Origin of the sequence: Collinsella sp., assembly GCF_052346665.1 — a bacterium.
Taxonomy (GTDB): domain Bacteria; phylum Actinomycetota; class Coriobacteriia; order Coriobacteriales; family Coriobacteriaceae; genus Collinsella.
In genome coordinates this window covers 1-57,671 of record NZ_DAWDUX010000001.1, presented here as the reverse complement: position 1 = coordinate 57,671, position 57,671 = coordinate 1, and the positions used below count along the sequence as shown (strand labels likewise).

Genomic DNA, 57,671 nt, shown 5'->3' with positions numbered 1-57,671 from the left:
TGGTGCATCGGGTTGGCACCCGGGGCGAACGGCACGCCGGCCTTACGGCCATCGGGCGTGGCGCCGGTGTTCTTGCCATACACCACATTGGAGGTGATGGTGAGGACAGAGGTGGTGGGCACGGAGTTGCGGTAGGTCTCGTGACGACGGATGCACTCCATGAACTCATGCACGATGTCGTGGGCAAGAGTGTCGACGCGGTCGTCATCGTTGCCGTACTTGGGGAAGTCGCCCTCGATGTTGAAGTCGACGATGACACCCTGCTCGTCGCGGACGGGGTGAACCTTGGCGTACTTAATGGCAGACAGGGAGTCGGCCACGACGGAGAGGCCGGCGATGCCCGTTGCGAACCAGCGATGGACGTCCTTGTCGTGCAGGGCCATCTGAATGGCCTCGTAGCAGTACTTGTCGTGCATATAGTGGATGATGTTCAGCGTGTTCACGTACACGCCGGCAAGCCACTTCATCATGTCCTTGTACTTGCTCATGACGTCATCGAAGTCGAGCGTGTCGCCCTCGACCGGACGGTACTTAGGGCCGATCTGCTTGTGGGAGACCTCGTCCACACCGCCGTTGAGTGCGTACAGAAGGCACTTGGCGAGGTTGGCGCGAGCGCCGAAGAACTGCATCTCCTTACCGACGCGCATGGAGGACACGCAGCAGGCGATGGCGTAGTCGTCGCCGTGGTACACGCGCATGACGTCGTCGTTCTCGTACTGGATGGACGAGGAGGCGATGGAGGTCTTGGCGCAGAACTCCTTGAAGGCCTGCGGCAGGTGCGTGGACCACAGGACGGTCAGGTTCGGCTCCGGGGAGGTGCCCATCGTCTCGAGCGTATGGAGGTAGCGGTAGCTCATCTTGGTGACGAGGGTACGGCCGTCAACACCCATGCCGCCAATAGACTCGGTGACCCACTGCGGGTCGCCCGAGAAGAGGTTCTGGTACTCGGGGGTACGAGCGAACTTGACCATGCGGAGCTTCATGATGAAGTGGTCGACGAACTCCTGGATCTGCTCCTCGGTGAAAGTGCCATTCTTGAGGTCGCGCTCGGCGTAGATGTCGATGAAGGTGGAGGTGCGGCCAATGGACATGGCGGCGCCGTTTTGATCCTTCACGGCAGCCAGATAGGCGAGGTACATCCACTGGATGGCCTCCTGGGTGTTGGCAGCCGGGCGGGCGATGTCGAAGCCGTAGAGCTTACCGAGCTCGATAAGCTGCTGCAGCGAGCGAATCTGCTCGGAGAGCTCCTCGCGCAGGCGAATGTTGTCCTCGTTCATGACGGAGGGGGTGGAGGACTTCTGAGCCTGCTTGTCCTTGATCAGGGCGTCAACGCCGTACAGGGCCACGCGACGGTAGTCGCCGATGATGCGGCCACGGCCGTAGCCATCCGGCAGGCCGGTGATGATGTGGGCGGAGCGGCAAGCGCGCATCTCGGGCTTGTACACGTCGAACACGCCGGCGTTGTGCGTCTTGCGCTTGTTGGTGTAGAAGTCGACGATCTCGGGGTCGACCTCATAGCCGTGCTGGGAAGCGGCCTGGCAGGCGATGCGGATACCGCCGTTGACGTGCAAGGCGCGCTTGAGCGGCTTGTCGGTCTGGAGACCGACAATGGTCTCGCGCTCGGGATGCTCGGCGTCGATGTAGCCGGCCGGGTGCGACAGGATACCGGTCACGACCTTGGTGTCCATGTCGAGAACGCCGCCCTGCTCACGCTCCTTGAGCATAAGGGCCATGACGTCGTCCCACAGCTTGGTGGTGCGCTCGGTGGGGCCCACCAGGAACGACTCGTCGCCCTCGTAGGGGGTATAGTTCTTCTGGATGAAGTCGCGGACGTCGACCTCTTTGGTCCAATTACCGTCCTCGAAGCCTTCCCATGCCTCCTGCATTACCTGACCACGCTCCTTGTCGTGCTGTCGGGACGGCTCTCGCCCCGATATCCGGCATCCCCGAACAGCGGCCAGCCATCCCCATGCGCCACTCGCCGAAAAAACGCGCGCGTTTGAGTGAAAATAGCAACCGTTGGCCGAAGATTTATTCACGCTTGCAAGGATACCATAGCCGCAGGTGATTCGGTTTATCGTAATTGGGACTTTTTCTCGTTCATTTTATCGTTCTAGGCTGCTCCAGAGCCTCCCGCGTGTAGGTCCTTCCACGCAGCCCTTCCGTGGCCACCGTCCCCTACTCCCAGGTCTTCCAGACCTCGGGGCAATACCCCACGGTCGCCTTGGCGCCGTTGCGCACGATGGGCTCGCGAAGGACCTGCTGGTTCTCGAGGAGCTTGTCGAACTTCTGGCTCTCCGCCAGGTAGGTGATCAACGCGACGGTGTCCTGGTCCTTGGCGCCCTGGTCGATCACGGCGTCGATGCCGCCGGCCGCGCGCATCACGCTCTGGAGCTCGCCCTTGCTCATCTCCTTCTCGCGCAAGTCGATGAACTGGAACTTGATGCGCCGCTCTTTGAAGTAGCGCTGCGCCTTCTTGGTGTCGAAGCTCTTCTTGGTGCCGAAGATCTGGATGTTCATAGGGCCTCCGCCTCTCGTGGTCATGGTCTCGCATGCGCACAGTATGCCAGAACGTCGGCACGACAAGCGGGGGCCGGAGCGCCGTCCGCCCGCAGGAAGCGCTCCGACGTTTACGCCGAGGCCGATTCGCGGCTCGCGACCTCGTCAATCAGGACCGTGTCGCCATGGCGCGCTGCCGCGATAGCAAACAGCATGAAGATGCCCATGAGCGCGATGTAGGCGAAGAGCAAACCGGGGGCGACATCCATTACGATGCCCGACAGGATGGGGGTCGCCACCTGCGCCGCCATCGAGACCGTGTAGTAGTAGCCCGAGTAGCGACCAACGCTGTTCGCGTCCACCACCTCGAGCAGCATGGTGTACACGCACATGTCAACGCCGCCCAGCGCGATGCCTATGGCGAGGAACGCGAGGTAGAAGACGGGGCTGAACCCGGGAATAAGCCACAGGGCTACCGGTGCGAGAGCCATGACGAGCGCCGACGCCACGGCAACGCGCTTACGTCCCACCTTGAGCGAGAGGTTAGCAAGCGGCACATATCCCGAGAGCGCGCCAACTATTGTCACGATGTTGATTATCGCGTAGCTGCCGCCCTCCATGTTGTAAAACATATCAGCATAACGCGAGATATTCGTGGTCATGGCGTTGTAGCTCATGTAATAGAAAAAAGTTGCGGCCAAGAGCATCGCAATCGAAAAGAGTACGGAGCGGTCGGTGATCTTCGCGCGGCCGCCTGCCTCGGGTGAGTCGTCGACCATGATCTCGGACTCCTCGATCCCCATCTTAAGGCTCTCGTCATGCATTTTTTGCACGAGCTGTGGCTCGCGCACACGGATGGCGTACACCACAGCAGAACCCAGGATGACGAGCGCCTGCAGCATGAACAGCGGAATGTAGTTGGGCATGTCACCGGAGGGCACCATCACCGCAATCGCCACGAGCATCGCGCCCGTGCCCGCGTAGCCCACCATCTTTTGGATCGAATCGGCCTTGGTGCGCAGCGGGCGTGGCGTGATATCGCACACGATCGCGACGGTCATGGTGCGGTACATGCAGATGGCGAACAACGTGAGGAGGATTGCGAAGATGAGCAGCGGCAGGCTGCGCATCCCGTTGGCGACGGCGATAAGCGGCACGCTGAAAGCGGCAATCACCGACCCGATCAGGATGAACGGCGTGCGGCGACCGAGGCGGCTTGCACAGCGGTCGGACAGGATGCCGAACAGGGGTAGCAACACGAGACCGAACACGTTGTCGATCGCCATGACGGCACCGGTAGTCATATTGTCCAAGCCGAACGTCCCCGTGAGCATCTTGGGAACGATGCCGTCAAAGACCTGCCAGAAGCTGATCATGCCCATGAACGGCAGCGAGGCGAGCGCGACATGCGCGTAATCGAGCCTGGGCGCTCGGGAGGTGCGGGCCTTGTTCTCTCCAGCCATGTTCATCCCCTATCGAAGCTCGTCGAGATTGCGCAGGAACGCCATGTAGAACTCGATCCCGCGCTTGTACACGTCCACGCCGATGCGCTCATTCGCCGTATGCAGCAGCGAGCGGGCCTCACCCGAGTAGATGAAGCCGCCAAAGCGGTACACGCGCTCGCAAATCTCGCAGAACTCCCGGGAATCCGTGCAGGAGTTCTGCACGTACGGCGCAAAGCCCGCCTCGGGATACACTCCCGCGACGCAGCGATGCAGGTAATCGAAAGCGGGGTCGTCCTCGAACGGGCTCACGGGCGCGGGCTCAGTGTAGGGCACGGCCTGCTCGATCTCGATGGTGACGTGGTCGGGGCTCACGCCGCACGCTCGGCACGCCTCCTCCGCGCGCTCACGGGCGCGGTTGATAGCATCCGTGACCGTCTCGAACGGGGCGATACGGACGTTGAAGTTCGCCGTTGCCACCGTGGGGAGCACGTTGTGGGCCGGCGAGCCCTGCAACTGGGTGAGGGCGTAGGTGGTGCGGATCATCGCACCCATCTCGGGACTCGACGACATGATCTTCGATACGAGTGGACGCGTCAGCCACAGGTTTGAGAACACCATGCGGTACAGGGTCGAACTGCGGCTCGCAAGCTCCATGAGGGTCGCGTCGAGGGCGCGCGTGAACTCGGGCTTACCGGGATTCGCGGCGATATGCTCGCACACGCGGGCGAGCAGGCGCGGGGCGTCGTTCTCGGCGGGCGTCGATGCGTGGCCGCCATCGGCGCGCGCCGTGACCTTGAGGTCGACATGCCCTTTCTCGGAGACCCCGACCATCGCCACGGGCTCCTCCACGCCCAAGGGGGCGTCTGCCGCCACCGCGCCGCCCTCATCCATCACCATATAGGGGTGGATGCCGTGCTCGCGCATCCACGCAACCGCCTGCCGCGCAGCCGGACCCGCAACCTCCTCGCCGTTCGACGAGAAATACCAGACGTCGCGCGGGGGCACATAGCCCTCACCAATCAACACGTTCATCGACTCGAAGATCGCCGCGGCAATGTTCTTAGTGTCGAGCGAGCCACGGGCCCAGATCTCGCCGTCGTGGATCTCGGCGGCAAACGGGTCGTGGTCCCACGCCTGACCCTCAGTTGGCACTACGTCCTGATGTGCCATGAGCACGATCGGGTCGAGGGCGGAATCAGCACCAGGCCAACGCATGAGCAGGCCGAACTCGTCGAACATGGTGAGTTCGCACACCTCGAACACGCGGGGGAACTGCTCGCGCAGGGTGGGCACCCAGGCCTCGAAGGGCGTGCGATCCACGAGTGCCGGATCGTCGCGCGAGATGGTGGGCACCCGCAGGAGCGCCCGGAATCGCTCGACCGCGTCATCCCCCGCGTGGTAGCCCTCTGCTGTGAGCGGTGTACCCGCGGGCGCACTCGGACGCAGGCCCGCTGCGCGCTTCGCACATGCAATTGCCGTGACACCCGCCACCGCGCCCACTGCGGCACCTGCCAGCGCCACCGTCGTTCCCATCTTGCCCATGGCTCCTCCTCGTACATGAGGAGGCGCGCCGCCCCCTCGGACAGCGCGCCTTCAGTTTTCGTTATCCGTCTACGAAATGGTAGCACGTACTTTAGGCAAGTAGAGCAAAATACCCCAGCACCGCGATGCCGAGCACAATGCGGTAGATGCCGAACGCTGTGAAATCGTGACGGCGGACAAATCCCATGAGCCACTTGATCGCAATGAGCGAGACCACAAAAGCGACGGCGCAACCCACACCGAGGATGGCCAGACCGCTCGCGTCGAACACGCCGCCCTTGAGGAAGAACTTGACGAGCTTGAGGAAGCTCGCACCGAACATGACGGGAATCGCCAAGAAGAACGTGAACTTGGCGGCAACGGAACGCGTGGTGCCCAACAGCAGGCCGCCGATGATGGTGGAGCCGGAGCGCGAGGTACCGGGAATAAGCGAGAGCACCTGGAAGCAGCCGATGCCAAGGGCGGTCTTGTAAGAGAGATCCTCGAGCGAGGTGATGGAGCCAAAGTCGCCGCCTTGCGTGGGCTCGATAGCGACGGCGGGAGCCGCAAAGTGGGCTCCCCCGGGACGGGCGTTCGCCGCGGCTTCCTCGGCCACGCGCGCCGCAAGCTTCTTGGCGCGCCAGCGCTCGATCACGATGAACGCGACGCCATAGACGATGAGCGCCGCAGCGACGACCCACGCGTTATAGAGGTGCTCCTCCATGAAGTCATCGAGCGGGATGCCAATGATCGCCGCAGGCAGGCAGCCCACGATGATCTTGCCCCACAGGCTCCACGTGTCGCGGCGCTCCTGCTTCGTCTTGCCAAAGCCAAAGGGCAGCAGGTCGCGCAGGAAGAGCACGCAAACGGCGAGAATAGCGCCAAGCTGGATCACGACGAGGAACATGTTCCAGAATTCCTCGGTGACGTTGAGCTTGATGAACTCGTCGACCAAGATCATGTGCCCCGTCGAGGAGATAGGCAGCCACTCCGTGATGCCCTCGACCAAACCGAGAAACGCGGATTTAAGCAGTTCGATGACGTCCAAAGGACCTCCCCCAGTTTCAACCGTATAACATGACCGCAAGCGTGGCGCAGTCAAATCATTCTTCCGCCTATTATCGCCCCTCTTCGCCCAGTGCACCGAAAAAGCGCGCCGTTCGTGACATGTTACGCACCGGAAACGGGCAATTGGGTATAACTGTGGCATGGTAAAGCACCAAACGGTGGGTACACGGAAGCCCGCCACAGGCCAAGGAGGTCACCATGCACGAAGGTTATTCCAAGGTATTTGTTGCCCTTGACGGTACCGACCAGCAGGATTTCGTGCTCGCACGCGCCATCAAAGTCGCCGCGAACAACGGCGCTGCTCTTGTTATCGGTCATGTCATCGATTCGACTGCGCTCGAATCCGCTGGATCCTACCCCGCCGATCTGATCCAGGGCCTGCAGGATGCCTTTACCAACTCCATCGCGGCCCAGGTCGAGGAGGCCAAGGCGAACGAGGCGATTCCCTCCGTCGAGGTCATGATCCGCGCCGGGCGCATACGCGAAACGCTCAAGGACGAGATGCTCGACGTGATCAAGCCCGACCTCGTGCTCTGCGGTGCCCGCGGTCTTTCTTCCATTAAGTACGCGCTGCTGGGCTCCATCTCCACGTTCCTGTTGCGCAACACCGATTGCGACATCCTCGTCGTGAAGTAGTCGCTCCCCACCGTCCGGGATGGGTATTTCTTGAGCAAACATTCCGCAGGAAAGCCACCCGAAGCTGGCTTTCCGAGGACGTTTGCGAAGGAATTACCCATCCCGGTCGTTCGCTTTATACTTCGCGAGAACTTAAAACTCGACCGAACGTCAAACGGTGCATCACCCATACAGGCGATGCACCGTTTTCATATATGACCGTTCGGGAAAGCCGGCTACTCGTTGTCACCCGCCGTCATCTGCGTGGCGCTCAGGCTGCCCTCCATGCTGGTCGCGGCATCGGGCCACACCCAATCGGTGAACGCGGGGTGGTCGTAGCCCTCATCGACGGCGAACTCGAACGCCTCGAGGCGGAACGCCTCCCATGCCTCGATCTGCTCGTCATGCACAGACTCCCCGCGAGCGCCGTCGATCAGGCGCAGCGCCTCGGCGGCCAGCGCCCAGCGGTCCATGTTGTTCAGGCGTAGCATGTCGAACGGCGTGGTCGTGGACCCCTTCTCCTCGTAGCCGTGGACGCACCAGGCGTCGTGGCCGGGACGCGCCCACACCAGACGGCGGATCGTGCCGGCGTAGGCGTGGAAGCAGAACAGGACCGGCTTGTCGCCCGTGCCAAAGAGCTCGGCAAATCGCTCATCGGTAATGGCCTGGTCGTTCTCGCAGGCATTCTGGATCTTGAGCAGGTCGACCACGTTCACGAACCACACCTTGACACCATGGCCGCGCAGCAGGTCCACGGCGGCAAGCGCCTCGAGCGTGGGCACATCACCGCACGTGGCGATGACCATGTCGGCGTCTTCCAAGCTCTTCGCGGTGCTCGCCCACTCCCAGGCGGCCAAGCCCTCGGCGAGCTCGGCGCGCGCGTCGTCCACGGTCACGAAGGTCGGCGCAGGCTGCTTGCCGCAGAAGATCGCGTTCACGCAATCCGTGGACCGGTAGACGCGCTCCGCAACCGCGAGTGCCATGTTCGCATCGCAGGGGTAATAGGCGTTCACCACGTGCGTGTCGTTCGCCTTGTTGAGCAGGACGTCGATGAAGCCCGGGTCCTGATGGGAGAATCCGTTGTGATCTTGGCGCCACACATGGCTGGAGAGCAGGATGTTCAGACCGGAGATCGGAGCGCGCCACGGGATCTCGCGACGACACGCCTCGAGCCACTTGCAGTGCTGGTTCACCATCGAGTCGACCACATGGACGAAGCTCTCGTAGCTCGACCACACGCCATGGCGGCCGGTGAGCACGTATGCCTCGAGGAAGCCCTCGCACTGGTGCTCGGAGAGCTGCTCGATCACGCGACCCGAGGGCGCGAGCAGGTCGTCGTTGTCGGCATCCGCGTAATGACCCGCGAGCCACTGCTTCTTGGTGGCGGCGTAGGCGTCCTGCAAACGATTCGACGCCGTCTCGTCGGGACCGAAGATGCGGAAGTCGTCATTCGCGGCGAGAACGTCGGCGGTGTAGGCACCAAACACGCGCGCCGCCTCGGTCGCGCCCCAGCCGTGACCCTTCTCCGCCACCGGGACCTCATGGGCGTGGATGTCGGGCAGCACGAGCTCGCGGCGGACCGTTCCGCCGTTCGCGTTGGGGTTGGCGCCGATGCGCAGGTCGCCAGTGGGCATGAACGCCGTCACCTCGTCGCGAATCTGCCCCTCGGGCGTGAAGAGGCCCTCCGGCTCATAGGAGCGCAGCCAAGAGCGCAGCACGCGGAAATGCTCGTGGGTGTCGCGGGCGTCCGCCAGCGGGACCTGATGCGCACGCCAGGAGTCCTCGGTCTTCTTGCCGTCGATGTGCTTGGGGCATGTCCAGCCCTTGGGCGTGCGGAAGACGATCATCGGGTACACGGGGCGGGTCTCGTCGCCCATCTCGGCGTTGGCCTTGATGTCGCAGATCTTGCCGAAAACCTCCTCAAGCAGGCCCGCGAAGCGCGCGTGGATGGAAGCATGCGGCTCGTTGTCGAATCCGGCGACGAAGAAGTGGGGCTCGTACCCCATGCCCTCGAAGAACTTGGTGAGCTCCTCGTCGGAGATGCGCGCGAGGATGGTGGGGTTCGCGATCTTGTAACCGTTGAGGTGCAAGACGGGTAAGACGATGCCATCTGTTTTGGGGTTGACGAGCTTGTTCGACTGCCACGAGGTCGCCAGCGCCGCGGTCTCGGCCTCGCCATCGCCCACCACCGCCACGGCGAGCAGGCTCGGGTTGTCCATCACCGCGCCATACGCGTGGCTCAGCGTGTACCCGAGCTCTCCGCCCTCGTGGATGGAGCCGGGGGTCTCGGGCGCGAAATGGCTCGGGATGCCGCCGGGGTACGAGAACTGGCGGAAGAACTTCTCGAGGCCCGCCTCATCATCCGTGATGTCGGGGCGGATCTCACGGTAGGTGCCGTCGAGCAGGGACTGCGCGGTGCCCGCGGGCCCGCCGTGCCCGGGCCCCATGAGGAAGACGGTGCTCTGGCCGTGATCGGCGATCAGGCGGTTCACATGGCCGAACAGGAAGTTGATGCCCGGGGTGGTGCCCCAATGGCCCACCAGGCGATGCTTGACGTCGACGCGGCCGAAATCGCGCTCCTCCCCCGTTTTCGTATCGGTCCAATCGGGGCGCATGAGAGGATTGGAGCGAAGGTAGATCTGGCCGACGGACAGGTAGTTGGCGCAACGCCAGTACTTATCCACGCCGGAAAGCGCCTCCGCGCTCACCGGACCGTCGAGCCTGGTCCACGGGGTGCCGATCACGGGCTGAGTCATGGCTTATCCCTTCCTCCTGAGCGGGCATCTTGCCGCGCCCTGTAGAACATCGATAAGCCGAGTCTAAACGCTAAAACGTTTTATCTATCTTGCTAAAACGTTTCTTCATATCTAATTCTTAAACTGTTTACACTTGTTTATACTGATGGATGAAACGAACTCAAGGGCGGGACACGCTTGCCTGGCACACGAGGCGCGGCGCCAGGACGCGATCCTCGAACTCGAGCGCGTCGTCGTCGCCGATACGGTTGAACAACAGCTCCATCGCGTTGTCGGCGAGTTTCGACACGTTCTGCTCGATGGCGGTCAACGCGGGCTCGAACAGCGAATCCGCCGCGGAGTTGTCGTAACTCACGAGCGAGTAGTCTCGGGGGACGCGCTTGCCGTGCGCGTACAGGCATTTGAGGGCGCCCAGGGCGATATTGTCCGAGCTGGCGAATATCGCCGTGGCGTCGGTGCCGAGCACGCGCTCCGCTGCCGCCGCGCCGTCGGCGATGTAGTAGTCGCTTTCGAAGACCAGGGAGTCGTCCAGGGGCACCCCATGGGACTCGAGCGCGCGGTGGTAGCCCTTCAGGCGCGCCCGACCGGTGTTCGACGAGGTGTTGACCAGGCACGCGATGCGCGTGTGCCCATGCTGGAGCAGGCAGTCGGTGGCGAGGAACCCTCCCAGCTCGCTGTCGAAGCGAACGCGATCGCAGCTCACGCCGTCAATGAAGCGGTCGACCATCACCAGCGGGACGGGCAGGGTCGACAAGCTCTCGACAAGCTGCTCGTCCGCATCGAGCTCGTGCGCGGTGACGAGTATCAGACCGTCGACCCCGCGGTTGACGAGCAGGCGCACCAGCTCGTCCTCATGCTCGGAGGACACATCGGAATTCATGATGAACAGGGCGTAGCCCCGCTCGCGGCACCTGACTTCCAGGTTGCGGGCGAGCGAGGAGAAGAACCGGCTCTCGATGTTAGGGACGATCAGGCCGAACGTCCTGGATTGCTGCATGACGAGGCTGCGGGCGATCTGGTTGGGGACATAGCGCTTGCGCGCGGCGACCTCCTTGATCCGCTTGCGGTTCTCCTCGGAAATGCGGCAAGGACGGTCGTTGAGCACCAGCGATACGGCCGAGGGGGACAACCCCACCTCTTGGGCGATTTCCTTGAGCGTCACCTTTGCGGCCATATTTCCTCCCGAAAACAACAACGGACGCCGGCACATGCCGACGCCCGTTGCAATATTGCCGCACATACACGACTTGGTCAACGGTTTTACCACCAAACGGTCGGTCGCACGCCCCGCACGGTCGCTACGCCCGCGCGAGCGGTTCGAGGATCACCAGCGCGTCGTGGCCGAAGGGGTGCTGCTCGACGCGCGTCGTCCCCGTCTGGGCATCCACACGCACGGGCAGATGCGCCACGCGCTTGTCCTCGAGATCGAGCGCGACCGCCTCCATATCGGTAAACGACCCATGGAGCTTGAGCGCCGTCGTACGCGGCAGGTAGGCGACCACGCGATCGCCCACGCGCGCAACGCGGATGGCCTCGCGGGCGTCGTCCAGCAGCTCCTGGGCGGGCACGACCGCGTAACGGCCTCCCTCAGTTAAGGAATTGAGCACGTGGGGCACCATGCCATAGTCCCACACGCCGGGGAACTGCAGGCACTCCTGCCAACGGAACGGCATGTCGAAGCCCTCGCCCAGCACCGATCCCCTGCTCTGCGCCGTCTGCCAGTTCCATACGCCGTGCGCGCCGTACGTCAGACCCGCCGCGGCGCCCGAGAGGATGCCCGACCAGGCACTTGCACGACAATCCTGGGCCGTGAAGCGCCAGTACACGTTGCGGCTCGCGCCCATCTGCTCGTAGCAGGGCTCTGAATTCAGCAGGGGCTTTTGGGGATAGCTCGCACGGAAATCCTCGGGGAGCTTCCACGCCTCGCTCTGACCCTCGTAATTATGGCCGGGCTGGTACATGTAGAAGTCCAAACGATCGATGAACCGCTCGGGAATCGTGCGGTTGGCACGGTTGATGTGCATGCACCGAAGGGCGTTCGGCGCCAGCTCGCACACGGCGGAAAGGCCCTCCTCGTAATAGCGAATCGCCTCGTCCGACTTGAAATCGGTATCGCCCGTAACCACATAGACGGGATCGAACTCGCCAAGATGCCTCACGACGCGCTCGATATGGGGGCGGATCTCGTCGAACGGCATGACGGGCGCGCCGAGATTCTGCGCGATCATCGACCCCCACGTACCCGGGATGTAGTTGCACCACAGCAAGACGAGCGCCGGGCGGATACCATGCTCGACCGACATCCGGCACATCTCTCGGGCGCGCTCCCAATACGCCTCGTTGGGGGCAGACCAGTCGAACACCGTCCCGTCCTCGCTGGCGTACGGGTAGATGCCGAGGTCCGGGCGGCAGCGATCCCACTGCGGAAGCGTATTGACCTGCAGCACGTTGATGCCCTGCTCCGCGCGACGCGCGAGGTAGTACTCCCAATCGGACAGCTCGATGCTGGTGAAGGCGCTCCAGCACGTATCCGCCAGCCAAAACCATGGCTTCCCGTCGAGCGTGAAGCCGTCCTTGCGGTCATTCACCGCGAGCTTGCCAAGTCCCATGCGATTCCCTTCTCTTCTCGACCCGTTCCCGAAGTCGAATTATCGGATAGCAGATTCGTTAACGAAAGCCCCGCCGGGCGGATGCCGAGCGGGGCCCTGAGTCAATGTAGGTGAGCGGTGGGGCCATCTCAACCTACTCAGATATGCGCGTTACACGCTAGGCGAGAGCCGGAGCCTCTTCCTCGTCCATCTCGGCGAGCTCCTCCTTGGAGAAGCCGGTCGCGAACACCACGGCGGCGGCAATGACGAAGGAGATTGCCATGCCGACGATCGCCCACACGGTGTTCATCTGACCGCCCTGCAGGTAATTGGTAAAGACCAGAAAGTTAGAGGCACCACCGGCCAGGTAGTAGGTGACGCCCATGAGGCCGGAGAAGACGGCGCCGATGGAACCGCCGATGAACATGCCGAGCATGGTGCGACGGAAGCGCATGAGGATGCCGAAGAGCGCGGGCTCGGTCACGCCGCCGGCGATGGCGGAGATCACGTAGCCGAGAGCGAGACCCTTCTCGTCCTTGTTCTTCATCTTGAGGAAGGCGCCGAAAGCGCAGCCCCAGACGGCGGCCATGGCGCAGTTGGTGGACACGAAGACGAACGGGTCGTAGCCGGCGGCGATGATCTGGACCTGGGCGAGCAGGATGACGGGCATGTGCATGCCGCAGACCACGAAGAGCTGCCAGAAGGCGCCGAGGACGGCCATGACGAGCAAGATGCCGACGCCACCCATGTCAGCAAGACCAAAGAGGGCATTGGCGATGAGGCTGCCGATCTCGTTGCCGAGCGGGGCGAGGACGATGAAGGCGATGGGGATGGTGACGATCATGGTGCAGAACGGCGTGAAGACCGTGGAGAGCACGTCGGGCATGACCTTCTTAAAGAACTTCTCGACAAAGTACAGGACAGGCACCGAAAGGATAATCGGCAGGACGGACTGCTGATAGTTGGCAGCGGCGATCTGGATGCCATAGACGGAGATGATTCCGCCGCCATCCTGGGTCGCGACGCTCACGACGGACGGGGCCATGAGGGCGCCACCGAGGAGCATACCCAGAACTGGGGAGGCGCCGAGCTTCTTAGCGGCGGCATAGCCCAGGTAGATGGGGATAAAGGTAAACGTGGCCTCGTACAGGGTGGTGTAGAGGAACGTGTAGGTCGGATCGGTGTCGGAAAGGACGCCGAGCATGGTGGGGCCGAGAACCGCAGCGATGGTGCGGAACAGACCGCCGGCCATGAGCAGCGGAATCAGCTGGGTCATGGAGCCCGACAGATAGTCGAGGATGATGTTCGGCAGATTCTTGAGCTCAAACTTCTCCTTGGGAGCGTCGAGGTTCTCATCGACCGCGGCACCCTGCTTGACGCCAGAGATGGCGACGAACTCGGCGAGCACCTTGGGCACGTTCTGGCCGATGATGACCTGCAGTTGGCTGCCGGAGAACTGGCAACCGAGCACGCCCTTGACCTTCTTGATCTTCTCGACATCCGCCTTGGCGTTGTCCTTGAGCGTAAGGCGCAGGCGCGTCATGCAGTTGGTGGCCACCTGCACGTTCTCGGCTCCTCCTACGAGCGCGAGGACATCGGTGGCAATCTGCTTGTTGTCTACTGCCATGGGACCCCTCCCCAAATTCCATGCGACCTCTCGGTCGATTCTCGCCCGCCTGGCTATAACCCCTTACGGCCGCGGCGAGCGCCTACCAGTACAGCAAACGACGCTCAACCGACTTTCATTGGCTAAACGTTATGTTTACTGAACGTTTACGTATTTCATTATGCATAATATCAATCTTTATCACCTATTTTAACGGTGAACGGTAGTAAACAGAGGGTGAACGTTATGGGGTTAAGTCCCCATCATATGCCAAGTTCTGAACTACCGGCCAATTTACCTGCTATTTTATCAACCTGACTTGTTTGCCTCCATTCAAACACCGTTGGCCGAGATTGCCTCAACAGGATATCGATATCATTCTATACTAAACATGTTTAGGTTATGTCTATCCAGAAGGAGCACGCATGACTTCCCTCACGTACGCAACCGTGACGACCCTGGGCGACTTCGGCCCCTGGATCTCCAAGATCATCCTCGACCTTCCGCATGACGTGCGCGCCGGCGACATCGCGCCCGACGCGTTCAGCGCCTTCTGCGCGCGGCGCAGACGCGATGGGGCCATCGTGATGCGCAAGGAAAAGGGCTCCCACGTCTCCCTCCCCTCTCAGGGCTACATCGGCATCATCGACGCGTATCCCTGCGATGAGCAGGGTCACCGCCTCGCCGCGAGCTCGCACGTGGCACTCGAGACGAGCGAGGAGCGTCTCACCAAATGCATCGAGGGCGGCGTCCTCGGCTCCCAATACGTCGATTGTGACATCACGGTGACGCAGGTGCGCGAGATCTCCGCCGTCGACGGCCCCGTCCCGCTGTCCGGACTGGTCTTCGATGAGCTCCGCGCATCCCTTTGCCCCGCGCTCGAACGCTGGAATGTCGGCGAGATGGCGGAGCCGATCGACGGCATCAGCCTCAAATACGGCTATTACGAGCCCGATTTCTCGCCCGCGGACCCCACCCTCGCCGGCCCGTTCGCCAAACCCGCGCCCAGGCCCCAAAAGGCCGCGCTCCTCATCTATCTGCACGGAGCCGGTGAGGGCACGGGCGAGGCAACCTGGGAGGGACCCGAGCGCGCGTACACGGGTAACCGCGTGACCGCCCTCTCCCAAAATCCCATCCAGGGCTATTTCGGCGGCGCCGCCTGGGTGCTGGTTCCCCAATGCCCAACCTTTTGGATGGACGACGGCGTGGAGCAACTCGGCCGCTCCAACAAGAGCATCTATACCACGGCCCTCAAGGCACTCATCGACGGGTTCATCGCCGAACACGCCGACCGGATCGACACCAACCGCATCGTGATCGCCGGCCTCTCCAACGGTGGCTTCATGACGGTGCGCATGTGCCTCGATTATCCCGACTTCTTTGCGGCGGGGCTCCCCTGCTGCGCCCCGTTCTTCACCGAGAATCAGACGTCCCAGGCGATATCCGCCCTCGCAAAAACGCCGCTGTGGTTCACCCACTCCAAGGGCGACGAGCTGGTCGATCCCCTGGACACCGCACTGCCGCTCTATCACAAGCTGGTCGAGGCGGGGGCAGAGGTGCACATGACCTACTTCGATCACGTGGAGGACCTCACCGGTCGCTACCGCGAATCCGACGGCTCCCCTAAAAAGACGTTCAACCACGGCGTGTGGATCCACCAGTTCAACGACTTCTGCCGAACCGACCTCGATGGCACGAACGTGCTCGTGAACGGAGAACCCGTGAGCTGCTGGGAGTGGGCAGCGGCGCAGAGGCGCTAACGGCCATTGGAGAAAACGCCGAACGGAAGGATCGCCATGCAAGAGGCGCCGCGCGTCATCATCACAACCGACATGGAAGTCGACGACATGAACTCGGTCATCCACCTCGCGCTCTACCTGAACCACATCGACCTCGAGGCGATGGTCTACACCTCCTCGCAGTATCACTTCCAAGGCGACGGGGTCCATACACTGGGCGAGATCAACCCTCATTGGCGCACGAAGGGCGCGCGGTCTTACGAGTGGAAGGCCGTGCCGCCCGAGCCCGATCCCGAAGCGGGCCAGCTCACCGAGTACCGCCCGTTTCCCGAGGGCTGGATCGAGCGCCTGTGGACCAACGAGTACGCCCAGGCATGGCCAACCCTGCAGGCGAACGCCCGGGCCGCAGGCGAGCCCGACTTCCCCACGCCCGAGGAGCTGGTGAGCCGCACCTACGTGGGCAACGTCGCGTTCGAGGGCGACGTGCGCGGGGAGACGCCGGGATCGAACGCGATCAAGCGCGCGATCCTCGACGACGACCCCCGCACGCTCTGGCTTCTGAGCTGGGGCGGCATGAACACCATCGTACGGGCACTCATGAGCATCGCCGAGGAGTTTCGCGACACATCCGAATGGGAGGATGTCCGCGCGCGGGTGCACTCGAAAGTCCGCGTGATGGGCGTCATGAACGGCATCGGGCAGGACAACTCCTGGGAGGACCACGGCAAGGAGTTGTTCCCCGAACTGGTCCTCTGGCGCGTTCCGTTCGCATATGGCGGCTACGTCGATGCCAAATCCGCCCAGCCCGACTCCATCGACCTGTTCCGCGCGCCATGGCCAGAGCGTATGCTTACGCAGGACAACGGCCCCCTTATGGCACGCTACATGCTCTACGGTGATGGCAAGGTCTACGAGAACGAACCTGAGCGATTCCAGTTTGGCAAACACGCCACGCTGGACTGGGGCTGGCCCGGCATAGAGCCGCTGCGGTTCAGCCCCGGGGATTTCATGGCCGAGGGTGACTCGATGACGTACATCCCCCTGCTCGGCTTCGGCCTGCGCGGAGCGGACGATCCGAGCTTCGATACGTTACTTGGGCCGATGTTCCGCGACGGGGAGGCTCCCGCAGTCGATGTGGCGCCCATGAGCTTTGACTCTCTGGGGACTCCGGCGACGCGTAACGTCAACCCGTTCCTCCGCGCCTACCAGGAGGACTTCGCCGCCCGAGCGCAATGGTGCGCGCACGGACCCGGCGATTGCTCGCATCCGGCGCGCGTCGAAAGCGTCTCCGCCGACCGCGCGGCGATAGCCGGCGAGCGAATCGAGCTGACTGCCCAGGTGCTCGATCCCGACGACGCGGGCTTCGATGCGAGTTGGACCGTCTCCCCGCACTCCGGAAGCTACGACGGGACCGTTGATCTCGCCGAATGGCAGGCAGGCGAACTGGACGCTGTATTCACCGTGCCCAACGATGCCCAAGCGGGCGATCGATTCGTCCTCACGCTTTCGGTCAGAACCCGCGCGGATCGTCCCTGCACACGCTATGCGCAGGTCGCCGTGGCGGTTGCGTAGCCCATCTCCCTGCCGGCGCCGTTCCGCTCGGCTCTCTCTGCAACAGCCGAACCTGCTCCATTCATACCCCATGATCGTCGATTATTTTCGTCGATTGTGGGGTATAGTTTTATAATCGTCGATAGATGGAGGCAGCGCGATGAAACTGGTTGAATCTGAGCACATCGAGCTTAAACGCACTGTTACCGAACGCATATGCAAGACGGTCGTTGCGTTTGCAAACAGCTCCGGCGGATCCCTTTATATAGGAATCGACGATTTTGGCAACATCATTGGTATCGATGATGTCGATTCCGAAATGCTCCGTGTCTCCAACATGCTGAACGACTCCATCGAGCCCAACGTATCTGAGCTTGTGGAAATCGAACCGGTGGAACATGAGGGCAAGTCGATCATCGTCATCGCAGTCGAAGCCGGCAACGATCGGCCCTATTACCTCAAATCGAAGGGCCTTGTCCCCGCCGGAGTGTTCACGCGCCTTGGTCCCGCTACCGTTCCGGTTGATCGTCGCGGCATTCGCGCCATGATCCGCCAAACCGATGGAATCAGCTTTGAAGGCGAGCACTGCAATGAACAGGATCTCACCTTTGTGTACGCGCAGGGGACGTTCAAAGCCCATGGCATTCCCTTTGACGAGATAACGCTCAGAAACCTCGGAATTATCGGCAGAGATGGTTTTTACACCAATCTGGGCCTGCTGATTTCCGATCAAAATCCGTATCCGTTGCGCTGCGCGTCCTTCAATGACGATGCCCTTACGGAAATCATCAATCGCATCGACTGCGAAGGATCCATCTTCAGGCAGGCAGAAGAAGCCGAAGCGTTTCTTACCGTCGCGAACGGGCTGCGCTCTTACTTTGTGCCGGGAAAGCTTGAAAGAATCGACAAGCTCGACTATCCCACGCTCGCCATACGCGAAAGCGTCCTCAACACAATCATCCACCGCGAATATGACATGCGCGCAGACACGCTCATCAGAATGAGCCGGACTGAGATAAGATTCACGAATTTGGGCGGCTTGGAGGGGATTTCCGTTGAAGACGCCATCGAAGGATTCACGGAGGCGCGCAACCCCCTACTTCGTCAGCTCTTCTACCGACTGAACATCGTAGAGGCGCTCGGCACGGGCCTTCAAAGGATCGTCCAACAATACAGGGCGGAGGAGCTCACCCCCGCCGTCAAATCGACGGGCAACTGGTTCTACCTCTCGCTGCCCAACGTAAACACCACGCGCAACCCATACCTCTCACTCAGGCGCAACGATGGCCCGAACTTGAGAGGCGAATACGATGACTATGAAAGACTCGATGACGGCGGCATGCTCCCGCCCGAAGTGGCTCGTGCGTTTGCACCCATACGCGCTGCCCATGAGAAAGCCCTTGCCAAGATGGGCCTTTCCCCGAATCAAACCGTGACCGAGCACCATCGAAGAGCACTTGAAGCTGCAACGAGCGAGGGCGCTGGACCTCGATTGTCATGGAAGCCTTTCAATGAAAACGCAGTGTCTGCCGCACGGACCGTTCTCATTGAATTCGCCTCGACACGCGGAGGTGTCTTCTCGCGTCAAGAAGCAGAGGAAGCCCTTGGAACCGGACGCGACGGAACCCTCAAGGTCATCAATGGCATGATTGAAGACGGCACGATTGTCAAAGAGGGCAAGGCGCGCGCCACACGCTACCGCGTGGCGCGCGCATAGGGCGAGGACGAGCTCACCGTAGAACGCAGGTTGCACCGCGCCAGCAGATGCATACAAAACTCGCGCCCCACTCTCTCGAGCGAGGCGCTGGTTATTTCAGGCAACATCCACCATAGAGTTTCTCCCTAAAGGGACAAGGGCTTCAATGCTACTTGGCGTTTGCCTGATCGAGTTCCTTCTTGCTAAAGCCGAAGAGATACGTGCACACAGCAGCGACGACCAGGGAGATGATGCTCGCGATGATACCCTGAATGAAGTTGGCGTTGGTGCCGCCCACATAGCTCAGGACGGACAGGAAGTTCGCGGAGGTGATGACGTACTGGGTAAGATTGGCGATACCAGCATACGCACCGCCGACAAAGCTACCGACCATCAAGGCGCCGAAACAGCGCACGTGAGACAGGCAGATGCCATAGAGCACAGGCTCGGTAACGCCGCCCAAGATACCGGATACGAAGGCGCCGAAGGCGTTGCCGCGTTCCGCCTTACCCTTGAGTCGAAGGGCCGCACCGAGGGCGACGCCGAAGCATGCCCACGTAGCGAAGCTACCCGCGAGCATGACACCGGTCATCTCGCCAGTCTCGAAGAACGAGGCCATCATGGGCATCATAAGGGCCAGATGCATACCGCTCATGACGAGGAACTCCCAAAGGGCAGCGATCACGCCGACACCGAAGAATCCGGTATTCATGCCGAACCAGGCAAGGCCGCCGCTGATGGCGTTGCCCACAATCGTACCGAAGGGGGCGAGCAGGCACAGGATGAACGGCAAGGTGACAAGGAGGCTCAAAATGGGCGTGAACACGGTTGAGAGCATGTCGGGCATGTGCTTACCGACAAACTTATAAACAACAGCGAACAGCGGAACGGACATCATGATGGGCAGGACCGTCTGGGCATAGGCGGCAGACGTGTTGCAGGGGATGCCGAAGACGGTAAACGCCTTACCCTCGGCGATGATTGCGGCGAAATCCGGCGACATGAGGATGCAGCCGATAAATCCGCCGAGCATACCGTTGATGCCAAACTGCTTCGCCGCGTTGACGCCCGCGAGGATAGGCATGAAGTACAGGGCGGCATCGTAAATGAAGTCGAAGAGCACGTAGATGTCGCTCTCCGCGGGGTACAGGCCCAGGAGCTGCGGACCGCACAGGGCATTGATCGCATTTGCGAGACCGCCCGTGAGCAGCACCGGGATCATCGGGGTCATGCAGCCCGCCATGTAACCGACGACGTTCTTCAGGATCTGCATGGGCGTAAGCCTCTTCTTGCCGACAAGCTCGACGTCGGCGGCGGCAGCCTCGGCGTCCTCAACCGCCTCGAGCTCGTTGACGTTGGCAAGTGAGCAGAACTCCGCGTACACCCTGGGCACGTTCGTCCCCACGACAATCTGATACTGCTGACCGCCGTGAACAACGCCCATCACGCCGTCAACGGCCTTGACTTCGTCATCGTCGATGCTGGACTCGTCCTTGAGCACAAGGCGGAGCCTCGTCATGCAGTGGGTCGCCGAAGTCACGTTCTTCGGGCCACCCACCGCCTTGAGGATATCCTCGGCGATACGCTTGTTGTCTGCCATAATCCTTCCTTTCCCGTTTCTTTCCATCCCCCGCCGGCGACTTCGCGCCAACCGGAAAACTTACGTTTATTCGGGCAGCTGATTGCCCGCAATGACCTTCTGATACCAATAGAAGCTGTCCTTGCGAATCCGGTCGCAAGTCCTGATGTCATCATCGGTGCGATCCACGTATACAAGGCCATAGCGCTTGGCGAAGCCCTGATGACTGGAGACCACATCAACAAAGCTCCACGGACAATACCCAAAGATGGGATAACCCTGCTCGATGAGCTCGCCGACCTGGGCGATATGCGCGGAGAGATAAGCGATGCGCTGCTCGTCGTGAATCGCACCGGACTCATCGGGCTCCTCGCTCAAAGCCATGCCGTTCTCGGTGATGATCATGGGCAGTCCGTAGCGATCGTGGACCTTGCGCATGCCGATCGACAGCCCGATGGGGTCGAGGCCGTTGGGCATCCACTCGGTCTTCTCGAGCCTCGGGTTGTCACAGAGGACAAAGTCGCCCGCGCCCCAAGGTGGGAAACTGCCGAATACGATGGGCTCGGTGCGCTCCTTGACGCAGCTGCTGGAGTAATAATTGATGCCGATGAAATCGGGCGTCGACCCGTGCAGGACAGCGTCGTCCCCGGGCTCAACCGCGGGATAGAACCCCTCGCGCCTGAGATAGCTCGCCGCATACGGGGAATACGATCCGCGTACGCTCATGTCGAGCATGTAGAACTGCTCCATCTCCTCGGCATTGAGCGCCGCCATCACATCTGCGGGCGAGCTGCTGAGCGGATAGGTCACCTGGATGGCACAGACCGGTCCGATCTTCGCTTCGGGATCGATTGAGCGCAGCAACTCGAAAGCACGGTGCTCGGCAAGGGACATGTGGTAACTCATCTGGTAGGTGTTACCTTGCCGCTTCTTGGAATCTTGCTCAAGGTCACCTGTATTGACCGCACTTGACGAAGCTATGAGCTGTTCATTGATGGTCGCCCACAGCTTCACTCGACCCTTGAAGTGTGTAAAACAAACCTCAGCGTAACGCGCGAATGCATCGATCATCCTGCGATCCAGCCATCCGCCGAACTCGTCGACAAGCGCCTGGGGGCACTCGAAATGATACAGCGTCACAAAAGGCTCGATGCCCTTTTCCAAAAGATAATCGATCAGGCCGTCGTAGAACGCCAGGGCTTCGGGATTCGGCTCGCAAGTCGCATCGGGCATGATGCGACACCACGAGAAGCTCATACGGTACGTCTTGAGCCCGAGTTCGGCCATGAGGTCGACATCCTCTTTCCAGCGATGGTAATGGTCGGATGCCACGCTGCCATCTGTGATTCCGGGGATGCCAAAGCCGCGATCGGTCGTCGACCTGCCTCGGCCGCCCTCCCCCCAGGCGCCCTCTACCTGAAATGCGCTCGTCGACGCACCCCATAAGAATCCATCGGGAAACCTGTTTGCCATACTTGCCACCTTTCTCCTTAGTTCAAATCGTCGTATGTCACCAAAGCGATGTCCTGACTCGCCAGCCATTCGCGCGTTGCGGGATCGCAGAGCATCGACGCCTCACGCGCCCGCGTCGTCGTCATGCTCGAGTGATCCATCAGATAGGCGTCGATATAACCCGGATGGAACACCATGAGGGTGCATACGTCGTCACTCGCGTTTTCGACGGCGCCGCGCACCGCCGAAAACGGATCCATCTCATAGGCGCGAAAATCTGTGGGCATGTACGGAGCGACAGACGTGCTCTTGAACGTGACCGCCTCTCCCGGCGCGCCCATCGGGAACAGCGGCAGACCGTGACGCTCCGCCACGATTTCCAGCCCTTCGAAAAACGCCGGGCTCGCCACCGCGTGCCCCTCAAAATAGGAAGGCTCTCTACCCACAAGCGATACGAACTTCCGATACTGGGCCTCGATCTCCAAGACAACCTCATCGAGCGCCACGAAGTCGATTCCCTGCTTCATGGCGTCCCGATACGCCCCGCTCGGTTTGAACATGCCGTCCGGACCGCAGAGACTCGGAATGAGCGCGGGGTCGGTAAGCGGCCTGCCGACGCAGATGTTCGTGTGCTGGCCAAGGCATACGTCGAACCCGCTGAGCAATTCAAGGCCGTGATCCACGGATTCCATGTTGGTCATGACCCCAACCGACCCGACGAGTCCGCCGCGAACCGAGTCGACGATGCCGTAGTTGACGCCCCGTGAGTAGCCAAGATCGTCGGCTCGTATCAACAGCCGCTTCATCGGGCATCACCGATTTCGATGCAGGCACCGTTGCAGCGTGCTATGCCTCCCAAGTGCATGGCGCTCGGTTTCACGGCACGGCGTTGCGTCTCGCGATCGACGGAGATGATCCCGTACTTCGGGCCATACCCGAAAACCCACTCGAAATTGTCAAACGCGGACCAGCAGGTGTACCCCAAGACCGGAATACCGTCGCGGACGCAACGTCCCACACCAGCGACAGCCCGATCGAGGAAACGCTCTCTCTGCTCGTCATCCTCGGAAGCTATGCCGTTTTCGGTGACGAACAGGGGCGTGCCCGACTGATCCCAAGCAGCTCGCAGGCTCTCCTCGATGGCCTCGGGGTAGAATTCCTCACCGCGCTGGGTGAACTCCACGCCGGCAGGCGGGTCAACCGGGCCATCCGCGCCGTACCACGAGCGCGAGTACGTCTGGATACCCACGAAATCATCGCCTGCGGAAGCACGGTAAAAGCGATCGCAAACCTCCTCACGGGCAACTGCGGCGCGCTCCTCGCCACCGGGAGCCGCCTTGAAGGGACTTCCCACGAGCGTCCAGCCTGCAGGGAGATCGGGGCGGATCGCATGCACGGCGTCAACGGCGGCCTTGTGAGCGGCGAGCTTCACATCAAACGCCCGCTCGGTGGCTGCGAACTGGAACTGGGCCAAGAATGCTGGCTCGACTCCCAACGCCTTCGCAACGTTGCGGAACATGGGGTCCTCGGCGCGATCAGAGGCATTGCGCGACGCGGCACCGACATCAGCCAAAAACCATGCCAAATTTGGCTCGTTCATGGTGCATGCATAGTCCATCAAATCGCCCATCTCCTCGACCACGCGAGCGCAGTACCGCGCGAAAAGAGAGGGCGTCTCGGGCGATTCCCAGCCACCTTGGGCGAGCAGCCAAATCGGCGACGTGAAATGATGAAGCGTGACAATAGTCTTGAGACCGTTGTCACGGCAGCACTGGAGCACCTCACGGTAATGCGCGAGCTCCGCTTTGGAGAACAGACCGCGCGCCGGCTCGATGCGCGACCATTCGATACTCAGTCGATAGGAGGTGAGGCCAAGGGACGAGATGAGAGCAATATCCTCGCGGAAGCGATGGTAGTGGTCCATCGCGTCACCAGAAGGCTCCGCGAAGGCCGTGTCTTCAACGTTCTCGAACAGCCACGTGTCGCTGTTCACGTTGTTGCCCTCAACCTGGTGCGCAGCGGTCGCAACGCCCCAGAGAAACGTTTCGGGAAATACCGAAGTCGACTGATGTGCCATGCAATCTCCCCTTCATATGCCCGCATCCGAGCTTTTGCTGCCCGGCTCTTGTTACCATTGAGTACAACACGAGTGCGCAAGGTTTTGCGTTCCATCCTGGGCGCCGATGTTTCAGAATGGAGACATAGGTTTCAAGATATGAAACCCACTGGTATTTAATGGTGTTGAGACGTCTGATGGGAGTGGACCCTTGTATTCTGCTAACCCGATGGGCTCTGTTGGAGAAAGGCTCCTCAGCTATATAGACACCAGCATGCAGCGCGACAACAATTACCAGATAGCCGTCAGAATGCTGGAGAACTTCGATTCACTCAAAGACATGTCTATCTCGCAAATCGCCGATATGTGCTTTGTGTCTAAGGCGTCCATATCGCGCTTCTGCCGATTCTTGGGTTATGAAAGCTTCAAGGAGATGCACGACGCCTTGGGGATCGACTATCCCATCAGCTACGACTACTCGCAGCGTTTCTTTCGCAACCTCACTGCAGATCCGCGCGCAGCATTCCTCGCATATGCCAAAGAGGCCCAGCAGAACATCGCCGAAACCATCTCTGAAGAAAATCTGGCAGAGCTTCCAAAAATCGCCTATGCAATTCACGATTGCCGCCGCGTCGCGTTCTTCTCTCATCATTTCCTTTGGGATACCGGTCGCTACCTTCAGAACAAGCTCTTTTCTATGGGAAAGATCATGGAGCTGTATCTTGATCGGTCCTCGCAACTAGCGTGCGCCCAATCTCTTCAACCTGAAGACATGGCAATTATCTGCAGCGTTGGCGGCAGCTACCCCATGCGCCACGTCGATGTTTGCAACAGCATCAGAGACAGCAAGTGCTCCATACTCGCCATCACGCAAAACCCCTCGAACCCCTATTGGAATCAGGCTGCCTTCGTCATGCGGTGCGGGATTTCAAATGCCAATGACACAGGCAAGTATGGAGCACTTGCCGCAATAGACCTCGTTGTTCAGCAGTACCTCCTCCAATATGGAAGTGATGCCTTCCCAAGCGCATTCGATCCCGCACGGTAACAGGACAAGGCATAGGGACACCCGTATCGAATCGCTGTCTTCACAGCAGTCAAAATGTAAAGTGTAGCTTTTGGGGGAGGTCTTGACCTCTTTGAGGCACCCCGCTTCGGATGTGGTCAGTAAAACCGCAGGTCGCGCATTTCTGAAGAGCGAACGAGCGCTTGAAAACTCGGTAAACCTCCCCCCAAAAGCTACACTTTGCTCCTGCGGGTTGCGAAGACCCAACCGATTTTGGCAATCCAAGCGCTTTTCGTCATTCGCGCGACTTCGATGGCGGTGCGATCAGGCGCACGAACTCTGGTAATTCAGGTGCTTTTCGTCGATATCCGTGAGATCTCGGTCGAGGTAGCGGCGCGCGAGCCATTTCGCCATGGGGAGGTTCTGGTCAAGGTAATTGCCGCATTCCTCCGGAGCGGCACCGGGGACATCGCCCTCGAAGCCGACGACGAACTCGAAGAGCTCGCGGACGAGCGGCAGAATCTCCTCGCTCGCCACCTCGCCGAAGACAACGAGGTAGAAACCCGTCCGGCAACCCATAGGCCCAAAGTAGACGATGCGGCTCGACCACTCGGCATGGTTGCGCAAAAACGTCGCGCCCAGGTGCTCGATCGTGTGGCACTCCGCCGTGTTCATGACCGGCTCCCTGTTGGGAGCCGTAAGGCGAAGGTCGAACGTGGTAACGACGGCCTCGCTTGCCGGGTCGCGGTCGACGCGGCTCACGTACACGCCCGGCTCGAGCAAAAGATGGTCGACGGAGAAACTGGCGATGCGCTCCATGGGAGCCCCTTTCTTGCGGTCACGCGTGCCGCTCGAGCAGGTTGGTAGGCAGCGAGAATCGGCTCGTTGCACACAACGGGTTACCGTCCTATCGGTCCCCGCTCGACACGTAAAAGTTGACCTTGGCATATTCCTTTCACTAGTTTTGCTTCTTTTAATTTCTTTTGCAAGCTTTCACTTCTTTTAACAAACGAGGCACCCTCGCCCGAAAAGCCTTGCGAAGCCCCCCTAGCGCACGTATGCCATCGTCGCGCGCACGGCATGACGCCAACCGTCGATCTTCTCGCGGCGCTTCTCGGCAGGCATGGAGGGCTCCACCGCGCCGCGGGCGCCATAGGTGTCGACCACGTCCCGCGTGTACAGCCCCAGCGCGATACCACACGTCCACGCCGCGCCCAGGCCGCTCATCTCGTCATTGCTCGCGATGCGCACGGGGGCGTCGATCAGATCGCTCTCGAACTGCATGAGGTAGGCGTCGCGCGTGGGGCCGCCGTCGACCCGCAGCTCCGCCAAGGGAGCACCGCAGTCCTCGCTCATGGCGTCGATCACATCGAAGATCTGGAAGGCGATGGACTCGTCCGCCGCCTTGACGAACTCCGCCCTGCCCGTGGCCCGCGTCATGCCGAACGCGCAAGCCTCGGCTTCCGCGCACCAATGCGGCGCGCCCAGCCCGGTGAATGCCGGAACGAGATACACGCGGCTCTCGGGATTGGCGGCATAGCACAGGTCCGTGACTTCTTCGGGGTTGGCGATGAGCTCAAGGTCGTCGCGCAGCCACGTCTTGACCGCGCCGGCGTACGTCACATTGCCCTCGAGCACGTATTCGGCAACGCCGCCCATGCGCCAGGAAAGTGAACTCGACAAGCCGTGGGTGCTCGGCACGAATTCAGTTCCCACGTTCATCATCACCGAGGAGCCTGTTCCAAGCGTCGCCTTGGCCATACCGCGCTCAAAGCAACCTTGGGCGAAAAGCGCCGCGTGGGAGTCACCCAACACGCCGTGGATGGGCACGGGCGTGGGCAAGAAGCCGCCGAGGTCGGTCATGCCAAAGCATGCGTCGGAATCGGTCACCCGGGGCAGCCATGCCGTATCGATGCCAAACAGGTCGCACACCTCGGCATCCCACGTGAGGGTCTGCAAGTTGAACAGCTGCGTGCGGCTCGCGTTGGAGTAATCACAGCGGAACTCCCGTCCACCGGTGAGCGTCCAGACCACCCAGGAGTCGATGGTGCCCAGACGCAGGTCCCCGCGGTCGGCGGCCCGCCGCGCGGCAGGGATGTTCTCGATGATCCATGCAATCTTGGACGCAGGGTAATACGGGGAGAGCACCAGCCCTGTGCGGTCGCGCACGAGCTCCGCCGCGCCTGCGACCTGCGACACACGCTCGCACACGCCCTGCGCGCGGGCGCACTGCCAAACCACCGCGTCGCACACGGGCTCGCCCGTCCGCGCGTCCCAAGCCACCGTGGTCTCGCGCTGGTTCGAGATACCAACGCCCGCGATCTCAGCGGGATCGACGCTCGTCTCCTCCACCACGGCGCGAGCAACCGCAAGGACATTCGCCGCGATCTCGGAAGGGTCATGGCTCACCCACCCGGCATCGCTCACGATCTGCTTGTGCGGGCGGTCCAACCGGTTGATCAGATGCCCGCCCTCATCCACGAGCAGGCCCTTGGTGCCCTGCGTGGACTGATCGATCCCGATGATGTAGCGACTCATGATGAACCTTTCGAAACATGCGGCCGGCGCGCTCGCGGGAGCTCGACCGGCCGCCATGACTTCAGCGGATGCGTCTGGGCGTTGCCCCGGCTACGCCTGCGGCAGAAACTCGTGGACCGTCTGCGCGATGCCCTCGCCGGTGAGCCCGTAATGAGCGAAGACCTCGGGGCTCGTGCCCGTGATGACCGGGGCGTCCGGCAGGCTGAGGCACTTGACGGGGCGCGGGCAGCGCTCGCCCACAACCTGCGCGACCATGGAGCCCAAGCCGCCGAAGGGGCTGTGCTCCTCGACCGTCACCACCGCGCGGGCGGAGCGGACGGCCTCCTCAACCGCCTCGGCATCGAACGGCTTGACGCAGTACATGTCGAGCACGGTGGCAGAAACGCCCTGCTCGGCGAGCAGGTCGGCGGCGTCAACGGCATGGCGCACCATCTCGCCCGTGGCGACGATCGCCACATCGGTGCCGCGGCGCACCCACGTGGCGCGGTCCATCTCGAACGGGCAGCAGTCCTGCGCATACACGTCCTCGACGGGATTGCGTCCCACGCGCACGTACGCCGGCTTGTCGTCGCGCACCAGCTCCTGCATGAGCACTGCGGTTTGGAATCGGTCGCTCGGCAGGTACACGCGCATGTTGGGGATCGCGCTCATGGCGGCGATGTCCTGCGCGGAGTGATGGCTCATGCCCAGCGCGCCGTAGCTTACGCCTCCCGATATACCGATGAGCTTGACGTTGGTGTTCGAGTACGCGACGTCGACCTTGCACTGCTCGTAGGAGCGCGTGGTGAGGAAGCACGCGGGGCTCGCGGCGAAGGGGCGCTTGCCCATGGCGGCCATGCCGGCGGCCGTGCTCACCAGATTCTGCTCGGCGATACCCATCTCAACGGAACGCTCGGGGAACTCGTCGAAGAACGGCGTGAGCGAGGCGGAACCGCGAGAGTCGGAGCATAGGACCACGATGTCTTCGTCGTGCGCGGCGGCGGCGAGCAGCTCGTCGCAGATGACCTTGCGGTTGGGGACGGTGTTAGGCATGGCGGGCCTCCTTGCGGGCGGCGAAATCAGCGACGATCCGGGCGTATTCCTCGGCATTGGGCAGGTGGTGATGCCAGCCGGCCTTGTCCTCCATGATCGGGGAGCCGTAGCCCTTCACCGCGTTGAGGATGATCACCGTGGGCTTTCCCTTGGTGCGCGACGCCAGGCCGAGCGCCTCGTCGATCGCGGCGACGTCGTTGCCGGGGATGGACAGCACGTTCCAGCCGAACGACGCCCAGCGCTCCTCCTGTGAGTCCTGCTTCATCACGTCCTCGGTGCAACCCGAGATCTGCAGGCGGTTGCGGTCCACGAGCGCGCACAGGTTGTCGAGCGCGTAGTTGCCGCCGCTCATGGCGCCCTCCCACACGGAGCCCTCGGCGAGCTCGCCGTCGCCCATGATGGTGTAGACGCGCGTGGGCCGCTTGTCCATGCGGGCGGCGAGCGCCATGCCCACGGCCACGGGAAGGCCGTGGCCCAGCGAGCCGGAGTTCATCTCGATGCCGGGCAGCTTGTTGTTGGGGTGCCCGATATAAGGGCTTCCGAACTGGGAGAACCGGGCCTTGACGTCATCGAGGTCGAGATATCCCTCGTGGCAGAGCACCGCGTAATACGCCTCCATCGCATGGCCCTTGGACAGGACGAACCGATCGCGATCTGGATCGTCCACGCGATCCGGGGCAATGTTCAGATGACGCGCGTACAGAACCATGAGCGCGTCGATCACGCTCATGTCTCCGCCGATGTGACCACCCTTGCCGGCCATGATGATGTCGACGCAGTCGCGGCGCAGATCCCAGCGCAGCGCCTCGAGCTCTTCCAAAGATTGCATTGCACTCCCTTGCATCGTTTTCAAAATACATCCGGAAACGGGCGGGACCGCCGCCTCCCCGCGAAGACAAAAGCGGACCCATTGCCCTCCCGCGAAGGCGCAGGCGACCCGTTACTCCCCGCGGAGGTAGGCGCGAACCTCCTCCTCGATGGGGTCGTACAGGTCCGGCTTGACGCCGATGTACTTGCACGCCTCGTACAGCACCGGCACCACGTCGGCGTGGATGGCCACGCAATGGTGGATGTAGGGGCCCTCGACGATCTTTGCCTCCAGCCGTTTGAGATTGTCCACCTCGACCCACAGGTAGGTGCCCATGCCCTTGGGGCCGTCGATGCCGCGGGCGCGCCCGAGCAGCATCGAGTACTCGCCGTTGTCGCCATCGAAACGGGCAAGCGTGAGCTCGCCGTGCTTGGCCTCCGCAGTCAGTGCGCCGGGATGGTCGAAGGCAAGCGGATAGGTGAGGCGCGGCTTGTCGCACGCGACCGAGCACGGCCAGGGGCCGCAGTGCTGCAGCAGCTCGCCGTTCTCGTTATCGGGATGGCGCGCGGTCCAGTCGGCGAACATGCCGCGGTGACGGCCCAGGTCGGCGGCCTCGACCATCAGCGCGGTGATGGCGCCATGGATATCGGTCTCGCATACGATGGGAATGCCCATCTCGTTGAGGATGGCATTGGCGGCGCAGGGCATAATGCCCAGCTCGTCCTGCAGGGCGTTCCAGCACTGGATGGCGCCGGCGTTGCAGCCGTACTTCTCGACCAGGCGCTTCATAGCGATGGCGAGCCCTGCGACCGCGGGGACCTTGTCCTCGGGTATGCAGATCTCAAAGCTGTGACGAATGTGGTCGAGCATGGCGGCCATGGCCTGCTCGTCGGCCTGAGCGTCGTGCACAGCCTGAACGAGTTCGGTCATGGGGATGGGCGAAAGCTGAATATTGAACTTCTCGAGCAGCTCGCCCTCGTTGCACATGGTGGACCAGAAGTCGAACGGACGGGTCGCCATCTGCAGGATGCGCGTGTGCTTGAAGGTCTTGACCACATTGCATACGGCCAAAAAGTCCCAGACGCCGCGCTCGAACTCGGGGTCGGTCAGGCGGCAGTTGGTCATATAGGTAAAGGGAACCTGGAAGCGGCGCAGAACCTTGCCGGTGGCGAACAGGCCGCACTGGCTATCGCGCAGGCGGGTGCCATCGGGCTCGGGACGCTCGTCACGCGGACCCCACAGCAGCACAGGCAGACCGAGCTCGCGGGCAAGACGGGCGCAAACGTACTCGGTGCCAAAGTTAGCGTGGCACAGCATGATGCCGTCGACGCCTTCGGCGCGGAACTTCTTGACGATAGGCTCGATATGGCTGTCGTCAAAGAGCAGGCCCTCGTCGTTAATGTCGTCGATGTCCACGATGTCGACACCGATCTCGCGCAGGCGGTCAGCCGTCAGGCCGCGATACTTAAGCGCGTCCGGCGCGCTAAAGATGCTGCGGCGCGTGGGCACAAAACCGAGCTTGATCTTATTCATGTACGTCCTCCCCTAGTCGCATGTTCAGTAAACAGACGCGTGTTTCGTTTTATTCTGTTTATTAAATGTTTTACTCTTTTGTTTAGAAGTGTAACGCGAAATACCCGTAAACGGTAGAGAAATCAGCCTAAACGGTATATAAACAAACTGAACATATAAGGGGAACAAAAAGAGGGCCCCGAAGGACCCTCTCTATCCGCGCATGTATGTAAACGAATCAACACCGCCCTGTTACCGGGAGTACACCGCGCACGGTGATAACCTGGCGGCAAAGTCCGTGGCTACGCGCCCATCTTGCGATAGACGTCCACGAACTCCTTGGCAAGGATGCCAAACCCCTCGGCGCTCATCAGCTGATCCTCGGCATGGACGACCAAAAGATCGATGCTCAGGTCTTCGCCGGCGGCAGTCTGCTGGACAAGGCCACCGTGAGCAGCGTGGCCCCCGGCATAGTGCTGCTGGCCTTCCGCGATCTTTGCCTCGGCCTCTTCGAACTTGCCATCACGAGCTAGATGAATCGCATCGATATAGCAGCTGCGCGCGCAACCGACACCTGCAATGATCTGAAAACTCTGAAGTTGAATCTCTTCTGACGTCATACTTACAGCCCCATCAGTTCTTTTGCCTGGGCCAGAGCCTTGACGCCGTCCATCATGCCGTAGGTGGTCATGGGGATTACGCCGACCGGAACCTCGGGGCATGCGGCGCAGACCTCATCCTTGGCATAGCCAACCTGCGGCCCAAGCAGAATGCAGTCGGCATTGCGGCCAATGGCGGCAGCCTCATTGACGGCGTGAGCGGAGACCTCGCACTCCAGGCCCTCGGCGTCGGCGGCCTTCTTGATGTTCTTCATGATGATGCTCGTGGACATGCCGCCAGCGCACATAAGAACGATGTTTTTCATTGCAGTTCCTTTCCTGTAACCCCTCACAGGGACTTATATGTTTCGGCGATCAACGCGATCGGCCGAACCTTCGAACTTGTGGACAATGACCTACTCGGCAGAAGCCTTTGCAGCAGCTTCCTCGGCCAGTGCCTCCTTATCGGCCATCTTGACGAACGGGATAAACAGCAGTCCGACCAGCAGGATTGCGGCGAGGACGATTGCGACCAGGCCAATGCCGCCCGTAAAGAAGTTGCTGATGGGCAGCGGCACGACAAACGGCATGGAAATGGTCGGGTTAAATGCATTGCCCAGACCGAGCATCAGGCCGACGGCGGCAGCAATGCAGGCCACGGGCTTGAGCAGGATGTAGGGGATGAACATATAAGGGTTCATGGCAATGGGCGTACCGAAGATGATGGGCTCGGAGATGTTGAAGATAGCGGGCACCAGGGCAATCTTGGAGAGCGCCTTGTAACGCTCGGACCTGGCCGTGAGCAGCGCAAGCTCCATACCCAAGGCGTCAACAGAACCCACGGAGAACATAATGATGAACGCCAAGTATGGCAGCGGCTGGCCGGCAACATATGCCTCGGTGTTGGCCAAGGCGCAGGCGCTGATAACCGGCATGTACACGCTCATCAGGACGCTGGGGTGAATACCAAAGAAGAACAGCAGGTTGCACAGCACAAAGTAGATAACGACGGCCCACGGGCTCGAACCGAGGAACATAACGGGCGCGGCAACGGTGGTGTTGATGAGGTTGAAGACGTCGCCGTAGGTCGTCAGGCCCATACCCCACTTAAGCAGCGCGGCCGTGGTGAAGATAACGATGGCGCAGAACATCGGAGATAGCGAATCGTTAACGAACTGAGGGACGGAATCGGGCATGGGGATGGCGATATGCTTCATAAGGAAGTTAAGCGCCTTCGGCACGATCAACGCCACGAGCAGCGCAACGAACAGACCCGAGCTGCCCAGATAACGGGTCACGATAAACGTCGAGCCGTCCTCGGCATGGCCAAGAGGAATCAGCAGGAGCAAAACGCCAATAGCCGCAACCGTCGACGTAAGGCCTTTGTTCCCGAGCACCTTGCCGTAGGAGTACGAGACCGAGGCGCACATGTAGATGGCGCCGAGGTTCATGGTAACGACCAGTACGTCGGTAATCGTCGCCGACATGCCGGTGCTGGCAAGGAACGCCTGCAGCGGCGGGATCGGCAGCCCGTTGATAATGGAGAGCAGCGCCACGCCCAGCGTAACGGGCATGGTCGCCATCATGCCGGACATAAGGCCCTTTACGACGTTAAAGCTACTCACTTTGTGGGCAATGGGGCCCACGTGCTTCTCGAGGAAGCCCTGCATCGAATCGAGAACGCTCATTTGTGTTCACTGATCCTCTCTAAACGAATCATCTAGCTGTCAAACGGGAAATTGCGGCCGACTCTTTCCCGCCTATGACCAATGGAAATATGGTTACGCCTTGAGCTCGAGGACGAGGAGCCAATCCCCAACCCCGGGTTTGTCAGGCAGGGTAATGCTGTCCGTGACGGCAAGGGCGTCCTCGCCGTCACGGTATGCGCCCGTGCGAGGGTTAAACCATCGGCTTGCATAGGCAGCGCCCGTCGGCACACCCTCGATAGCAAGCTTTTGGCGCACGGTATCGCCAAAGTACGCGACGATGCGCGAAAGGTCCTGGTTGGCGGTTGCCAGCGGAGCCTTGTTGGCAAACAGGTTGCCCGCATCGGTCGTTTCGTAGGGAGCGAGCTCCCAGAAGTGATTGTCTTCGTAGAAGGAACGCATGTAGCCCATCTGGACCGCACCTTCTCCGTCTACCGCCTGGGCCCAAGTAATGCCAAAGCGGTTGAAGATTGCCATAAAGGGGTCGAGCTCCTCAGGGCTTTCCCACACGTTGTCCCAGATTCCCTGGGCTCCGTAGGTATAGCCGGCGCCGCCGGCCTGCATGCAGATATACGCCACGCGGCGCAGCATGTCTGCGGTGCACAGGCGCGTACCCATCTCCTCGAGCGTCGAGCAAAACTCGTAGAGCGCCTCGCCCTCAACGAAGGGCTTGTCGTCATGAGCTGCCAGATAGTCAAAGTAGTCGCTTGCCTTGATGAGGTAATCGCCGTGACCGGCCTGGTTGAGCGTAAAGTCCATCCAGGGTTCATCCTGGTAGTAATCGGCAAAGGGGCGCTCGTTGGTATAGTGCGCCGTCGCCAGATGACCATAGCCGTCGCGTGCCTCAATCTCCAAGGCGACCTCACGCCAGCCGTCAAGCATGGCGGCTCGACCTTCTTTGCGGTATCCGGCAACCTCGCCGGCAAGCGTCCACACCATCGGATATGCACCGTAGCGCGCCACCAGGTAGCGGGCGAGGTGCTTTTGGTGTTCCACGGCATGCTCGCCGAGAATGGCAAACGCCCACGCTTGCCCAAGTGCGTTCACTAAGCCCGCATCGGCAATATAGGCCATGCGGCGGTCGAGCTCCCGCTGGTAGAAGGCCACATTAGGCACATCTTCCACGCCCTTGGCCATGCCACCGTCAATCCAATAGCGATCTCCTGCGCCCATGTCAGAGCGCAGGTTGGTCTGATAGACGGTAAAGCCCTGCTCAACGCGCAGGTCGACCATGCCGCGGAACTGACTCGTCATGCCGGGATGGTTCGACGTATCCCAGCTCTCGCGGTAGGCAAACTCCCAATGGGTATCGCCCAGCCAAAAGAACGGCGTACCATCTGAATAGGCAAACATGCGCGAATCGTCTGCAACGCGGATAAAACCGTGGCGGTACAGATCGAGCTCGCCCTCGTACGGCACGGCCTCGACGTTGCCCGTGCGGCCATTAAGGCCGGTCTGCTCGGGAGCCTCGATAACATAGCTCCAAGCGCCGAGCTCGGTCGGAGCAAACGACACGCGATAGATACGCTCGCCGTCCCAGTAGGCCTCACGGCGAATTACCCTGCCGCTCGGGCCGGTGAACTCCGCCCAAATCTCAACATCCAAAAACGGGTTGTCGAACGAGCAGGCGCTCTCGAACGTCAGAATAACCGGACGCCACATCTCGGCGGCAGCGTTTTGATTCAACGTCATATCCATTGCAGACCCCTTTCTGGTCTTGGTGCCTACTAGTTCAGTCCTCGCTCGCTGGCGGACGTCACGGCAAAGTCAACAATCGCTTGGGCATCCTCGGCACAAATAAAACCTTGTGACACCTCGATCGCCGTATCGCGCTCACACAGAGCGCGATAGTTTTCGAGCGATCCGTACAGCTCCTTGAGCATCGATGCCGAAAACGACTCCATATGGCCAAACAGGCCATCCTTGTCGCTCGTCTTATCGACCGTGCCCTGGCCCGGCTCCACCAGGCTCGTGTTGGAATAGCGGGCAAACGGATGCTCGAGCAGGCAAGTGCGAAGGCCGCCCTTGGTGTTGCCCAAGGCATCCTTTACGTTCTCGCCGTTCGCGTCCAACTCAATGCGCGGACATGTTGCCGGAGCGGCACCCGTGCGAACCCAACGGAACAAGTTGCGGAAAGCGGCGTGGAAGAGGTACTGCGACGGGTAGGCGTTTGCCTCGGCGTGCTTGCCGACGTACACCGGCAAATGATCGATGCGCTTGAGGTCCTCGTCGTCCTGGTAATAGTCGACATAGCTCCACTGCGTATCGTGGGAAGCACCCGTCACCTCGTACAGCCGGTATTTAAAATCGGGGTCGTCGCTATCGGGCATAAGCGTGCGCCAACTCTCAAAGCGACCGTTCTCGCTTTCGGTCTGAAGGGCGATAAACGGCTCCTCGACGTGCTCGACGCGCAGCAGGTGGTGCGCATACCCTCGGTCGCTCTCGTACTGGTTGACGGGAATGCACATCGAGTGGATACCACCGCCGGACAGATATCCGTCGAACACGCGGCCACCGCGGCGCGCGTCCTCGCGATAGGCAAAGCTGTTAAGGTAGCGAAACAGATAGGCGCCGGACTGCGACCATCCCGTAAGGCAGATTGCCTGGCGAGGATAATCGCGGATCGGGTTGAGGTCGGAGTCCTCGCGCAGCAGCCAGGCAAGATCGGTCAGCATGTCCCAAAACAGGCCCGTCTCGTAGGAAATATCCATGTCGGGAAGCGCGCCGCCGCGCTCGAGCTGCTTCGGATCGTAGTCGAAGGGGCGCTCGGGAGTCGGGTTTGCCCAGCTCATAAAGCCATAGCGATCGGGATTGAATTCCTTGAGCTTGGCGATGGTGTTGGGCTTACTGGTGATGCCCACGTAGATGTCGCCGGAGCGCACAAACTCGCCGTAGCCCAGGATCCACATGCGCTCGATTTCCATGAACGACGTGGGGTTGATAATCTCGACCACCACATTGCCGCTCGCCTGCGCCGGATCTTTCGGGGCGCGAACAACGATGCGGTTGGAATAGGGGGCGTCCGCGGTCATGACCTCCACGCCGCCGTCTTCATCGGCAGTACGGTACACATTGGCCGTGCCATCGACGCGATACTCGCGCTCGGCGTAGCCCTTTGCGCTCAGATGACAGTAGCGCTCGGCGCTCGAAAACGGATAGCTCTCATCCGTGATGGGCATTTCGGAAATACCGCTGATCATCTTCGTCCCCCTTGTCGTTGCGTTTGTTGAGACAAACTCTACTGGGGACGCAACTTAACTTCTATCGATTCCTAAGTTGAGTTACAAATATTTAGCTTAATGAACAGCTGAGTGTTAAGCTCACTTTTAGTTGTCAATCGTTAGGAATCACCATGGCCGTCACTGCAAAACAAATCGCCGACCAGCTTGGAATCTCGGCAGCGGCCGTCTCCCTCGCACTTAACAACCGACGCGGCGTAAGCGAAAAGACTCGCCAGTTAGTACTCAGCACCGCCGAGGCCCTAGGTTACGACTTTAGCAAGATTAAGTTTGAGCGCCAAAAGAGCGGAACCGTCGCACTGGTTGCCTTTAATCGACGCCGCATCTTCTCGAGCCCTTTCTTTTCCGACATGCTTGCCGGAGTCGAAGGCGCCCTGAGGCACGCGGGGTTCTCATTTTCACTGGTGAACTACTCGCCATACGAGAACATACAGGAGCAGATTGCCAACATCGCCGAGGCGCAATACGACGGCGTCATCATCCTTGCGACAGAGATGTTCGAGTCGGATTTTATGCCGTTCGCGTCGCTGGACTGCCCTCTGTTGCTGCTGGATTCATGCATGAACGTTGGGGTCGATACGGTCAAGATCGACAACGCCGCCAGTATGGCGCTTGCCGTACAGTACCTGTATTCGAAGTATGGATCTGTCCCGGGGCTGTTAGCGACACCCATTACCTTGGGCAACTTCGCCGAGCGACGCTTTGCCTACGAGCACGCCGTCAGTCAGCTAGCCGGGTCGGAAAAGTGTGGCATCATCCACGAGCTCGCCGTCGCTCCAGACGACGCATACGCAAACATGCTCGGCATCATCGATGCGGGCGAGCCCCTTGCCCAAAGCTACGCCGCCGTTTTTGATGATATTGCCATAGGTGCCATGAAGGCGCTAATGGAGCGCGGTTATCGCGTGCCCGACGATGTGCGTATCATCGGCTTTGACAACCACGTAGGCGGCACCTACGTGCAGCCGCGACTCACCACGTTGAATGTCCCATCGCGGTATATGGGCTCCCTTGCCGCCGGGCGCATCATCGAGGTCATAGATGAAAGCGAGCACCACCCTATCAGCATTGGAGTTGGAGTCTCCCTGATTAAGCGCGAATCGGCCTAGGTGTCCCATTCGTTGATTTCACACTGCGACGCTCTACGAAATACGTCGATACCATTGTCCGGCATGTATAAACTTTGGGGCTTCGGATGTTACCGACCAAACGCCTCACCGCGATCTCCCCCACCTCGTGCTTGAGCACGTGCACCGTCGTGAGCGGGGGATTCGAGAAGGCGCCGACGGAGAGGTCGTCGAAACCGATGATCGACACGTCGCGCGGGACCTCGATACCCGCCTCAGACAGGGCTCGCAGGGCGCCGACGGCGAGCACGTCGTTATCGGCGAAGAAGGCCGTCGGCAGCTGCTCGCGCGGCGTGCTCGCGAGCCATGCGGCCATATCTTCATATGCCGTCTCGAGCGTGGTACCGAGCGACACGCGCCAGGCAGAATTCACTTCGATACCCGCCTCGGAAAGGGCGCGCTCGAACCCGCGCTCGCGCGCCTTGAAATTCTGAATGCGGAAATCACCGGCGAGATAGCCGATCTTGCGATGACCGTGCTCGATCAGACAGTTGACCGCGCGCAGGGTCGAATCCTCGTTGGACATCACCACGGCATCGAAATCGTATTGGTCGCTCCAGCTGTCGAGCACGATGATGTGCGCCGCGCAGTCACGGAACAGACGGAAATCCTCCTCCCCGAGCTCCGTGCCCAAAAGCACGATGGCGGCGGAAGGGTCGCCCGCGATCGACTCGACCTGGGGCCGCGCCGCATCCAAATCGGAGAAGTCGACGGAGACGAAGGAGGTGCTCATGCCGTGACGGCGCGCCTGGCGCTCGACGCCCTCGATCACCGACGGATGGAACGTGCTCTCATCGACGATCTTGCCGCTCTTCCGCGCAAGCACGAACGTGATGGCATCGAGCTGCGCACTCTGCTGATAGCCCATATTCTGGGCGGCCTCGCGGATGATGCGGGCGGTCTCCTCGCTCACGCTGCGCTTGCCGTTGAGCGCGTTGGAAACCGTCGCCGGGGAGAATCCCGTCGCGCGGCTGATCTCTCGAACGCTGACCTTGGCCATGAGAAGCTCCTAAACAACTAAACAAATGTTTTGCTATATGTATAGATACCGCAAAATGCTGGGAGCTACGGCGAGTATTCCGTAAACGGTCAGGTTGAACACGCGCCGACACCTGTTCCAGGCCCTCAACCGACACCTGCAGAACGATATCGCGGCTCCACCGGTGGCGAGACTTATCATTGATACGTTTTGATATCCTCATTTGATACCAATCCAACCATCTCCGCGTAGGGGGGGCGCCATGGACATCAAGCGACGCATGGAGCTGGCGGAGGGCTTCACGCCCGCCGAGCAGCAGCTCGCCGGCACCGTGCTGGCGCTCGGCGGCAGGCTGCACGGCCTCACCATCAAGGAGCTCGCCCGCGCGGCACATGTCTCGATTCCCAGCGTGCATCGCTTCTGTAAAAAACTCGGACTCGAGGGGTTCAAGGAGCTCAAGGTCGAGGTGGCGCGTGCCGAGGAGCAGCAGAGGCGCTCGGGCAACGTCGACATCAACTTCCCCTTCAATGCAGGCGAGAGCGCCGATGCGGTCCTCACGAGCATGGCGCAGGTCTACGAGACGACCCTCACCGACACACGCGAGGTGCTCGACGGCGTCGAGCTCGATCGGGCCGCGGGCCTTCTCGAGCGCGCGGCGTCGATCGACATCTTCACGCAGTCGCATAACCTCTACCCAGCCCATATGTTCTGCGACCGCCTGCTCTCCATCGGGCGCACCGCCACCTGTTTCGAGAGCATTGAGTCTCAGACGCGGGTCGCCCTCGCCGCGGACCCGACGCACGCGGCGCTCGTCATCTCATATTCGGGGTTAGGGCCCAATCTCACCACGATCCTGCCGATCCTGCAGGAACGCGGAGTCCCCACGGTCTTCGTCGGGACGCCGCGCGGCGGGCAACTCAACCCGGGCCTCAACGTGTACCTGCACGTGAGCGACAAGGAGAGCCTGCAAAACCGCATCACCCAGTTCGCCAGCCATATTGCCGTGCAATATGTGCTCGACTCGCTTTTTTGCTGCCTCTTCGCGCAGGACTACGATGCGAGCTTCGAATTCCTGGAACGGGCACTTCCCGCAACGGCCCTTCCCGCCCTCCGCGGCACCGAGCTCAGCCCCAGCGAATAAGCCAGCGTGATGCTCAATCGCCTGCGATAGTATCTACCTGCTATTTTACAATTTCATGAGCGAGTTTTTAGCAGTTGACTACAATTACATGAGCGAGTTTTCACCGACGAGCGGACATGCGACGCTCGTGCAGCCACTCGCCCAGCTCCTCCACATGGTCCCACGAGGCATCCTTCACCACGTCGATGACGGCCGACGAGATCGTAACCGTGATGAGTGAAAACGCAATCTTGACAACCGGGATGTACGTAAGCGAGAGTGCGAGCACCGTGAGGTCGGTGAACAGATAGCAACGGCCCACACGCCAACCGGTGACCTTGGAGATGGAGAGCGCCAGCGCATCGTCGCCGCCAGCCGAAGCGCCTTGACGAATCACGAGCCCCACGCCCACGCCCACGAACAGGGCACCAAGCACTGCAGCGGCAAGCGGCTGATTCGAAAGATCGGGCAGCATGTGAGGAAGGCTCTCCCAGAGTTTGTAGAATCCGGCGACCGAAACCGTCGCCACGGCGGACCAGCCCAAAAAGCCGCCACCCAGAACCTTGAACGCCACTAGGTACGACAGACCGTCAAGCACCGGCGTAACGACCGAGGGCGGGATGCCAAACCAATGGTCGAAGCACAGGACGAGGCCGATGATACCGCCCTCGGTGATACCCGTGACATTATGGATGTTGTGCACGCCAAAACTCACGATGGCGGACCCGAGCAAGATGACGAGCACCCTCTTGGCGAATTCACGTGGGCTCAAGCCGGCAATGCGCACGCTCGGACTGTCGCCCTCCGTTGTGGCGTCTTCGCTATTGATCGTTGTCACGTTCTGGTGCTGCGTATTCTCGCGCGGCATGGATATCACGTCTCCCAAGTGATCTCGTGCATATCCAGCCTAGCCGAGGATTACGGCGGCGGCAAGCCGAGCACGCGGGGCGTCGTTACTCGTTCACGCCGTCTCCAAAAGCACCTTCATAAGTGGGCGGCTATCCTTCCGCGAGCTCCTCCTCTGCCACGCGCTCGCTCTTCACCAGTTGGGCAAGCTCCCGACGGCGCACCACCAGAATCGCGAGTGGGACCACAGCGACCAGCATGCCCGCAGCTATGAGCGTCCCCTGCACGCCGAACATGTGCGCGAGGCTCGGGGCGCACAGCAGCGGAATCGCGCCCGCCATGTTGTACCCGGCGCCCATAGCGGCATTGACGCGGCCAATGCGGTCGAGCGGCGTATGCACCTGCACGAGGGTGTCCTTAATGGGGCCGAATGCCGAGAACGCGATACCGAGTATGAATTGCCCAACGCACGCGATAAGTACGAAGGGCGTGGCAACGTACAGCAGGCTACCGAGCCCCGTGATGCACAGAACCACGAGCAGGGCCCGCACGTTGATGAGGCGCGGGGGCATAACGCCCGCAAGCGCGGCACCTATAAGACCGCCCACGCCCGACAGAGCGGACAGCCAGCCCATCCACTCGGCACCCACGTTGAGCACATCACGGTAAAACAGGGACTCGAGCGGGTCGAATGCTCCGTATCCCATGAAGGAAAGAAGCGTTGCCCAGAACAGCAAGGTGAGTACGCTGCTGCCAAAGATGACGGAGAAGCCCGCGGAGATATTCCCCCGGGGAGCGGAATCACCCGCTGGCGCCCCGTCCGTCGACGAGAAGGCCGCCTCCCCCATGTCATCGGCGCCCCCATCGAGCTCACCAGGCTGCCTCAAAGCCTCGATCCCCCATCCGGGAATGAGCGCAAACGCCGAGCAGGCCACCATGAACAAAAATACCGCCTGCGTGGGAGCCACGAGCGAGATCGCCCCGCCCACAAGCGGTCCCACTACGATGGCGATGTTGCCCGTAAGGGTCACGAGTGCGTTGATGCGCTTGAGCTCATCCAGGTCATCCGTGAGATAGGCGGGGTACGAGCGCGGGATGGTCTCGGCCATGCCCCATGCGAACCCGAACACAGCGGCCCCGATGTAGACGCCCACGACGCTCGTGCCCGCCACTTGGTAGAGCAGGCCGCTCGCAACGAGTCCTGCCACGGCGATGCGCAGGTAGAGGTGCGGTCCCATACGGTCCAGCAAACCACCTCCGCGAATCTGGCCGAACACGATGCATAGGTTGAGTAAGCCGACGGCGATGGCGTTGTCCCCCACACCAGCACCCATAGCGAACGTGAGGGTTCCCATCACGCCGATGAAATAGCTCGACATCGCGCCGAGATAGAGCAACAGACGCGCCCAGATGAACCGGCGAACCTGCTGCGTGAGCTCCGGCGTTGAATAGGTAAACCGGTCGCAAAGGCCGGAGAAATGTCCCTTTCCCATATCTTCCCATCTCCCGTGCTTTAGTACTCCAGTGTAGCAAAGCACCCCAACCGGCCTACCGGCCCCCTCCCGAAACGCATGCGAACCATCGTGGTTCCCCTCGGTGACGTGGGGTACCATGAAATCATCTACCCTTCACCGGCATGCCGCCGGACCATCCCGAAAGGCGCCCGCGTGCCCCGCGAACTTCACGACGGCTTCGGCCGAGGCATCAACTACCTGCGCATCTCCGTCACGGACAAGTGCAACTTCCGTTGTGTGTACTGCATGCCCGAGGAGGGCGTCGCGATGCGCGCGCACGATGAGCTGCTCTCCGCCGAGGAGATCGCTCATTTCGTGCGGCTCGTCGCTCCCGAGGGCATCACGCGCGTGCGGCTCACCGGGGGCGAACCGCTCGTCTCGCACCGCATCGTTCCCCTCATCGAGGAAATTCGCGCCATCGATGGTATCGAGGACATCTCCCTCACCACCAACGGCACCCTGCTCCCCCGTCTTGCGCCGGCACTTCGCGAAGCCGGGCTCGACCGTGTGAACATCTCGCTCGACACCCTGAACGCTGACCGCTTCACCCAGATCACGCGCCTGGGCCGCGTCGAACAGGCGCTCGCCGGCATCGATGCCGCCCTCGAATACGGCTTCGAGCCGGTCAAGGTCAACACCGTCGTGGTCAGGCGTATGGACCAGGATGTGCTCGAGCTCGCCAAGCTGTCGCTCGAGCGCCCCGTGCACGTGCGCTTCATCGAGTACATGCCTATCGGGGGCGCGGACGCACCCGACCATCCCGCCTCCCCCCATTGCGGGGCGGGCACGTCGGGTGGCTCCGCCCACCCACTCAACCCGGAGCTCTGGGACGCAAGCGACGTCATCCCCTCCGATGAACTGCGCGAGCTCATCTCCTCGCAGGCCGTCGCCGAGGGGATCGGCACCCTCGCACCCGTGGAGGGGGCCGCTCCCTACGGAGCCGGCCCCGCGCGCTACTGGGCCTTCCCCGGGGCAGTGGGCACCGTGGGCTTCATCTCCGCCATGTCCAACCACTTCTGCAGCGCCTGCAACCGCTTGCGTCTCACCGCCGACGGCTCCATACGCCCGTGCCTGTTCTCCGATGCGGAGTACCGCGTCCGCGAGGCCCTCAGGAGCGGGGACGACGAAGCCGTCGTCGCGATCTACCGCGACGCGCTGGCGCACAAACCCCAACAACACGACCACATCGATGGCACCCTGCGCTTCATGTCGCAGATTGGAGGCTGATCACCGTGACCACCCGCACCCCCGATAAGCATGACCGCCCCAAGACCCTGGGCCGCGAGGTGCACGAGAAGTATCCCGCCTCCGTCGTGGGCGAGGGCGGCGAGCTCACGCTCGTCGAGGGGGGAGGCCCGTCCAACCGGGACGCGAGAGCCGACCTGCGCAACCCGGACGCCGGAGCGGCGCAGCCGACGGGCCCCGCACCGCGCGATGCCTACCGCGATGAGCTCACGCACGTGGATGAGCACGGGGATGTGCGCATGGTCGATGTGGGCGAGAAGGCGGTCACCCAGCGCCTCGCCATCGCAGAAGGCTCCATCCTCATGCACCCCGAGACGCAGGCGATGATCCTCGAGGATCGCGCCAAAAAGGGCGACGTCCTCGCCTGCGCGCGCGTCGCCGGCATCATGGCGAGCAAGCGCACGAGCGACATCATCCCCATGTGTCACCCGCTCAACCTCACCAAGGCGAAGGTCGAGATAGCGCCCATCACCGCGCCGGGGACAAAGCTCGCGAGCGGCTGGGCACCAGAGCGCGAGGACGGCCGCGTGGGCTTTCGTGTGCGCGCGACCTGCGGCGTGACGGGCGTGACGGGCATCGAGATGGAAGCACTTACCGCAGCTTCGGCCGCATGCCTCACCATCTACGACATGTGCAAGGCCGTCGACCGCGGCATGGAGATCGTCGATGTTCGCCTGCTCCACAAAGAGGGCGGACGTTCCGGCCTGTGGGAACGCGGCGGTGCGGAAGGCATGGCAGGCACCGATGACGCTACGGCCAGCGCCGACTCCGCCAATGCCGCAAACGCGGCCCCCTCCCCCATCTCCCCCGCACCCGAGGACCTCGATCCCTCGCCGCTGCCCGGCGGCCCGCGCACAGGAGCGGCGGCGCCGGCCATTGCCTTTGTGGGCTACCAGAACGCCGGAAAGACGACGCTCGTCGAGAAGGTCATTAGCCGACTCACCCAACGCGGCCTACGCGTGGGATCCATCAAACACCACGGCCACAAGGGCTTCGACATCGACCAGCCCGGCAAGGATTCGTGGCGTCACGCTCAAGCGGGCAGCCGCCATGTGGGACTCGTCTCGCCCGGCGCCTACGCCGAATACGCGCGAATCGACGGCGAAGTCCCCGTGCGCGACCTGATTGCGCACTACACCGATGTGGACATCGTGATCGTGGAGGGCTACAAGACGGCGGGGTTGCCGAGCATAGCCGTGGCGCGCAGCGGCATCGACCGCATGCGTGGACGCGACTCGTTTGAGCTCATCGACGAGAACACGCTTGCCGTGGCCTGCAACGATGTGGTGGCACGCGACTTCCGCACACGAGCAGCAAAGGCCGCCCGCGCCGCCGCCGAGGAGGAGGGGCGCGCTTTCAACGAATCCGACGTCACGCTGCCGCCTTTCCTCGACATCAACGACTCTGCCGCTATCGCAAGTTTTGTATACGACCACCTGCAAAATCTAAAGTAGCCGTCCAGCTCGTTGGCGCCCTGCAGACCCCGGGCGACCGTTCGGGGTCTGTTCGTTTGCCGCAAAATCGCTGGCGTTCACCTTTGCGCTGCTAGAATAGGCCGCGATACACACTCGCTTGCCCGATTGGAGACGCATGACACCCACCATCGCCATCATCGGCGCGCTGGAAAAGGAAGTGCGCCAGATTTATGCCGCCGTAGAGAAGGGCACCGTCGTCGACGAAGCCGGGCTGCATATCGTGGGCGGCGAGTATCACGGCTTCACAGTGGTTGCCACCACCGCCGGCATGGGTACGGTTAACGCCGCCGCAGCGGCGCAACATCTCATCAGCGCCTACCACGCCAATGCCATCATCTTTTCCGGTATCGCCGGCGGCCTCAACCCCCAGCTGCATATCGGCGACGTCGTCATCGGTGAGCACCTGCGTTACCTCGACACCGACACGGCCCTCATCGCCGAATCCGCTCCCGAACTCGAGGAATTTACCAGCACCGATTTCCTCATCGACCTCGCCGAAGAAACGCTGCGCGCCCACGGCTACATCGACGCCTCCCTCACTGGCAATGCGGCCGCCGACCCCGAGACCCTTGCCGCCGCGCGAGCCGATGCCGATGCCACGTTGTTCCGTCGCAACAACGCAGGCACCGAGCCGCAGCAGTACTTGCGCGGCACCATCGCCACGGGCGACCGCTTCGTGAGCGGATGCGAAGCAAAGGCCGCCGCCATCGCCGCCACGCAGGGCGACTGCGTCGAGATGGAGGGTGCCGCCATCGCGCACATCGCCGCCAAGAACGGGATTGACTGCCTGGTGTTGCGCGCGATTTCAGACAACTGCGATGAGAGCTACGATGCCTTGTCCTCCCGCGAGTTCGACCTCGAGGAATATGCCGCAAGCGCAAGTTCCCTCGTCCTGTCCATCGTCCGTCGCCTAGCGGTTAAGCTGGGTGTCGAGCCCCGCGACTAGCACGAAAGGCTGCCCTATGGCCGAAGCTATCAATTACAACAAAGTCCACTTCGTCGCCAGTTATGGCAAGGCGTCGCAGATTCCACCGTCAACCTGCCCCGAAGTCAGCTTTGTGGGCCGTTCCAACGTGGGCAAGTCCTCAATCATGAACAAGCTGTTCAACCGTCGAAGCCTGGTAAAGGTTTCCTCCACCCCCGGCAAGACGGCCAATGTCAACTTCTTCGAAGCCGATGGCGTGCACTTCGTCGACCTACCCGGCTACGGCTTCGCACAGCGAAGCAAGGCCGAGCGCGACCGCTGGGCTCGTCTCATCGGCGACTTCTTCGACTCCGAACGCAGCTTCAATCTGGTTGTCTCCCTCGTTGACATCCGCCACGACCCGAGCAAGCTCGACTTTGAGATGATCAACTTCCTGCGTGAAAACGGCTTCAACTTCATTGTCTGCCTCACCAAGGCGGACAAACTCTCCAAGTCGCAGCAGGGCAAGCAAGCGGCCTCCATCCGCAAGCAGCTCGGCATCCCCGCCGATCGGCTCATCGTCACAAGCAGTGAATCTGGCTTGGGCATCGATCGCCTCAAGCAAGCCATCGTCGATTTCTGCCTCGACAACGAAAACGATGGGGCCGCGGATTCGGACGCCCTCAACGAAGCCTAGCGCCATCGAGTAGCCATCTTTTTTTCACATGCAAAACGGCGGCTCGCGCACCATTGGCAAGGCAATCTACGCGGGCATCTTCAATAAACCCCGCACGTCTTATTAATTAACACCTCTAAAGCCCTTGCCAACAATCTCAGAGCTGTCCACAATTGTGATAAAACAGCCCGGATCGACCTCGCGCGCATAGCGACGCAGCTTCACCGCCTCGCGACGACTGAGCACACACATGATCACGGTGACGAGCTGGCCGGAGAAAGCACCGTACCCACGGCTGATCGTGGCGGTGCGGTTGAGCTCCTTAACGATATAGGTCTCGACCTTGAGAGGTTCCTTGCAGATGATGGTACATACTTTGCGCAGGTGAATGCTCTCGATTGCCTTATCGACCACGAGCGTCTTGGCAAACAGGCCAAGCACGCAGTAAAGACCCACGCGCGGACCGTACAGAACCGCGGCGATACACACGATTCCGATGTCCACCAGCAGCAGCGCGCGACCGATCTCAAGCGTACTGTGACGCTTGAGAATCATGGCAAGGATGTCCGTGCCGCCCGTTGAAGCGCCGATGTCGAACACCATGGCACTGCCAATCGCCGGCAAGATCACGGCAAAGCACAAATCGAGCCACATATCGCCCGTGATCGATGTAGTCGAGACTCCCGGGAACAGCATTTCGAACAACGAGACATACCCCGAAAGCGCAAAGGACGCAAACACGCTCCAGAGGATTGCCTTGCGCTCAAGGAATATGAAACCGAGCACCACGAGCGCGATGTTGATGATCCACATGAACGCACCAACGGGCAGCGACGGGAACAGCGTGGATAGGATAACCGACACGCCAGACGTACCGCCAAAGGCAAAGTGATTGGGCGTCTTAAACAAGACGATGGCGAGTGCCGTTAAGATGAGGCCGCCGTTGAGGACGGCGAAGAAATGAAGAAAGCCCGGGTCCTTGCTACGCTTGGCGCCAGCCCGCTCACCGCGACGGATATCCTCCTCGGAAACCAAGTGCTCCAAAGGCTCCACAGGCGGCGTATGCCCTGTGGCGAGGCAACCGTCCGTTCCCTCCGCCGTGAAGGCGCCCTGCCTGCCGCTATCGTGCTCTTCCACCGCGCGCTCCATCGTCCGCCGAAACCATAGCGCCCTGATGGTAACGCGCCGGCGCGACGACGCAAGCGGAAACCAAGCACACTCAAGAAAACGGGCCGTCCCGTGCGCGCGGGACAGCCCGAAGAAGTACACGAGAGCCTGTCTTGCGCGGATGCGCAACTGGGCGGTCGAGCAAGCTTTAGAACGCCGGAAGAACATCCTCGCCGTAGTTCTCCTCAAGATACGCCTTAAAGTCATCCGAGGTCAGGACCTTGACGAGCGCCTTGACGGCCTTGGAATCCTCGTTGTTCTTCGCAACGCAGATGATATTGGCGTACTTCTCGACGGCAAGGGAATCGGAGGACTCGTGAGCCAGAGCGTCGGCCACGTGGTAGCCCGCCTCGATGGCGTAATTGCCGTTGATGACCGCAAAATCCACCGAAGAGAGGGCACGCGGAAGCGCAGCGGCCTCGAGCTCCTGGAACTTGAGGTTGTGCGGGTTGTCCTTAATGTCCTTCGGCGTGGCCTCGAGGTTCTCGGGATCGCTGAGGGCAATGAGGCCCAGGTCCTGCAGCAGGAGCAGCGCACGGCCCTCGTTGGTGGGATCGTTAGGCACGGCGATGGTGGCACCGTCGGCGATGGCGTCGAGGTCGTTGGAGGTGCCGGCGTACACGGCGAAGGGCTCGTAGTGAATCAGCCCCGCGGAGACGAGGTCGGTACCGTTCTCGGCGTTGTAGTTCTCCAGGTAGGTGATGTGCTGGAAGTAGTTGGCGTCCACCGCGCCCGACGTGGTGTCCTTGTTGGGCTGGATGTAATCGGTGTACTCCTTCACCTTAAGCTCGATACCCTCCTTGGCAAGCAGCGGCGCGGCGAAGTCGTTGAGGATCTCGGCATGGGGAGCGGGGCTTGCAGCCACGGTGAGCGTGGTCGAGCCGGCGGCAGCGGAGCCCTCGGCAGCGGTGCCAGACCCGCCGCAGGCAGTCAGACCGCCCAAAGCGACAACGCCAAGGCCCGCGAAAGCGGAAGCAACAAGGGAGCGGCGGGAAATGGAGGTGTTGAAGTTCTTCATGATGGAATCCTTTCAGATGGAAAACACAGTTGGCGGGAGGGAATCGAGGGCCGTTGGTTCACCCCCCCCATCCCTCACCTTCCGCGAAAGTTACCTTTCGCGGAGGATTTGCGGATGAATCGCCCCTAAAGTGACGCGAGAGTTAACTCTCGCGGAAGGACTGGGGCCAAAACGACTCGAAAGCGCCGCGAGAGTGCACTTTCGCGTCTTGTGCCGAGCAATACGCGGCGGCACGAGACCCATGCGCGCCGGCACGAGGACCCAACCTCGTGCCCACATCGTAGAGGGCGCGGGCAGGCGGTGCCAGATACACGAGGGCAACGCCTCGAAATCGACGAGCCAAAGCCCTTAGCAGCAAACCAACCTCTAGCGGTGGTCCACTTTGCGAGCAATGGCGTTGCAGACGGACTGGATGAGCTGGACGAGGACAACGAGCAGGACGACCGTGACGATCATGGCCTCATCCTCATAGCGGTAGTAACCGTAACGGATGGCAATGTCGCCCAGACCGCCCGCACCCACGGCACCGGCGATGGCGGTGTAGCCCAGTACGGCGATGAGCGTCACGGCGACGCCGCGCACGATGCTCGGCAGTGCCTCGGGCAGGAGCGCGGAGAACACGATACGCGGGACGGACGCGCCGCAGGCCTCAGCGGCCTCAACGGCGTCGCGGCTCACCTCGGCGAGCGACTGCTCGACCATGCGCGCCACGAACGGGGCGGTAGCGACCACCAGGGGCGGAATGACGCCCACTACGCCGGTGGAGGTGCCCACGAGTGCCTGCGTGGCGGGCATGAGGGCGATGAGCAAAATGATGAACGGCAGAGAGCGTCCGATGTTGACCACCCAGCCCAAAACCGCGTTGAGCGCGGGAACGGGGCGCAGACCGCCGGGGGCCGTGAGGTGCAAGATCACGCCGAGCACCGTGCCGATCACATAGGCAACCGCTGTGGATGCGAACACCATGACAAGCGTGTCGACGGTACCCTGAATGAGCAGCGGAGCGAACTCCGCGAGGAAATCGTTAAGCATCCCAATCCACCTTTCCAAGCAATACGCGCGTGGCCTCAGCCCGGGGCGCGGCGAAAACCTCCGCCACGCTCCCCTGCTCCACCACGCGGCCGTGCTCGAGCACCGCGACGTTGTTGCAGATCTTCTCGACCACGTCCATGGAGTGGGTGATGACCACCAGCGTCACGCCGGTCTCGCGATTGATATCGCGCAGCAGCTTGAGGATCGTGTTGGTGCTCTTGGGGTCGAGGGCGGAGGTAGCCTCGTCGCAGAGAATGACCTCGGGCTCGCAAGCGAGCGCGCGGGCAATGGCCACGCGCTGCTTCTGCCCGCCGGAGAGCTGGCTGGGATAGCTCTGCGCCTTCTCCGCAAGGCCAACGCGGTCGAGTAGCTCGAGAGCACGGGTGCGGTTTTCCTCCGTCACCTTGCCGGCGGCGGCGAGGAACGGGAAGCAGACGTTTTCTAGCACGGTTTTCTGGGCCAGCAGGCCAAAGTTCTGGAAGATCATTGCCACGCGGCGACGATACGCGCGAAGCTCCTCGCCGGAGAGCGCGGTGACGTCGCAGCCATCGACCTCGATGATGCCCGATGTGGGGCGCTCGAGGAGGTTGATCGTGCGAACGAGCGTCGACTTGCCGGCACCGCTCATACCGATGATGCCGAAGATGTCGCCGTCGGCGATCTCGAGATTGATGTCCGAAAGGGCGTGAACCAGGCCGTCGGCCTCGACCGACGCCAGGGTTTCGGCCGCCTCGTCAGTCGCCTGCACGACCGCGGCAGCTCCGAGAGCAGGATTTCCGCTCACCGAAGCGGCGTAGGACACCTCGGCCTTGCCTCCGTGGCGTTTCTTGCCGGACGCTTTGGGCGCGGCGAAAGATTTGTACACATGCTTGATGCTGATCACGAGGAAAACTCCGCTTGAAGATGGAATGGGACCTGTGGCCATCTCCCGCCGGAGACAACCTAGTGGAGGCGCCCGGTCTCTATCAGCACGCGGAAATCGCGCGGCATGACAAAGTGCCCGGGCGAGGGCATCTCCATGACCATCATCATGTTCGCGCTATGTCCAACAAACGTAATCATGGGGATGAGAGTAACAGGGTACCCTATATAGGGCAAGCAAGGAAACTCCCATGTAACAAAAGGGACCCCGAAGGGTCCCTTTAATCGAAAGCAACGCATCTGCCCGAGTCCGCCTTTTACCTCGAAACGGCGGGGACGCGGGCCCTCATGAGACGCGGCAGTCCCTACTCGGCGTCCTCGGCGTGACGGCGACGGCTCGCCTCGTACTCCTCGCGCGTGACAACGTCCTCAATGCGCAGGTTGATGCCCGCGACCTCAAGGCCAGTCATGGCGGTGAGGCGCTCGGTCACGCGCTCTTTGACGTCCTCGAAGATGGCGGGGGCATAGCACCCGTACTCGATGATGACGGAGATGTTGACCACCACGCGGTTGTCGTCGGTCACCTCGATGGTAACGCCCTTGGAAAGGTTCTCCGCGCCGAAGGTCTCCTGGACGAGGTGCATGAGGTTGCCCTTCATGCCCAACACATGCGGGACCTCGCGCGTGGCCATGGCGACGATCTTCTCAATCACACCGTTGGAGTAGGTGAGAGAGTCCTCGGAGTCGTCGTCTTCTTCAGACTCGGCAAGGACCTCACCGATCTCGATGTCCTCGATGGCGTCAGTCGCCTCAGCCGCGTCGTCGGACGACGCCCGTTCGACCGTCTCCACCGCGTCAGCGTCCTTGTTATCCAAAAACTCTTTACTGTCTGCCATGATTCGCTCCTATCCGCAAATCCCAAACTCACACGAACCGATCGTGCGTCTATTTACGCCCATCGAGTACGCGGCGTATGAAATTGACCGCCGCGTTGTCGCCATCGACCATTTGGCCAATGACCGTACCCACAAACACGAAGACCGCGATGACAATCGTGTCCCACAGGCCAATCACCAAGATGAGCACCGCCAGCACAAAGCCGATGATGCCGTACAGCATGGCATGCGGATGAGCGTTGGCATACGCCCATGCCGTGCGACCAAGCCCTTCAAACAAGCCGATGGTCGCGCGTTGGAAATCACGACGAGAGGCATGCGCACCGTCTTGCGCGCCATCCCCACCCATGCGCGAGGAGCCCTTCTGAGAAGAGTCCTCGGTCGCATCTCGATCCGAAGGACCGGGGGTATCACCTGTCCCCCGCTCTCCTACGCCCTCAACATGGACCTCGAGTTGCTCGACTATCGCTTTTGGCGCCTTAGGCGCATGGGAATTATCGCTCACCGGAGACCTCCTTCGTCACGGTCACGGTTTTACTCGGGAGAAAACGTACGTGCACACGCGCACCGGCTACTCCGAGCATCTCGTTACAGGCATCTTGGACACGCTGCTGCACACGATGCGCAAGGCCCTCCACGTTGTGCTGCGTGAGCGCAATCGCCTCGATGTGAATGTCCACAGCGGACTTATCGCGGCCCACAACACGGGCGTGGACATCTTCGACCATCACATCGCGCTCCGCGGCAGCAGATCGCGCAATGGAAGCCAAAGCCTCAGTCGAAACCTCGATATCCGCGTTGCCCGCCAACCGCATGCACGTGGGCTCAGGGCGATCAACGAGCAGGTACAACAGGACGGCGATTAGATTCAGGGCGACAATGACCAGGCAAATGACCATAATCACGCGGCCGGACCCCGATGCGAGCATCGAGGCGAACCGCTCCGTATAGGGACCAAAGAGGGAGCCCGCGCATGCGCCGACCACCAATACACCGGCGATGAGATACAAAACCAGCCCGATTCTGCTTATTCGTCGCATGGCTCCTCCTCTCTCTTAAACATCGCGGGCACCACGGCGCCCGCACACATTTCACCTTTTGTACCCCGATAGCCCGTAAAGCATCACGGCGCGCTTCTCGATTATACGGCGAACACGCCGCTCTAGGGAAAAGCCGGGCCCGCCACATAGCGAACCCGGCTCAAACAAGCGACGACTTGCACGTCACGATGCGGTGCCTCGGGAACCCCGAACCTACTCCTCCTCGAGGGCAGCGATGACCTCGTCGGTCATATCCATGGTGGAGTAGACGTCCTGAACGTCGTCAAGCTCCTCGAGGCGGTCAATGAGACGCTGGACCTTCTTGGCATCAGTGCCAGAAACGGACGTCGGGGTGGTGGGAACCATGGTGAGCTCGGCACCCTTAACCTCGATGCCCTGGGACTCAATGCCCTTCGAGACGGCCATGAGGTCACCGGCGGCGGTCCACACAACCCACTCCTCGCCGGCATCCTCGTAATCGTCGCCACCGGCCTCGGCAACGGCCATCATGAACTCCTCCTCATCGCCAGCAGCGCCGTTGGCCATGAGGTTCTCCTTCTTATCGTTGGGATCGACGATCTGCTTGGCAACGACGACCTGGCCCTTGCGCTCGAACTGGAACGACACGGAGCCGGAAGTGCCCAGGTTGCCACCCGCGTGGGAGAACGCGGAGCGGACATCGGCGGCGGTACGATTGCGATTATCGGTCAGGCACTCGACATACACGGCAACGCCCGCGGGACCGTAGCCCTCGTACACGATGTTCTCGTACACGGCGGCGTCGGCACCGGAACCAAAGGCCTTGTCGATAGCGGCCTTGATCTTGTCCTTGGGCATGGACTGAGCCTTTGCCTTGGCGACGGCGGCGGCAAGGGAGGCGTTGTTGTCCGGATTGGGATCGTTGCCCAGACGGGCCGCGACGGTGATGTTACGGCTCAACTTGGAGAACAGGGCGGAACGCTTGGCGTCCTGCGCACCCTTGCGGTGCTTGGTTGTGGCCCATTTAGAGTGTCCGGACATGTGATGCTCCTTCTATTTACCTGCTCTCGACACATGACTACGCGCCTCAAGCCCATATAAACACACGCTCAGCATGATATACCGATTGCGGACCATGCGAAAGGGGTTTACCACGAGCTTCACACGCGTGCCAAAGGGGGCACGTCACAACTCGTCCGCGTCCACGGCCTCGATTCCGAGCAATTCGGCAGCAAGCATATCGTCTTCCAAAGCGGTCACGCTCCTGAGCTTGCGCTCAATTACGTTCGTGCGCGTGTTTATGATTCCGTCCACCGTCTTCCCGGCAGTCTCGATCTGCTTGAGCGCGCGGCGCAACTCCGCTTGATACTTGGGGAACTCCGCCTTGACGGCGCTTAGCACCTTTTGGATCTCGTCGGCACGGCGTTGGAACGCGAACGTCTGATAGCTCAATTGCAGGCTATTGAGGATCACCGCCATGGTCGAGGGCCCTGCCACGTTCACCTGGTAGTCGCGCTGTAGGCACTCGATAAGCCCCGGCCGGTCGACAACCTCGGCATACAGGCCTTCGAACGGTAGGAACATGATGCCGAAGTTCGTCGTCTCGGGAACGCTCAGATATTTGGCGGAAATGTCCTTCGCCTCAAGCTTGATGACCTGCTCGAGCGTACGACGGGCGGCGGCGATTCCCTCGGCATCGCCCGCATCCATCGCATCGCGCAGGTGCTCGTAGGTGTCGCCGGGGAACTTTGAGTCGATGGGCAGCCAAATCGGCTCGCCCTCCTCAACCGGTAATTTGACGGCGAACTCGACGCGATCTGCACTGCCCGGTTTGGTGGCGACATTCTCGGCATATTGGTCGGGCGCGAGAATCTCGGACAGAATCGCCGCCAACTGAACCTCTCCCAGCATGCCGCGCGTCTTGACGTTGGAGAGCACCCGTTTGAGGTCGCCCACGCCCGTCGCGATAGACTGCATGTCCCCCAATCCGCGGTACACCGCCTCGAGTTGATCGCTCACCTGTTTAAAAGAGGCGCCCAGGCGGTCATTGAGGGTCGTGGCGAGCTTCTCGTCCACCGTGACACGGATGGCCTCGAGCTTGCGCTCGTTATCACTGCGCATCGCACCGAGCTGCGCATCAACCGTCTCGCGCGTCTTTTCCAAATACTGAGTTGTCTCGCGGCGAACATCGTCCACCCTAACGCCCATCTGATCGAACGCGCGCGATTGCGCCTCGAAATGTTGCTGCTCGATTATCGACAGGCTCGACAACCTATCAAGCGCGACGTTCACGGCAGCGGAAACTTGAGACAGAGCGCTGCCTGCGGCGGTAAGGGTCTCATGCATCTGCTCTCGCTCGGCAATCGAGCGCTCTCTTTCTTCCCGATGCTCCATGTGTGCGCGGCGCAGGCGGACGCACGCGACGGTCGACCAGGCAGCAAGCACTGCCGCCGTGACCGATGCGACCATCGTTATAAGCTCGATTCCCATTCCCTCAACCCCTTATCCGCTTTCGAATAACCTCATCTTAGCAGTCGCCATTCGTATCGCACCAAAGCCAAGTCGAGCCCCCGCGCTACGCGATCGAGCGGATCCTATCAAATAAGGCAGCGAGAGCGTCCATGAGTTCCTCGGGAGTTGCACCATCCAAAATGCACGTCAACGCATATGAAGCGACGAAGACTGCAGCAACGAGAACGGGTACCGCCAAAGCCAACAACACCGCCCGCAAGACTCCCAAAAGTGCCCCGCGACGCATCCTCTTGCCGTCGTATGCCCTCTCGGCAGCGTATGCCTCCGCAGCCGCAAGGCGTTGCACGCCCTCGCCCCCGGAAGCTGCGCGCTCGAACTCTCCAACGTCTACCTGCGGGAAGCGTTCCTTTCGCGCGGCGCGCCGTCCCTTTGTGCGCGGGGCGTGTCCTCCACCAGATGCGGATGCCGGCACCTGCGTGCACGGCGCGTGTTTAAGAAAAAGGTCCATGCAAAAGCCCTCCTTATGGAGGCATGCATGGAACCGACTTCTTCAGAATTGCACTAAAAAGTTCCCGCGTCAAGCCCGGATCGAGTTGAGGCTTGACGCGGGATGGTCACATGCGCCAAACGCGCATCTCCCGTTGTGGCCTGCCCTACCGGTCTTCGCGGCGCGACCTCAAACGGCTGAAGGCGGCTACCGCCATGGACGCGACGCCCGCAAAGGCGGACGCCATCACGCCATGAGCCGACGCGTCGCCCGTTCCGGGAAGGGTTCCGGGCTTACTGCCGAGGGAATTCTGAGGCGTCTCGTCGCCACTCTCATCCTTGGCGCCGTCATTATCGTCCTGGTTCCCGTCTTCATCGGGAGTCTCCTGGCCGCCGGAGCCATCGTTGCCGCTGTCGCCGTTGTTCCCGGCGTCTCCGTTATCGTTACCGTCACCTTGGTCGCCACCCTGGTCGCCACCCTGGTTGTCGCCGTTGTTGCCGCCGGTATCGCCGCCGCCATTGCCGCCGTTGCTGTCGCCGCCATCGGGGTCAACGACATCGGGTACGATCTCAACGGGCGCTCCCTCGCCGGAAGTCACCGCACCTAAACCGGGCACACCCGTCACGCGCACGAAGGCATAATACGTCTCGCCGGGCGTCAAGCCGCTGAACACCGGATCGCTCGTCCAGGTGTTGAGGGGATTTCCCTGCACCTGCGGTCCCTCAGTAGTGTCGGCGACCGTCACCGCGTCAGGCGCTTGGTTCGTATCGCACAGGGCGTACTCCACGCGAGCACCCAGTCCCTCAGCACCCTCAACACGGGCGTTCAAGCGCACCGAATCCTGCCCGAGCTTCTCAACATCTACGGAAACGCTGACGTCCGCCGGGGAGACCTCAATCATCAGCGGAATGCTGAGCGTGCGCGCGGTAGCCTCGGTTCCCACAGCCCGATAGGCAACCTTGGCAGCCGCCCGGTGCGACCCCACCGCAAGCCCGGCTTTCGGCACCACCTGCCAAGATGCGTCCGTGCCGCCGGCGGGGATCATAGTCGAGCCGGAACCGCGCAGCTCAAACGCGTCGGAATCGAGCGTCACGCCCTCGATCTGCACATCGACCTTGCTTGTGTTCTTCAACTCGAGAGCGATGGGGGCGGGAGTCTCCTCACCCTCGCGCATCGAATCAAAGACCACCTCATCGGCTTCCAAGCCGGGCTCGTGGGCCTCCCACACATCGATGAGCGTCGCGCTGAAGTAGATGTCGTTCAGGTGCAGCTTGACGTAGCGAGCCATCACTGGACCGTCGCTCAGCGTCAAACGGGTGCTCAGCGTGCTCTCCTGCCACCCGGGCACCTTCGTGCCACCCTTACCAAAGCGCTCGACTTCCTTAAAGGCCGAGGCATCCACCGGAACCCCGGCAGCAAGGCCCGTATCGGGCGCAACCGACACCGTCACCGCCATGCGATCCCACCGGGGAACGCCATTGGTGCCCAGGTTCTTGGGACGCCAGTAATCGATATCCGTGACGGCACGCTCATGCCCAAGGTCGAGCACGATCCAGGCATCGCTTGTCTTCTCGCGGCTCGTGATCCAGAACTCGTTGCCCGGTCCGTAGTAGCCATCGATCACGCGCTGGGCCATCGCCGCGCCATCGCGAGAGGAAGAATAGGAGTTGACCACCATCTCCTCATACGGAACGAAATTTGCATCGCGGTCGCCCGCGGTGAACGTGAACACGACCGGGTTGGAGGCAGTGGTGGTTCCCCGCGCGGGCACGCGCAGCTCGACCGTGCGATTCCCCTTGTACGTCCGCTCAACATCCAGCGGCTCCCACGAACCGCCGTCCACGCGCATCTCGAGTCCATTGGGGACCTTGCCGTCAAAGAAATAGATGCGGTTCGCGCGGTCGTTCGCCTCGCACTTGAGCGAGGGAGCCTGACCCGCCACGATATCGATGCAGTTGATGACGCTCGCGCCGATGAGCTGGATCTGGATATCCGTCTCGGCATTGATGGAGGCGATCTGATCGGCGGTTAAGACGACCTCGACCTGACCATCCGTCTGGTCGGCCCATGTCTTGCCGCCGTCGAGGCTGAACCTCCACGGCACGCCTCCGCCGCGAAGGTGCTCGCCCAGTGCGATCACACCCGCCTGATCGCCATCGAACGAGAAGGTCGCCACCACACCATCGGCCTCGCCCATAAGCATCTTGGCCACGCGCACACAG

The 57,671-nt window shown here is 61.5% G+C and carries 47 protein-coding genes (1 of these 47 running past the window's edge); 11 read left to right on the top strand and 36 right to left on the bottom strand.

Annotation, left to right across the window (positions count from 1 at the left end):
• The 5 genes from pflB to ACT8II_RS00215 form a co-directional block, all read right to left on the bottom strand.
• Positions 1-1,886, bottom strand: the 5' portion of a protein-coding gene (gene pflB, locus ACT8II_RS00235) for a formate C-acetyltransferase (RefSeq protein ID WP_118652469.1). It extends 229 nt beyond the left edge of the window; 1,886 of the gene's 2,115 nt are visible here — the first part of the coding sequence; its start codon is at positions 1,884-1,886; the stop codon falls past the left edge of the window.
• Between the two features lie 292 nt (positions 1,887-2,178).
• Positions 2,179-2,520, bottom strand: coding sequence for an arsenate reductase family protein (locus ACT8II_RS00230; protein ID WP_294123632.1), 342 nt, complete (start codon positions 2,518-2,520; stop codon positions 2,179-2,181).
• Between the two features lie 110 nt (positions 2,521-2,630).
• Positions 2,631-3,962, bottom strand: a complete 1,332-nt coding sequence (locus ACT8II_RS00225) for an MFS transporter (RefSeq protein WP_443812756.1) — start codon at positions 3,960-3,962, stop codon at positions 2,631-2,633.
• Between the two features lie 9 nt (positions 3,963-3,971).
• Positions 3,972-5,486, bottom strand: coding sequence for a M20/M25/M40 family metallo-hydrolase (locus ACT8II_RS00220; RefSeq protein ID WP_412107965.1), 1,515 nt, complete (start codon positions 5,484-5,486; stop codon positions 3,972-3,974).
• Between the two features lie 91 nt (positions 5,487-5,577).
• Positions 5,578-6,513, bottom strand: coding sequence for an undecaprenyl-diphosphate phosphatase (locus ACT8II_RS00215; protein WP_118652463.1), 936 nt, complete (start codon positions 6,511-6,513; stop codon positions 5,578-5,580).
• A 218-nt stretch (positions 6,514-6,731) separates the two neighbouring features.
• Here ACT8II_RS00215 and ACT8II_RS00210 point away from each other — a divergent pair, with 218 nt between their 5' ends.
• On the top strand, positions 6,732-7,169 hold the full coding sequence (locus ACT8II_RS00210; RefSeq protein WP_294123628.1) for a universal stress protein: 438 nt from the start codon (positions 6,732-6,734) through the stop codon (positions 7,167-7,169).
• A gap of 215 nt (positions 7,170-7,384) precedes the next feature.
• Here the strand turns inward: ACT8II_RS00210 and ACT8II_RS00205 are convergent, their stop codons facing one another.
• The 4 genes from ACT8II_RS00205 to ACT8II_RS00190 all read right to left on the bottom strand — a co-directional run bounded on the left by ACT8II_RS00205 (position 7,385) and on the right by ACT8II_RS00190 (position 14,119).
• The gene (locus tag ACT8II_RS00205; RefSeq protein ID WP_443812755.1) at positions 7,385-9,904 is read right to left on the bottom strand and encodes a phosphoketolase family protein; all 2,520 of its coding nucleotides are present in this window, start codon (positions 9,902-9,904) and stop codon (positions 7,385-7,387) included.
• A gap of 160 nt (positions 9,905-10,064) precedes the next feature.
• Entirely contained in the window at positions 10,065-11,078 is a 1,014-nt protein-coding gene (locus tag ACT8II_RS00200) for a LacI family DNA-binding transcriptional regulator (RefSeq protein WP_443812754.1), read from the bottom strand.
• Positions 11,079-11,202: 124 nt separating this feature from the next.
• Entirely contained in the window at positions 11,203-12,513 is a 1,311-nt protein-coding gene (locus ACT8II_RS00195; protein WP_443812753.1) for an apiosidase-like domain-containing protein, read from the bottom strand.
• Between the two features lie 157 nt (positions 12,514-12,670).
• Complete coding sequence (locus ACT8II_RS00190) at positions 12,671-14,119, bottom strand: PTS transporter subunit EIIC (RefSeq protein ID WP_443812752.1); 1,449 nt, start codon at positions 14,117-14,119, stop codon at positions 12,671-12,673.
• Between the two features lie 404 nt (positions 14,120-14,523).
• Here ACT8II_RS00190 and ACT8II_RS00185 point away from each other — a divergent pair, with 404 nt between their 5' ends.
• From ACT8II_RS00185 to ACT8II_RS00175, 3 genes are all read left to right on the top strand, one after another.
• On the top strand, positions 14,524-15,858 hold the full coding sequence (locus tag ACT8II_RS00185; RefSeq protein WP_443812751.1) for a prolyl oligopeptidase family serine peptidase: 1,335 nt from the start codon (positions 14,524-14,526) through the stop codon (positions 15,856-15,858).
• Positions 15,859-15,894: 36 nt separating this feature from the next.
• Positions 15,895-17,409, top strand: a complete 1,515-nt coding sequence (locus tag ACT8II_RS00180) for a nucleoside hydrolase-like domain-containing protein (RefSeq protein WP_443812750.1) — start codon at positions 15,895-15,897, stop codon at positions 17,407-17,409.
• A gap of 139 nt (positions 17,410-17,548) precedes the next feature.
• Positions 17,549-19,105: an RNA-binding domain-containing protein gene (locus ACT8II_RS00175; protein WP_443812749.1), complete on the top strand. Its 1,557-nt coding sequence runs from the start codon at positions 17,549-17,551 to the stop codon at positions 19,103-19,105.
• Positions 19,106-19,253: 148 nt separating this feature from the next.
• Here ACT8II_RS00175 and ACT8II_RS00170 read toward each other — a convergent pair whose 3' ends face one another.
• The 4 genes from ACT8II_RS00170 to ACT8II_RS00155 all read right to left on the bottom strand — a co-directional run bounded on the left by ACT8II_RS00170 (position 19,254) and on the right by ACT8II_RS00155 (position 24,192).
• Positions 19,254-20,684 (bottom strand): PTS transporter subunit EIIC, encoded by a 1,431-nt coding sequence (locus ACT8II_RS00170; protein ID WP_443812748.1) that lies wholly within the window; start codon positions 20,682-20,684, stop codon positions 19,254-19,256.
• A 66-nt stretch (positions 20,685-20,750) separates the two neighbouring features.
• Positions 20,751-22,136: a glycoside hydrolase family 1 protein gene (locus ACT8II_RS00165; RefSeq protein WP_443812747.1), complete on the bottom strand. Its 1,386-nt coding sequence runs from the start codon at positions 22,134-22,136 to the stop codon at positions 20,751-20,753.
• Between the two features lie 17 nt (positions 22,137-22,153).
• Positions 22,154-22,921 (bottom strand): ChbG/HpnK family deacetylase, encoded by a 768-nt coding sequence (locus ACT8II_RS00160; RefSeq protein WP_443812746.1) that lies wholly within the window; start codon positions 22,919-22,921, stop codon positions 22,154-22,156.
• Positions 22,918-24,192 (bottom strand): glycoside hydrolase family 1 protein, encoded by a 1,275-nt coding sequence (locus ACT8II_RS00155; protein WP_443812745.1) that lies wholly within the window; start codon positions 24,190-24,192, stop codon positions 22,918-22,920. The genes ACT8II_RS00160 and ACT8II_RS00155 overlap by 4 nt, the downstream gene beginning before the upstream one ends.
• Positions 24,193-24,382: 190 nt before the next feature.
• On the opposite strand from ACT8II_RS00155, the gene ACT8II_RS00150 reads away from it, so the two are divergent.
• Positions 24,383-25,219, top strand: a complete 837-nt coding sequence (locus ACT8II_RS00150) for a MurR/RpiR family transcriptional regulator (protein ID WP_443812744.1) — start codon at positions 24,383-24,385, stop codon at positions 25,217-25,219.
• Between the two features lie 282 nt (positions 25,220-25,501).
• On the opposite strand, the gene ACT8II_RS00145 is transcribed toward ACT8II_RS00150, so the two are convergent.
• From ACT8II_RS00145 to ACT8II_RS00100, 10 genes are all read right to left on the bottom strand, one after another.
• Positions 25,502-25,996: an S-ribosylhomocysteine lyase gene (locus ACT8II_RS00145; protein WP_443812743.1), complete on the bottom strand. Its 495-nt coding sequence runs from the start codon at positions 25,994-25,996 to the stop codon at positions 25,502-25,504.
• 228 nt (positions 25,997-26,224) lie between these two features.
• A complete protein-coding gene (locus ACT8II_RS00140) occupies positions 26,225-27,715 on the bottom strand; it encodes an FGGY family carbohydrate kinase (RefSeq protein ID WP_443812742.1) in 1,491 nt (496 codons plus the stop codon).
• Positions 27,716-27,805: 90 nt separating this feature from the next.
• Entirely contained in the window at positions 27,806-28,747 is a 942-nt protein-coding gene (locus tag ACT8II_RS00135) for a transketolase family protein (RefSeq protein ID WP_443812741.1), read from the bottom strand.
• The gene (locus tag ACT8II_RS00130; RefSeq protein ID WP_443812740.1) at positions 28,740-29,576 is read right to left on the bottom strand and encodes a transketolase; all 837 of its coding nucleotides are present in this window, start codon (positions 29,574-29,576) and stop codon (positions 28,740-28,742) included. The genes ACT8II_RS00135 and ACT8II_RS00130 overlap by 8 nt, the downstream gene beginning before the upstream one ends.
• Before the next feature lie 111 nt (positions 29,577-29,687).
• Positions 29,688-31,088, bottom strand: a complete 1,401-nt coding sequence (locus ACT8II_RS00125; protein ID WP_443812739.1) for an L-fucose/L-arabinose isomerase family protein — start codon at positions 31,086-31,088, stop codon at positions 29,688-29,690.
• A gap of 281 nt (positions 31,089-31,369) precedes the next feature.
• Positions 31,370-31,687, bottom strand: coding sequence for a PTS lactose/cellobiose transporter subunit IIA (locus ACT8II_RS00120; RefSeq protein ID WP_302742409.1), 318 nt, complete (start codon positions 31,685-31,687; stop codon positions 31,370-31,372).
• Positions 31,688-31,689: 2 nt separating this feature from the next.
• Positions 31,690-31,992 (bottom strand): PTS sugar transporter subunit IIB, encoded by a 303-nt coding sequence (locus ACT8II_RS00115; protein WP_118652419.1) that lies wholly within the window; start codon positions 31,990-31,992, stop codon positions 31,690-31,692.
• Between the two features lie 90 nt (positions 31,993-32,082).
• On the bottom strand, positions 32,083-33,354 hold the full coding sequence (locus ACT8II_RS00110; RefSeq protein WP_443812738.1) for a PTS sugar transporter subunit IIC: 1,272 nt from the start codon (positions 33,352-33,354) through the stop codon (positions 32,083-32,085).
• Between the two features lie 93 nt (positions 33,355-33,447).
• Entirely contained in the window at positions 33,448-35,070 is a 1,623-nt protein-coding gene (locus tag ACT8II_RS00105; protein ID WP_276674999.1) for an apiosidase-like domain-containing protein, read from the bottom strand.
• Between the two features lie 29 nt (positions 35,071-35,099).
• Positions 35,100-36,572 (bottom strand): alpha/beta hydrolase domain-containing protein, encoded by a 1,473-nt coding sequence (locus ACT8II_RS00100; protein WP_443812737.1) that lies wholly within the window; start codon positions 36,570-36,572, stop codon positions 35,100-35,102.
• Positions 36,573-36,724: 152 nt separating this feature from the next.
• Here ACT8II_RS00100 and ACT8II_RS00095 point away from each other — a divergent pair, with 152 nt between their 5' ends.
• Entirely contained in the window at positions 36,725-37,720 is a 996-nt protein-coding gene (locus tag ACT8II_RS00095) for a LacI family DNA-binding transcriptional regulator (protein WP_118652413.1), read from the top strand.
• Here ACT8II_RS00095 and ACT8II_RS00090 read toward each other — a convergent pair.
• The gene (locus ACT8II_RS00090) at positions 37,701-38,738 is read right to left on the bottom strand and encodes a LacI family DNA-binding transcriptional regulator (protein WP_443812736.1); all 1,038 of its coding nucleotides are present in this window, start codon (positions 38,736-38,738) and stop codon (positions 37,701-37,703) included. The two genes, ACT8II_RS00095 and ACT8II_RS00090, sit on opposite strands and share 20 nt — an antisense overlap.
• 241 nt (positions 38,739-38,979) lie before the next feature.
• Here ACT8II_RS00090 and ACT8II_RS00085 point away from each other — a divergent pair, with 241 nt between their 5' ends.
• On the top strand, positions 38,980-39,858 hold the full coding sequence (locus ACT8II_RS00085) for a MurR/RpiR family transcriptional regulator (RefSeq protein ID WP_330006534.1): 879 nt from the start codon (positions 38,980-38,982) through the stop codon (positions 39,856-39,858).
• A 100-nt stretch (positions 39,859-39,958) separates the two neighbouring features.
• Here ACT8II_RS00085 and ACT8II_RS00080 read toward each other — a convergent pair whose 3' ends face one another.
• Together ACT8II_RS00080 and ACT8II_RS00075 are read right to left on the bottom strand one after the other, a co-directional pair.
• Positions 39,959-40,705, bottom strand: a complete 747-nt coding sequence (locus ACT8II_RS00080; RefSeq protein ID WP_330006533.1) for a YitT family protein — start codon at positions 40,703-40,705, stop codon at positions 39,959-39,961.
• Between the two features lie 130 nt (positions 40,706-40,835).
• Positions 40,836-42,176, bottom strand: coding sequence for an MFS transporter (locus tag ACT8II_RS00075; protein ID WP_330006532.1), 1,341 nt, complete (start codon positions 42,174-42,176; stop codon positions 40,836-40,838).
• A 174-nt stretch (positions 42,177-42,350) separates the two neighbouring features.
• On the opposite strand from ACT8II_RS00075, the gene ACT8II_RS00070 reads away from it, so the two are divergent.
• From ACT8II_RS00070 to yihA, 4 genes are all read left to right on the top strand, one after another.
• A complete protein-coding gene (locus tag ACT8II_RS00070) occupies positions 42,351-43,424 on the top strand; it encodes a GTP 3',8-cyclase MoaA (protein ID WP_330006531.1) in 1,074 nt (357 codons plus the stop codon).
• A gap of 5 nt (positions 43,425-43,429) precedes the next feature.
• Positions 43,430-44,896 (top strand): cyclic pyranopterin monophosphate synthase MoaC, encoded by a 1,467-nt coding sequence (gene moaC / locus ACT8II_RS00065; protein WP_443812735.1) that lies wholly within the window; start codon positions 43,430-43,432, stop codon positions 44,894-44,896.
• Positions 44,897-45,032: 136 nt separating this feature from the next.
• Positions 45,033-45,863, top strand: coding sequence for a 5'-methylthioadenosine/S-adenosylhomocysteine nucleosidase (locus ACT8II_RS00060; protein WP_304291654.1), 831 nt, complete (start codon positions 45,033-45,035; stop codon positions 45,861-45,863).
• A gap of 16 nt (positions 45,864-45,879) precedes the next feature.
• Entirely contained in the window at positions 45,880-46,518 is a 639-nt protein-coding gene (yihA, locus tag ACT8II_RS00055; RefSeq protein WP_294121660.1) for a ribosome biogenesis GTP-binding protein YihA/YsxC, read from the top strand.
• A 102-nt stretch (positions 46,519-46,620) separates the two neighbouring features.
• Here yihA and ACT8II_RS00050 read toward each other — a convergent pair whose 3' ends face one another.
• The 10 genes from ACT8II_RS00050 to ACT8II_RS00005 form a co-directional block, all read right to left on the bottom strand.
• Complete coding sequence (locus ACT8II_RS00050; protein WP_317440154.1) at positions 46,621-47,646, bottom strand: YitT family protein; 1,026 nt, start codon at positions 47,644-47,646, stop codon at positions 46,621-46,623.
• Between the two features lie 166 nt (positions 47,647-47,812).
• A complete protein-coding gene (locus tag ACT8II_RS00045) occupies positions 47,813-48,682 on the bottom strand; it encodes a MetQ/NlpA family ABC transporter substrate-binding protein (protein WP_118652395.1) in 870 nt (289 codons plus the stop codon).
• Between the two features lie 366 nt (positions 48,683-49,048).
• Positions 49,049-49,714 (bottom strand): methionine ABC transporter permease, encoded by a 666-nt coding sequence (locus ACT8II_RS00040; protein WP_317440153.1) that lies wholly within the window; start codon positions 49,712-49,714, stop codon positions 49,049-49,051.
• Positions 49,707-50,597 carry a methionine ABC transporter ATP-binding protein gene (locus ACT8II_RS00035; RefSeq protein ID WP_330006529.1) on the bottom strand — a complete coding sequence of 297 codons (891 nt, stop codon included), beginning with the start codon at positions 50,595-50,597 and terminating at the stop codon, positions 49,707-49,709. The genes ACT8II_RS00040 and ACT8II_RS00035 overlap by 8 nt, the downstream gene beginning before the upstream one ends.
• A gap of 343 nt (positions 50,598-50,940) precedes the next feature.
• A complete protein-coding gene (locus ACT8II_RS00030) occupies positions 50,941-51,471 on the bottom strand; it encodes an Asp23/Gls24 family envelope stress response protein (RefSeq protein ID WP_294121652.1) in 531 nt (176 codons plus the stop codon).
• A gap of 49 nt (positions 51,472-51,520) precedes the next feature.
• Positions 51,521-51,976: a DUF2273 domain-containing protein gene (locus ACT8II_RS00025; protein ID WP_443812734.1), complete on the bottom strand. Its 456-nt coding sequence runs from the start codon at positions 51,974-51,976 to the stop codon at positions 51,521-51,523.
• On the bottom strand, positions 51,966-52,511 hold the full coding sequence (amaP, locus tag ACT8II_RS00020) for an alkaline shock response membrane anchor protein AmaP (protein ID WP_294121647.1): 546 nt from the start codon (positions 52,509-52,511) through the stop codon (positions 51,966-51,968). Before amaP ends, ACT8II_RS00025 begins: the two co-directional genes overlap by 11 nt.
• A 213-nt stretch (positions 52,512-52,724) precedes the next feature.
• A complete protein-coding gene (locus ACT8II_RS00015) occupies positions 52,725-53,531 on the bottom strand; it encodes a YebC/PmpR family DNA-binding transcriptional regulator (RefSeq protein ID WP_118652385.1) in 807 nt (268 codons plus the stop codon).
• Positions 53,532-53,675: 144 nt separating this feature from the next.
• Positions 53,676-54,980 carry a DNA recombination protein RmuC gene (locus ACT8II_RS00010; protein ID WP_294159960.1) on the bottom strand — a complete coding sequence of 435 codons (1,305 nt, stop codon included), beginning with the start codon at positions 54,978-54,980 and terminating at the stop codon, positions 53,676-53,678.
• Between the two features lie 635 nt (positions 54,981-55,615).
• A partial coding sequence (locus ACT8II_RS00005) for a discoidin domain-containing protein (RefSeq protein ID WP_443812733.1) occupies positions 55,616-57,671 on the bottom strand: 2,056 nt, incomplete at its 5' end.

Bases quoted from the DNA above. Each gene is read 5' to 3' on its own strand.
- ACT8II_RS00230 (WP_294123632.1), bottom strand. From the start codon at position 2,520: ATGAACATCCAGATCTTCGGCACCAAGAAGAGCTTCGACACCAAGAAG.
- ACT8II_RS00225 (WP_443812756.1), bottom strand. From the start codon at position 3,962: ATGGCTGGAGAGAACAAGGCCCGCACCTCCCGAGCGCCCAGGCTCGAT.
- ACT8II_RS00220 (WP_412107965.1), bottom strand. From the start codon at position 5,486: ATGGGCAAGATGGGAACGACGGTGGCGCTGGCAGGTGCCGCAGTGGGC.
- ACT8II_RS00210 (WP_294123628.1), top strand. From the start codon at position 6,732: ATGCACGAAGGTTATTCCAAGGTATTTGTTGCCCTTGACGGTACCGAC.
- ACT8II_RS00205 (WP_443812755.1), bottom strand. From the start codon at position 9,904: ATGACTCAGCCCGTGATCGGCACCCCGTGGACCAGGCTCGACGGTCCG.
- ACT8II_RS00200 (WP_443812754.1), bottom strand. From the start codon at position 11,078: ATGGCCGCAAAGGTGACGCTCAAGGAAATCGCCCAAGAGGTGGGGTTG.
- ACT8II_RS00195 (WP_443812753.1), bottom strand. From the start codon at position 12,513: ATGGGACTTGGCAAGCTCGCGGTGAATGACCGCAAGGACGGCTTCACG.
- ACT8II_RS00190 (WP_443812752.1), bottom strand. From the start codon at position 14,119: ATGGCAGTAGACAACAAGCAGATTGCCACCGATGTCCTCGCGCTCGTA.
- ACT8II_RS00185 (WP_443812751.1), top strand. From the start codon at position 14,524: ATGACTTCCCTCACGTACGCAACCGTGACGACCCTGGGCGACTTCGGC.
- ACT8II_RS00180 (WP_443812750.1), top strand. From the start codon at position 15,895: ATGCAAGAGGCGCCGCGCGTCATCATCACAACCGACATGGAAGTCGAC.
- ACT8II_RS00175 (WP_443812749.1), top strand. From the start codon at position 17,549: ATGAAACTGGTTGAATCTGAGCACATCGAGCTTAAACGCACTGTTACC.
- ACT8II_RS00170 (WP_443812748.1), bottom strand. From the start codon at position 20,684: ATGGCAGACAACAAGCGTATCGCCGAGGATATCCTCAAGGCGGTGGGT.
- ACT8II_RS00165 (WP_443812747.1), bottom strand. From the start codon at position 22,136: ATGGCAAACAGGTTTCCCGATGGATTCTTATGGGGTGCGTCGACGAGC.
- ACT8II_RS00160 (WP_443812746.1), bottom strand. From the start codon at position 22,921: ATGAAGCGGCTGTTGATACGAGCCGACGATCTTGGCTACTCACGGGGC.
- ACT8II_RS00155 (WP_443812745.1), bottom strand. From the start codon at position 24,192: ATGGCACATCAGTCGACTTCGGTATTTCCCGAAACGTTTCTCTGGGGC.
- ACT8II_RS00145 (WP_443812743.1), bottom strand. From the start codon at position 25,996: ATGGAGCGCATCGCCAGTTTCTCCGTCGACCATCTTTTGCTCGAGCCG.
- ACT8II_RS00140 (WP_443812742.1), bottom strand. From the start codon at position 27,715: ATGAGTCGCTACATCATCGGGATCGATCAGTCCACGCAGGGCACCAAG.
- ACT8II_RS00135 (WP_443812741.1), bottom strand. From the start codon at position 28,747: ATGCCTAACACCGTCCCCAACCGCAAGGTCATCTGCGACGAGCTGCTC.
- ACT8II_RS00130 (WP_443812740.1), bottom strand. From the start codon at position 29,576: ATGCAATCTTTGGAAGAGCTCGAGGCGCTGCGCTGGGATCTGCGCCGC.
- ACT8II_RS00125 (WP_443812739.1), bottom strand. From the start codon at position 31,088: ATGAATAAGATCAAGCTCGGTTTTGTGCCCACGCGCCGCAGCATCTTT.
- ACT8II_RS00120 (WP_302742409.1), bottom strand. From the start codon at position 31,687: ATGACGTCAGAAGAGATTCAACTTCAGAGTTTTCAGATCATTGCAGGT.
- ACT8II_RS00115 (WP_118652419.1), bottom strand. From the start codon at position 31,992: ATGAAAAACATCGTTCTTATGTGCGCTGGCGGCATGTCCACGAGCATC.
- ACT8II_RS00110 (WP_443812738.1), bottom strand. From the start codon at position 33,354: ATGAGCGTTCTCGATTCGATGCAGGGCTTCCTCGAGAAGCACGTGGGC.
- ACT8II_RS00105 (WP_276674999.1), bottom strand. From the start codon at position 35,070: ATGGATATGACGTTGAATCAAAACGCTGCCGCCGAGATGTGGCGTCCG.
- ACT8II_RS00100 (WP_443812737.1), bottom strand. From the start codon at position 36,572: ATGATCAGCGGTATTTCCGAAATGCCCATCACGGATGAGAGCTATCCG.
- ACT8II_RS00095 (WP_118652413.1), top strand. From the start codon at position 36,725: ATGGCCGTCACTGCAAAACAAATCGCCGACCAGCTTGGAATCTCGGCA.
- ACT8II_RS00090 (WP_443812736.1), bottom strand. From the start codon at position 38,738: ATGGCCAAGGTCAGCGTTCGAGAGATCAGCCGCGCGACGGGATTCTCC.
- ACT8II_RS00085 (WP_330006534.1), top strand. From the start codon at position 38,980: ATGGACATCAAGCGACGCATGGAGCTGGCGGAGGGCTTCACGCCCGCC.
- ACT8II_RS00080 (WP_330006533.1), bottom strand. From the start codon at position 40,705: ATGCCGCGCGAGAATACGCAGCACCAGAACGTGACAACGATCAATAGC.
- ACT8II_RS00075 (WP_330006532.1), bottom strand. From the start codon at position 42,176: ATGGGAAAGGGACATTTCTCCGGCCTTTGCGACCGGTTTACCTATTCA.
- ACT8II_RS00060 (WP_304291654.1), top strand. From the start codon at position 45,033: ATGACACCCACCATCGCCATCATCGGCGCGCTGGAAAAGGAAGTGCGC.
- yihA (WP_294121660.1), top strand. From the start codon at position 45,880: ATGGCCGAAGCTATCAATTACAACAAAGTCCACTTCGTCGCCAGTTAT.
- ACT8II_RS00050 (WP_317440154.1), bottom strand. From the start codon at position 47,646: ATGGAGCGCGCGGTGGAAGAGCACGATAGCGGCAGGCAGGGCGCCTTC.
- ACT8II_RS00045 (WP_118652395.1), bottom strand. From the start codon at position 48,682: ATGAAGAACTTCAACACCTCCATTTCCCGCCGCTCCCTTGTTGCTTCC.
- ACT8II_RS00040 (WP_317440153.1), bottom strand. From the start codon at position 49,714: ATGCTTAACGATTTCCTCGCGGAGTTCGCTCCGCTGCTCATTCAGGGT.
- ACT8II_RS00030 (WP_294121652.1), bottom strand. From the start codon at position 51,471: ATGGCAGACAGTAAAGAGTTTTTGGATAACAAGGACGCTGACGCGGTG.
- amaP (WP_294121647.1), bottom strand. From the start codon at position 52,511: ATGCGACGAATAAGCAGAATCGGGCTGGTTTTGTATCTCATCGCCGGT.
- ACT8II_RS00015 (WP_118652385.1), bottom strand. From the start codon at position 53,531: ATGTCCGGACACTCTAAATGGGCCACAACCAAGCACCGCAAGGGTGCG.
- ACT8II_RS00010 (WP_294159960.1), bottom strand. From the start codon at position 54,980: ATGGGAATCGAGCTTATAACGATGGTCGCATCGGTCACGGCGGCAGTG.